The following is a 57397-nucleotide window of genomic DNA, read 5'->3' as shown; positions in this document are numbered from 1 at the left end:
ACTCATCGGGTTTCTCCTGATATGGAGCCTGACGGCTCTCTGATAAATCGACATTGCTGGATTTGCAGCGAAGGTAACGCTATGAAAGAGGGCGAGAATTGATGGCGATCAATCCGGACTGGCTTGCTAAAGCGGAGGGAAACTGCAATTACCACCAAGGTGGTATGAGATGCTATTTTTTAATTTTATGTTTTATAAGCTTTTTTTCCTAAAAAGCCGTCATCATGGAAGGATTTGTTAACAAAGGAGGTATTAAGGGGTAGAGCCGTTTCGCTGGCAAGCCATCCCTTCCCGGCTCTGTGGCCAATATGAATCAAATCATCCATTAGTATGTTGTAACTAACTAGTAACGTAAAAAAAGGCGCCACCCTGAGAGCGCGCCTTTTCAAACGTCATGATGAACGCGGCGGATTACTGACGCTTACGGCCGTATACCGCCCAGGTGATGATCACGCAGGCGATATAGAAGATCAGGAAGATTTTCATCGCGCCGGCCGGCGAACCGGTCAGATCCAGCGAGATACCGAACGCTTTCGGGATAAAGAAGCCGCCGATGGCGCCAATGGCGGAGATAAAGCCCAGCGCCGCCGCAGTATCGGTCGCCGCCTCGCGCATCGCCTGCGCTTCGCTGCCGCCCTGGGCCTTCACGCGGTCCATGGTCAGCTTACGGAAAATCACGGAGATCATCTGGAAGGTGGAGGCGCTCCCCAGCCCGGCGGTCAGGAACAGCACCATGAACACCGCGAAGAAGGCGATGAAGTTGCCGCCCTGGCCGTTGGTCGGCAGGGTCAGGAACAGCAGCGCGCAGAAGACAGCCATCACCACAAAGTTAACCAGCGTCACACGGGTCCCGCCGAGGCGGTCGGAAATCGCCCCGCCCATCGAACGCGCCAGCGCGCCAATAAAGGGGCCGAAGAAGGCGTAGTGCAGGATCTGCACGTCCGGGAACTGGGTTTTCGACAGCATGGCGAAGCCGGCGGAGAATCCGATGAAGGAGCCGAAGGTCGCCAGATAGAGCAGCGCCATGATCCACAGGTGCAGGCGTTTGAGCACCGGCAGCTGTTCGCTCAGCGAGGCTTTAGAAGCCGACAGGTCGTTCATAAAGAACCACGCCGCCAGAGTGAAAATAATCAGGAAAGGTACCCAGATCCACGCGGCGTTTTCCAGATACAGCATTGAGCCGTCCGGCTGCTCGCTGCCGGTCCCGCCAAAAAAGGCAAACACTGAGACCGACACCACCAGCGGCGCGACCAGCTGCATCACGCTGACGCCCATATTACCAAGGCCGCCATTGACGCCGAGCGCCCCGCCCTGCTTCGCTTTCGGGAAGAAGAAGCTGATGTTAGCCATACTGGAGGCAAAGTTGGCCCCGGCGAAGCCGCACAGCAGCGAGATAATCACGAAGACGCTAAACGGCGTGGAAGTATCCTGGACCGCAAAGCCCAGCCAGACGCACGGAATAATCATGATCCCGGTGCTGAACGCCGTCCAGCGACGGCCGCCGAACAGCGGCACCATGAAAGCGTAAGGCACGCGCAATAAGGCGCCAGACAGCGCCGGCAGCGCGGTCAGCATAAACAGCTGATCGGTCGTAAACTGAAAGCCCACTTTGTTGAGATTAACGGCGACGGCGCTGAACAACATCCATACGCAGAACGCCAGTAACAGACAGGGAACGGAGATCCATAGATTACGGCTCGCCACACGGTGACCGCGCTGTTGCCAGAATTCAGGATCTTCAGGGCGCCAGTCGGTAATGACCGAGCGGTTAGCCTTCTCCGGTAGGGAAGATTGACTCATAGATACCTCTGATTATTCATATTTCCTGCCGCTACCTTAGGGGTTGCCCGGGGCGGTAAGTTGATATAAATCAAAGGAAAAGCGCGCACTAATTTGTGCAAAAATAAACCATGCTCCGAAGTGAGTAGAGAAAGGTGAGGAAAAAAGTGTGGTTTTTCACGCGGCTGCCGGGTTGCGTATAACCCCACCCCCAATAGCGCCTACCACCGACAATTAAGGAGTAACTCTTTAGGGGTATGGGTATACTCCAGGGGATAGCCGAGAATAAGCGCCACTCCCGGAGAGATCACCGGTCAGGAGCCACGCATTCCATGTTAAAACGTCTTTTTACTCCGCTGACGCTGGTCAATCAACTGGCGTTAATCGTGCTGCTCGCCACCATTATTGGCGTCGCCGGCATGGCGATCTCCGCGCGTCTGGTGAACGGCGTCCAGGGCAGCGCCCACGCGATTAACAAGGCCGGTTCATTGCGTATGCAAAGCTACCGGCTGCTGGCGGCGATCCCGCTGAATGAAAACGATCAAAAGCTGGTGTCGGACATGACCGCCACCGTCTTCAGCCCCGAGCTGCAAAATTCCGCCCGCCGCGACGGCCAGGAACAACAGTTAAAAGCGCTGCAGCAATACTGGCAGCAGGCGCTGGCCCCCGGCATGCAGCGTGCGATTAACCAAGCGGAAGTGGCTCAGGATGTCGCCGACTTTGTCGATCGTATCGACCAGCTGGTCACCGCATTCGACCACACCACCGAGCAGCGTATCGAGCGGGTAGTCTGGATCCATCGCATTCTCGCCATTGGTATGGCGCTGCTGCTGATTTTTACCATCATCTGGTTACGCGCGCGCCTGCTGCGGCCGTGGAAACAGCTGCTGGGCATGGCGCGGGCGGTCAGCCAGCGCGATTTCACCCAGCGGGCGCACATCAGCGGGCGTAACGAAATGGCGACCCTCGGCATGGCGCTGAATAACATGTCGGAAGAGCTGGCGGAAAGCTACGCGGTGCTTGAGCGGCGGGTGCAGGAGAAGACCGCCGGGCTGGAACAGAAGAACGAGATCCTTGCTTTCTTATGGCAGGCCAATCGCCGGCTGCATGCCAGCGCCCCGCTCTGCGAGCGGATTTCACCGGTACTGAATGGCCTGCAGGGGCTGACGCTGCTGCGCGATATCGAGGTACGGGTTTACGACCTGGAAGACGAAGATAATCACCAGGAGTTTACCTGCCACTCGGATGATGAGTGTGATGATAAAGGCTGCTACCTCTGTCCACGCAATCTGCCGCCGCTGCCGGATGGCGGAACAACGCTGAAGTGGCGGCTGTCGGATGCGCATAATCAGTACGGCATTCTGCTGGCGACGCTGCCGGTTGGCCGCCATCTCAGCCACGACCAGCAGCAGCTGGTGGACACTCTGGTGGAACAACTGACCAGTACCCTGGCGCTGGACCGCCATCAGGAGAAACAGCAGCAGTTGATCGTCATGGAAGAGCGGGCCACTATCGCCCGCGAGCTGCACGACTCCATCGCCCAGTCGCTGTCCTGTATGAAGATGCAGGTCAGCTGTCTGCAGATGCAGGGCGACGCCTTACCGGCGGAGAGCCGCCAGCTGCTGGGGCAGATACGCAACGAGCTGAATACCTCCTGGGCCCAGCTGCGCGAGCTGTTAACCACCTTCCGCCTGCAGCTGACCGAGCCGGGACTGCGCCCGGCGCTGGAGGCCAGCTGTCAGGAGTACAGCGCCCACTTCGGCTTTACGGTACAGCTTGATTATCAGCTTCCGCCGCGCTTTGTACCGTCGCATCAGGCCATTCACCTGCTGCAGATCGCCCGCGAAGCGTTAAGCAACGCCCTGAAGCATGCCAGCGCGACGGAAGTGACCGTGACGGTGTCACAACGCGATAATCAGGTCCGTCTGGTGGTGGCGGATAACGGCCGCGGCGTGCCGGATCACGCCGAGCGGAGTAACCATTACGGTTTAATTATTATGCGGGATCGCGCCCAGAGCTTGCGCGGTGACTGTCAGGTACGACGCCGGGAAACCGGCGGAACCGAAGTGATCGTCACGTTTATCCCGGAAAAAACGTTTTCCATCCAATAAGGAGACCCCCATGAGTCAACAGGAACGGGCAACCATCCTTCTCATTGACGACCATCCGATGCTGCGCACCGGCGTGAAACAGTTGATCAGCATGGCGCCGGACATCCAGGTGATTGGCGAGGCCAGCAATGGCGCGCAAGGTATCGAGCTGGCGGAATCGCTGGATCCGGACCTGATCCTGCTCGACCTCAATATGCCGGGCATGAATGGCCTGGAAACGCTGGACAAACTGCGTGAGAAATCCCTTTCTGGCCGGGTGGTGGTCTTTAGCGTCTCCAACCATGAAGAGGACGTTGTCACCGCCCTGAAGCGCGGCGCCGATGGCTATCTGCTGAAAGATATGGAGCCGGAAGATCTGCTGAAAGCGCTGCAGCAGGCCGCCGCCGGAGAGATGGTATTAAGCGAAGCGTTAACCCCGGTGCTGGCCGCCAGCCTGCGCGCCAACCGCGCCACCTCCGATCGCGACATCAGCCAGTTGACCCCGCGCGAGCGCGACATCCTCAAGCTGATCGCCCAGGGACTACCGAACAAAATGATCGCCCGTCGCCTGGATATCACCGAAAGCACCGTCAAAGTACACGTGAAGCACATGCTGAAGAAAATGAAGCTCAAATCCCGGGTGGAAGCCGCGGTATGGGTCCACCAGGAGCGAATTTTCTAAGGCGAGTCCGTCCAGGAGACGCCAGGCGTGGTGAACTTGACCAGCGGCTCGGTCAGCGCCAGAGCGATCTCATTGGAGGAGACGCGCTGCCCCTGTTTATCCTCCACCACCACCGACAGGCGCCAGCGGTTCGCGGCGCCCGGTTCACTGTTCCACACCGGCATGATCACGCTCCAGCCATCCGCGCTGCTGGCATCCACCGGCGGCGTCAGGCTGAGGGCCTGGGTGTCACCCTGCCAGTGCAGCGCCTTGATGCCATGCAGACTATGGATCTGCAGCTTCAACTGCACCGTCTCCCCGGACTGCAGATCCCAGGGCGGCGTGGCCAGATAGACCGTCAGATTTTTGCGCTGACGATACTCCACCACCGGCAGATTATCCCGCTCCGGACTATCGAAGCGGCTCCCGCGCAGCGAATTGCTGATCGCTACCTCGTCTGCGGCCAGCTGCTGCTTAAGGGGGACGCCAAAGCGATAGTTTAGCTTCAGGCCCACATTGTTCTGGCTGACACCATTTTCCCCCTGCTTATGCTTAGCGGTAACGGTGACCAGCGGGACCGGGGTGTAATTGAGCCCAACGGAGACGGCTACCGGGTTATGGTAGCCGGTACCGGTGTGAAAAAGATCGACGCTATCGCCGAAGTACTGTTCGACGCTGACGCTGGTATTAATGTGCTGGTAGAACGGTAGCCGCGCCTGGGCGGTGACGTCATACCCCGCGGCCATCCGCTGCTCCTGAGTCTGATTATCGCGCAGTTGCCAGTCGCCCAGCGGATGGTAATAGTTTGCCGACAGGCGAAGATATTCTCCCCACGCCTCCGCGCCGACGCTGCCGCGCGCCAGGCTTTCGCTCAACACTTTGTCGTAAAACGAGTTATAGCCCAGCAGCCAGCCGCCGACCCGCCAGCGCTGACCAAGCCCGATGTTGCCCACCAGATCGTTCTCGCGCCGGGTCACCGAATACTGGTTCCACGTCAGGTAACGGTCGTTATCCTGCAACGGCACGAACCAGCTCCCTTTACTGCCGGTGAATTTGCCCTCTTTATCGACCAGCAGGTCGACATTGGCGTTGCCCCACGGCGAGAGCCAGCTCTCCAGCTGATGGCTCACTTCATTGCCGATTTTACTGATGGCGAACAGCTGCGCCTGCTCGCCCGCCGTCAGGCCGTTATCGCTCATGCTGGCCTCGCCAAACTTCTTCGCCACCTCAGCAAAGTGCCGGGCGTCGTCATCGACCTGGGGAGCAATCCCCATATCGGGCAGCGGATCTTGCGCTGGCGCGGGGCGAGTGGTGTCGCTGGCGGTCAGCGCCCAGACGGGAACGCCCGGCAGCAGCAGGAGAAAGGTCAACGTTGGCAACAAACGGAAGGACACAGGCATCAACAGATTTTGAGCAGGCTCACAAAAATGGGAAGAAATGTTAGTTTATCGTTTTTTCCCTGCTCCCGCAGCCCTGTGGGCAATTCCAGGAATATACTGAAACCGGTTGGGCAAGGTGTCGCCCAACCGGAGCCGTCGCTGCGCGCCACCGTTACGCCTGGGTTCGGGTTCGTTGAGCCGCCAGCAGCGCGTTAAGCTCCGGCACGCAGGAGCCGCAGTTGGTCCCGCATTTCAGCTTCGCTCCCAACGCCCCGACGCTGGCGCAGCCGCTGGCGATAGCCTCGCTAATTGACCGTTCCCCCACGCCAAAGCAGCTACAGACGATCCGCCCCCGCGGGGCGGCGGCGGCGCCCGGTCGGCCGCTAAGCAACGCATGTCGTTGGACGGCATCGGACGGCGGCGCGGCAAAGGCGGCGCTTATCCATGCGCTATCCACCGCCGGCTCGCGCGCATCGCTCCACCAGCCGAGCATCAGCCTCCCCTGATGCCAGGCCAGCAGGTTCCATACCGCGCCGCCGTCAGCCACCTGTAGCTGCCAGCCGCGCTGCGCGCACCACGCGCTGATCCACTGTCGGGCAGACGCCTCCCCGGCCAGCGAATAGTGCAGCACGCCAGGCGCTGCCCGCCGCCGCCAGTGCCAGGCCGCTGGAAACGGCAGCGGTTCGCGACAAAGCAGCTCGCTGTGCCAGGCCGGTTGCCAGGCGGCGATGGCCACCGCCGCCTGTTTACTTTCCGGCTGGCCGGAATACGGGTCCGTGACGGCGGCCAGCAGGTTATTCACCCGCCCCTGACGGGCAAACTGATTGTTCCAGTGCATCGGAACAAACAGCGAGCCGGGGCGCTGCCCTTCGCTGATCGTCACTTTCGCCACCATCACCCCATGCCGCGACCAGATCCGCGCCAGCCCGTCGGCGGGAAGCTGGTAGCGAACGGCATCCTGCGGCGTCACCTCCACCACCGGCTCCGCAATATGCTGCATCAGCCGCGGCACCGCGCCGGTACGGGTCATGGTGTGCCACTGATCGCGGATCCGCCCGCTGTTGAGGATCAGCGGATAAAAGACATCGGTGGTCGCCCGGGTCGGTTGAGGCGTCACCGGCACCATCCGCAGCCTGCCATCGCCATGCCAGCCGCGCGCGATATCCCAGGCGGCCTCGCTGCGGCTGACCGGCCAGCGCACCGGCGCCATGGCGTCCCACGCCTCACAGCTGAGATCCGCCAGCGCGCCGATATCAAAGGCCCGCTGACCGTCGTTTTCGAAACCGGACAGCGCCGCATGCTCGCGGAAGACGTCATGCGGATGCTGCCAGGCAAACGCCTCGCGATACCCCAGCGCCTGCCCCACTCTGGCGATGATCCACCAGTCCGCTTTCGCCTCCCCCGGCGGCGGCAGAAAGCTGCGCTGACGGGAGATCCGCCGCTCCGAGTTGGTGACCGTGCCATTCTTCTCGCCCCAGGCCAGCGCCGGAAAGCGGATGTGGGCGAAATGTCCGGTATCGGTCTGGGCGGCGACATCCGAGACGATCACCAGCGGACAGGCGGCCAGCGCCTGGCTCACCGCGTGGCTGTCAGGGAGCGACACCACCGGGTTGGTGCCCATGATCCACACCGCTTTCACCTCGCCGCGGCCAATGGCGGCAAACAGCTCCACGGCGGTCAGTCCCGGGGTCTGCGCCAGCCGTTCCGTCCCCCAGAAGCGGGCCAGCCGCTGCAGATCGTCTGGCACAAAATCCATGTGCGCGGCCAGCATCGTCGCCAGCCCGCCGACTTCGCGGCCGCCCATGGCGTTGGGTTGACCGGTCAGCGAAAAGGGGCCGCAGCCGGGGCGGCCATACTTCCCGCTGGCCAGATGGACGTTGATGATGGCGTTACATTTGTCGCTGCCGCTGGCGGATTGATTGATTCCCATGGTGTAGAGGGTGATCGCCCGCGGGGCGGCGATAAACTCGCGATAGAAGGCCGCCACCTCATCGACAGTCAGGCCGCAAAAATCCGCTACCTTCGCCACGTCCCAGCCTCTCGCCTCGGCCAGCGCCTGTGAGCCATCGCGAAAGCCGTCGATGCAGGCTCCGGCCTGCGCCACGGCGTTAAGCAGCCCCACGAACAGCCCACCGTCGCTCCCCGGGGCCAGCGCCAGATGGCGGTCGGCGATCTCGCAGGTGGCGGTGCGCCGGGGGTCGATCACCACGATCCGCAGTCGGGGATTATCCCGCTTCGCCTGCGCCAGCCGCTGGAACAGCACCGGGTGCGCCCAGGCGGCGTTCGAGCCGACCAGCACCACCAGATCGCTGTTTTCCACATCCTCATAGCTACAGGGCACCACATCGGCGCCAAAGGCCCGTTTGTAGCCGGTCACCGCCGACGACATGCACAGCCGCGAATTGGTGTCGATGTTCGCCGCGCCGATAAATCCCTTCATCAGCTTGTTGGCGGCATAGTAATCCTCGGTTAACAGCTGGCCAGAGGCGTAGAAGGCCACCGCCTGCGGGCCGTGCTGGTCGATAACCTGTTGCAGGCGCGCAGCGGTCTCCGCCAGCGCCTGAGGCCAGGCTACTTGCTGGCCGTCCACCTCCGGCGCCAGCAGCCGCCCCGCCAGGCCCGTGGTCTCCCCGAGGGCCGCCCCTTTGACGCACAGGCGGCCGAGGTTGGCCGGGTGCTGATCGTCGCCGCGCACGCTCACCTGCCCCGCGTCGTCCACGCTCGCCAGCACCCCGCAGCCTACGCCGCAGTAGGGGCAGGTCGTTCGGATGGTCTGCATCAGGAGGCCTCCGCTCGGGCCAGCAGCTGCTGGCTGCCCACCCACACTTTGCCGTTTTCCACTTTCACCGGCCAGGCGCGTACCGCCTGTTCACTGCCGTCGCACGGCCAGCCGTCACGCAGGCGGATCCGCTGTTTGTACAGCGGGGAGATCACCACCGGCTCGCCGCCGACGTCCCCTAACAGCCCGCGTGACAGCACGTTGGCCGCGCTGCCCGGCTCGCGGTTGTCCAGGGCGTAGACCCGATCGCCAAAGCGGAACAGGGCAATCTGCCGCTCCCCTAAGCGGGCGCCGATCCCCGCCTGCGCCGGGATGGCGTCAAGGTCGCATACCGCCTGCCACGGCCGGGATGGGAGTTCGCCCTCGGGCAACGTCTCAGTCAGCAACAGCTGCGGCTGACCACGCAGCACGTGGCGCTGCACCGCCTCGTCCGGCTGGTCGCTGTTCACGAAGGAGCGGAACAGCGCCAGACGCTGCGGATCGTTGAGGGTGGTCTGCCACTCGCACTGGTAGCTGTCGACGATCCGGGCCATCTCCTGCTCCAGCTCCTCGCCAATGCCGAGACTATCCTCCAGCACCACCTGCCGCAGATAGGCGACGCCGCCCTCCAGGTTATCCATCCAGGTGCTGGTCCGCTGCAGGCGATCGGCGGTACGGATATAGAACATCAGCAGACGATCGATGCTGCGGATCAGCGTCGCTTCGTCGAGATCGCTGGCAAACAGGTCGGCGTGACGCGGTTTCATCCCGCCGTTGCCGCAGACGTACAGATTCCAGCCTTTATCGGTGGCAATCACCCCGATATCTTTTCCCTGGGCTTCGGCACATTCGCGGGTGCAGCCGGAGACCGCCATCTTGATTTTGTGCGGGGCGCGCAGCCCTTTATAGCGATGCTCGAGCCGCACGGCGAGCCCGGTGGAGTCCTGCACGCCGTAGCGACACCAGGTTGAGCCGACGCAGGATTTCACCGTGCGCAGCGACTTGCCGTAGGCGTGGCCGGTTTCAAACCCGGCGTCGGCCAGCTCGCGCCAGATAGCCGGCAGCTGTTCCAGCCGCGCGCCAAACAGATCGATACGCTGGCCGCCGGTCACTTTGCTGTAGAGCTGGTAACGTTTGGCGATCTGCCCGATAGCGATCAGCCCGTCCGGCGTCACTTCCCCCGCCGCCATCCGCGGCACCACCGAATAGGTTCCGTCCTTCTGAATGTTGGCGAAATAGCGGTCGTTGGTATCCTGCAGCGGCAGGTGCGCCGGCTTCAGCAGGTACTCGTTCCAGCAGGAAGCCAGCACTGAGGCCACCAGCGGTTTGCAGACATCACAGCCGTGCCCCTGGCCGTAGCGGCTAATCAGCTGCTCGAAGGTATGGATATGATTGACCCGTACCAGGTGGTAAATCTCCTGGCGCGACCACGGGAAATGCTCGCAGACGTCTTTTTTCACTTCGACGCCCTGCTCCGCCAGCTGGTACTCCATCACCTGTTTCACCAGCGCGCTGCAGCCGCCGCAGCCGGTGGCCGCTCTGGTGCAGCTTTTTATCGCCGCCATATCCCCCGCCCCATTGTTCACCGCCTGGCAGATATCGCCTTTGCTGACATTATGGCAGGAGCAGATCGGCGCGCTGTCGGGCAGCGCCGCGACGCCGAGCGCCTTCGGCGCGGCGCCCTCCAGCGCGGGCAGGATCAGGCTCTCCGGACGCGGCGGCAGCGCCATGCCGTTCAGCATCATCTGCAGCAGCGTGGCATAGTCGCTGGCCTCCCCCACCAGCACGCCGCCAAGCAGGGTTTTGCCGTCCTGACTGACGACGATTTTTTTGTACACCTGCTGCGGACCATCGGTCCATTGATAGCTCTGGCAGCCCGGCGTATGCCCCTGCGCATCGCCAAATGAGGCGACGTCCACCCCCAGCAGCTTCAGTTTGGTACTCATGTCGGCGCCGCTAAAGCAGGCGTCTTCTCCCGCGAGGGTGGCCGCGGCGATACGCGCCATCTGATAGCCCGGCGCCACCAGACCGTAAATTTTATTGTCCCACAGGGCGCATTCGCCTATCGCCAGCACGTCCGGGTCAGAGGTGCGGCACTGGCCGTCGATGTGAATGCCCCCGCGTTCGCCCACCTGCAGCATGCAACCGCGGGCCAGCGCGTCCTGCGGACGGATCCCCGCCGAGAAGACCACCATGTCGGTCCGCAGCGCGCCGCCGTCGGCAAAGTTCAGCCGCAGGCCGTCGGCCTCGCGCACGATGGCGGTGGTCGCTTTGCTGGTATGCACCCCCACGCCGAGGGCGACGATCTTCTCCCGCAGCATCGCCGCCCCGCCGTTATCCAGCTGGACGGCCATCAGGTTCGGGGCAAACTCCACTACGTGCGTGTCCAGCCCCAGCTGTTTCAGGGCGTTAGCCGCCTCCAGCCCGAGCAGGCCGCCGCCGATAACCACTCCGGTCTTCGCCGCGGCGGCATGGGCGGCGATACGGTCGAGATCGTCAAGAGTGCGGTAGACAAAGCACCCGTCGAGATCGTTGCCAGGGATCGGCGGAACAAAGGGATAGGAGCCGGTCGCCAGCACCAGTTTATCCCAGTGGGTTTCATGTCCCTCGGCGTCTCGCACCAGCCGCGCGTCGCGGTCGATCGTCGCCACCGCCTCGCCGAGGCGGAGTTCGATGCCGTGCTGGTGAAAGAAATCATCGGCCACCAGCGACAGCGATTGAGCGCTGCGCCCGGCGAAATATTCGGAGAGATGGACCCGGTCGTAGGCGGCGTAACGCTCTTCGCCAAACACCACGATTCGATATTGCTGATGCAGGTTGCGGCTCACGCATTGTTCGAGAAAATGGTGGCCGACCATGCCATGTCCCACCAGCACTAATACAGGTTTCGTCATCGTCATTATTCCTGCAGCCTGCGGCTGCGTTGAAGAGGGGTCAAAAAGCCAGTCCGCGGTGGCGGGCTCGTCGCTTTCCAGGCGCGCGGTGAGCGCGGCGGCGGCGGTGCAGTCGCCCATCAGCAGCACGCCGCGCAGGCGGCCGTCGCGCAGCAGCAGGCGACGGTAGTGGCGATCGATGGGGTCCCAGCTGGTATAGATGTCATCCTGTTCGCCGGCCTGCTGCTCCCCGACGCTAAAGAGTTCAATGCCGGTAACCTTCAGGCGGGTCCCGGCGTCCTGCCAGACAAAGCCCTCGCCGGGGGCGCCGCACAGGCGATCCGCCAGTACCTCGGCCTGGCGCAGGCAGGGAGCTACCAGCCCCCAGGTCTGGCCGTCAATTTCGCAACATTCCCCGACGGCGCTGATCCCAGGCAGAGAGGCGGCCATCTGGCGGTCAACCACGATCCCCCGCTGACACAGCACGCCGCTCTGCGCCGCCAGACGGCTGTTAGGCTGCACGCCGGCGGCCAGCACCACTCTGGCAGCACGGAAAGCGCGCCCGTCCGCCAGCCGCACGCCATCCTCTTCGATGGCGGCGATCCGGCATTCCAGCACACAGCGGATGCCGCGCGCTTCAAGCTGCTGCCTGAGCTCATCGGCGGCAAAAGCGTCGGTCAGCGGCGCCATTAATCCGCTGCCACGATGCAGAAGAGTGACCTCCCCGCCGTGGCGACGCAGCGCCGCCGCCGCTTCCACACCCAGAACCCCACCGCCAATCACCACCGCCGGCCCGGGTATCGCCAAAATACGTTCCACGTCCGCCAGGGTGCGGAAGGGGATAACCTGCGGACGATCACTGCCCGGCAGCGGCGGGATAAAGGGCCGCGAACCGGTGGCGAACACCAGCTCGTCCCACGGTAGCCAGGTTTCCGCGATGCGCAGCCGCCGTTGCTCAACATCGACTTCATCGACCGCCTCGCCGGACCGCAGGCACACCCCGTGCCGGGTGTACCACTCCGCCGGCAGCAACGGGAGCTGCGCCGCCGTTTTTTCGCCAGCCAGCAGCGGCGAGAGCTGAATGCGGTTATAGGCCGGATGCGGCTCGTCACCGACGACAGTAATGGCAAACTGCGCGGGGTCGCGCTCAACCAGTCGCTGCACCAGTCGGGTGGCCGCCATGCCGTTACCGATCACCACCAGTCGCCGCGTCATGACCGCCTCCTCACGCCGCTTTCGGCTGTTTTTCATACAAAAAATGCAGGATCTGCTGGCGCAGATGGTGATACCGGCTGTCGTCCGCCAGCTGAACGCGGTGACGCGGACGCGGCAGATCGACCGCGAGGATCTCGCCCACCGTCGCCGCCGGACCGTTGGTCATCATCAGCACCCGATCCGAGAGCAGCACCGCTTCATCAACGTCGTGGGTGATCATGACGATGGTGGTATTAAGCTCCTGCTGGATATGCATCACCGTGTCCTGAAGGTGAGCGCGGGTCAGCGCGTCCAGGGCGCCGAAGGGCTCATCAAGCAACAGCACCTTCGGCTTCATCGCCAGCGCCCGGGCGATACCTACCCGCTGCTTCATGCCGCCGGAGATCTCCCCGGGCCGTTTGTGCAGCGCATGCCCCATCTGCACGCGCGCCAGGTTGTGTTCGATCCACTCCCGGCGCTCACTCTTGCTCATGGTGCGACGGAACACCTGATCCACCGCCAGCGCCACATTATCGAAACAGCTCAGCCACGGCAGTAGCGAGTGGTTCTGGAAAACCACCGCCCGCTCCGGCCCGGGCCCGGCGATTTCCCGGTTATCGCACAGCAGTCCGCCCTCGGTGGGCGTCGTGATCCCGGCGATCAGATTCAGCAGGGTCGATTTTCCGCAGCCCGAGTGGCCGATCAGACTGATGGTCTCCCCTTCGACGATATCGAAGGAAACATTCTGCAGCGCCAGGAACTCGCCGCTGGCGGTGTTAAAGCGCTGGCTGACGGCCTGCACCTGAATTAATGGTTTCATGTTGGCTCCTTATTTGTCCTGCCAGCTAAAGCGGCGGGCGAGCAGCATCAGACCCTGCTCCAGCAGCAGGCCGACGACGCCGATAATGACGATGGCGATGATGATGTTTTCCACATTGAGGTTGTTCCACTCGTTCCAGATCCAGAAGCCGATCCCCAGCCCGCCGGTGAGCATTTCCGCCGCCACGATCACCAGCCAGGCGATGCCGATGGAGAGACGCACGCCGGTGAGCACCGCCGGCAGCACTGCCGGAAAGAGAATTTTGCGCATCACCGTCCACTCCGAGAGCTGGAGGACGCGGGCGACATTGAGATAGTCCTGCGGGATCCGCCGCACGCCTTCCGCGGTGTTGATCACCATCGGCCAGATGGAGCAGATAAAAATGGTCCAGCTGGAGGCCGGCTCCGCCTTCTGGAACAGCAGCAGGCCAATCGGCAGCCAGGCCAGCGGGCTGACCGGGCGCAGCAGGGCAATCAGCGGATTAAACATGCGGGCGAAGAACAGCGAACGGCCGATCAAAAACCCCAGCGGAATGCCCGCCAGCGCCGCCAGGCCGAAGCCCACCGCCACGCGCTGCAGGGAGGCCAGCACGTTCCAGCCGATGCCCATGTCATTGGGCCCGTCCTGATAGAACGGATCGGCAAACAGCGTCAGCGCCGAGTCCAGCGTGCTCAGCGGCGTGGGAAAACCTTTGCTGTGCATCGCCGCCAGCTGCCAGGCCAGCAGCAGCACCCCCAACCCCAACAGCGGGGGCAGCAGGCGCTGAATGAGCTCACGCAGCCAGCGCGTGACGGTTGGCGTGGTGCGCCGGACCTGCACCGGCGGCAGGATAATCACTTCGCCAGGCGCGTTCTCCACGCTGACGACCGGTTGCTTACGTTGTGCCTGCTTCATCTCATGCCCCCTTACGTTGAATGGCAAAATGGCGGGCGTAGCCTTCCGGGTCAGACCCGTTCCAGACCGTACCGTCCATCAGTGTGCTGTTACGCATCGTGGCTGCCGGGGTGCTGATCCCGCCGACCGCCTGGGCGGCAGCCTGCCAGACGTCGATGCGGTTAATGCGCGACGCCACCGCGAGGTAATCCGGAGCCTGCTTCAGCAACCCCCAGCGGCGGAACTGGGTGAGGAACCACATTCCGTCCGACAGCCAGGGGAAACTCACCTCGCCCCCGGCCCAGAAGCGCATCGGATGGGCATCCTGCCAGCGGCGGCCGAGACCGTTGTCATACTCCCCCAGCATCCGGCCGGTGAGGTACTGTTCCTTGGTATTGAGCCAGCCGCGTCTGGCGAGCAGGCGGGCCGTCTCCTGAGTGTTCTCCGGCGAGGCGGCGATCCAGCGCTGCGCCTCCATCAGGGCCGCCACCAGTGCGCGGGCGGTGTTCGGGTTACGTTCCACCCAGTCGCGACGGGTGCCCAGCACCTTTTCCGGATGCTCGGGCCAGATATCCTGGGAAGTGGCCGCGGTGAAGCCAATGCGGTCGTTAATGGCGCGCGCGTTCCACGGCTCGCCGACGCAAAAGCCGCTCATATTGCCGATGCGCATGTTCATCACCATCTGCGGCGGCGGCACCACGACGGTGCGCACATCGTTAAAGGGATCGATGCCGGCGCTCGCCAGCCAGTAGTAGAGCCACATGGCATGGGTGCCGGTGGGAAAGGTATGGGCGAAGGTGTAGCTGCCCGGCGCGCTGCGGTCGATCAGCCGTTTCAGCCCGCCGAGGTCGGTTACCCCTTTCTCCTGCAGTTCGCTGGAGAGGGTGATGGCCTGACCATTGCGGTTGAGGGTCATCAGATTAGCCATCGCCTGCGGCTTGCTGGCGATCCCCAGTTCAAGACCGTACAGCAGGCCGTAGAGAATATGCGCCGCGTCCAGCTCGCCGGCCACCAGCTTGTCGCGCACCGCCGCCCAGCTGGCTTCCTTACTCGCCACCAGGGTGATGCCATACTTTTTGTCAAACCCCTTCGCCGCGGCGATAGCCAGCGGCGCGCAATCGGTCAGCGGAATAAATCCGACCCGCACGCGGGTTTGCTCCGGTTTGTCCGATCCGCCGGCCCATGCGGCCTGCATCACCCCCGGCAGCAGCATCGCGCCGCCCAGCGCGGCCCCTGCCTGCAGCAAGCGCCGCCGGGAAATTGAAAACTTGTCGCTCATATCCGCTCCACCACGCGCAAAAAAAAAGCGTCCGACAGTGCATACGCACTGCAGGACGCCTTTATCCACGGACACCCGAACCGCCATTGGTTCGTTGTCCGGACTTTTATTCACTCAATAAGTAATGCAAACGGGATGCCAGCTTTGGCAATCGCGCGCTGGCAGGCTTTTTCCCAACGTTGGCCGGTTTTTCACGTAAAAGTGCACCGCCGGCAGGCAAAGAATGCCCATCGATTGTGCATCTACTCCTTTGGTGTTAGCGGCCAAATCGCCTTCACCATCAGCAGCGCGCGGGCTATCTCAACCATGCGCTGGTTTTTGTCCATGGCCATCTTGCGCAGCGTCTGCCAGGCCTGCTCCTCCTGCATTCCCTGGTGCGTTATCAGCAGGCTTTTCGCTTTTTCTATCAGCTTGCGTTCTTCGAGCGCGTCTTTCAGCGAGGCCAGCTGGCTGGAGAGCTGCTGTAGCTCATAGGCCTGCTGGCGCACCAGCGGCAGCAGCTGTTTATCCAGATGCGGCGTCAGGGTATCGACCTCCTCGCCGGGCAGCCAGCCAGGCGCGTCGTCCACTAACAGCGTGTCGGTGGCGTTCAGTAGATCGTCGATCAATTGCTCTTCCACTTCGCGCAGGTGTTCAAGCCGCTGGGTTTGCAGGCCAAACCAGCGCAGCGCCGTTTCCCCGCCGTCGGCGGCCGGCTGGCGGGTGCAGGCGATCCGCCGCAGCTGCTCAATGTCCAGGCCGGCCTGGCATTGGGTGATAAACAGCTGGACGGTCGCCGGGCTGCCCAGCGCCTGAAAGCTGTCGAAGCAGGGCTGCTGACCGTCAATACGGTCCACCAGCTGCTGGCGCAGGCTGTCGCTGAACTCGCCGCGGGTAAAGCCCAGAGCGCCCAGCGCGCGCTCCTGACCCACCAGCTCTTTACCCTGCATAAAGCTGTACAGCGCGACCATGCGGCCGGCCACCGGCGGATCGTCAATGCTGTCATTGAGCTGCGGGACGATGTTCAGCAGATGGCGGATGACACGGCTGAACTGCTCCGTCGCGGCTTCCGCGGCAATCTGCCGGCGGGCGATCTGCTCGCGCAGCGCCGGAAGCTGCAGCAGATCGCCAACCGCCCTGGCAATGCGCCAGCACAGCGCGCTGCCGGCGACCGTACGTGCCCGTTCGAGACTGGCATAGAACAGCGCTAACCGCTCATCAACCAGCGCCCCGCCCGCCCGACACTCCGCCGCATACAGTTGGCCGCCCGAGCAAAGAAAAATATTCGACGCCCCGCGCTCGCACTGCAGCATATGCACCAGCGCGCTGAGCTGGCTGGCCAGTTCCCCCAGTTGGCTAAGCTGCTGAAGTTGTTGTTTTTGCAGGCGACGCGCCAGCTGCAGCCAGGCCGTCTCATCGTGCGCGTGACCAGTCGTATTATTCATACCCCTCCTCCGGGTTAACGCTTTATACTGCGGTAAAGCAATAACCGTGCCTTTAAGAAGGAGTTTGTATGCAACGTATTGTGATTATCGCCAACGGCGCCGCCTATGGCAGCGAATCCCTGTTCAACAGCCTGCGCCTGGCCATTGCCCTGCGCGAGCAACAGTCCGACCTCGATCTCAAGCTGTTTCTGATGTCCGACGCCGTCACCGCCGGGCTGCGCGGGCAGAAGCCGGCGGAAGGATACAATGTGCAGCAGATGCTGGAGATCCTCACCGCCCAGCAGGTGCCGGTGAAGTTGTGCAAAACCTGCGCGGACGGCCGCGGCGTCAGCGCGCTACCGCTGATTGACGGCGTGGAGGTCGGTACTCTGGTTGAGCTGGCCCAGTGGACGCTGGCGGCAGATAAAGTGCTGACCTTCTGAATGTAGGCCGTCGAACGGGATGAAATGTCACGTATTGGCGCTTGAAGAGACAAAAAAAACGTTAGCTGAATGCTTTCAGGAACAACGTCATTTTTGTTTAATCTTTATCCCTTTTTTTGATCAAAATCAGCATCCCGGCCCGCGCCGTTTGGTGTGATGCACAGAGCAAAGTGTGAACAATATCACGCGAGGACTGGGTGGGCAGGATGCTGTAGCGGGACAGAAACGGGGTACAAAAATGGCGATGGTTAAAGCAAGTTTGACGTTATTTGGTGGTGACACACTGGTGGTGCGGTGTTCAGAGCGCTGCCATATTCATCTAATGAGCGCGAAGGTCCCGGGCGATAGCCATGCGGATATTCTGAGCGTGCAGGATCGGGATAGCGCCTATCTGACGGTGCCCTACAGCGGCACCTGGAACGTGCTTATCGACAGTCACAGCCAGTCACTGGAGCACTCCATCAGCTACGTGCCAGCCTGACAGTTACTATCAGAACATACGCCCGGCCGTGCCGGGCGTGAGATTCATGACAAACCTCATGCAATCATTGTGCTTGCAGATTGCACCAGAAAAATAACAAGGAAAATCAATTTATTGATTTTCGGCTGATGACCACCAGTAAGGAAAAACCACGCTTTTTCCTTACTGGTCAGCAATCGGACGCCCGGCCATGCCGGGCGTTTTTCTTTTCCGCGCGCTCAGGCCAGGCCCGGCGTCGGACTCTCGCCCAACAGAGCGCGTACGCTGGCCACCAGGTCATCGAGACTGGCGTCGTGCATCCCCAACTTGCTTAGCGCCTGCTCGAGCGAAAACAGATACTGGGCGTTGGTGCCGAGCGGCCCGCTGGCCCGGGCGATCAGCGGGGCGATAACCTGGGCGCTGGTATCCGGTTCAAACAGTGGATGGCGCGGATCCATAATAAACACCAGGGCATTCACCGTCCGTCCGTCGTCCAGCTCCAGCTTGCACCAGGTGGGCAGATAGCAGCCGGTGATCATCTCCCGCTTCCACAGCAGGGTCAGCTCTTCTTCCAGCGTGTCGTCAGGCAAACGATAGGCGACGCCGGTGGTTCGGCCGCCCTCTTTGAGAGCGAGCATACGTCCCGGCTGGCAGGCGCTACCGCGCCCGGCGGTCAACCGCAGGCAAAACGCACGGTGCCAGCCCGGCAGCGTACCGGTGCAGGACTCGCGATAATTGAGCGCCGGGTTCCAGATAAGCGAACCGTAGCCAAAGATCCATACTGAGCCATCATCCGGGCGGCAGGCCAGCGTCGCCGCCAGCGAGGCTGCACGTTGTTCTGCCGACCAGAGTAGCGATTCCTCAATAGCGCCAAACGCTGTCTTACAATCCGCATTCATTAAGAAATCACGAGTTAACACTGTTTACTACCTCCGCCACTGCCCGCTTCCCGGCGTTCGTCTCATGCATCCGTCAATATTGCTGAAATATTATCCAGCTTTATCCTTCAATAAGCAATCAGCGGGGCGCTGGCAAGCATAAAAGCGGCGTCAGCAATTATTTTTTCTTATGCCACTTATCATCATCGCCTTTCTCGTAGCTGTTCTTCACCGCCGCCCAGGCGACTTTGTGCGCCGTCTCTTCGCGGCTGGCGTCATCGCGCCGCTCATCTTTATCTTTATATTGATCCCAGGCGCTGTTAAACGCTTCTTTATAAATTTCCTGCGCATGAGCAGGCAGAACATGCTGAACGCTGTCGGGGAGTTCTTGTTTATTGCGATAGGGCATACTGACCTCCTGTTTGAGCATTAAATTTAAGTCTGGTACGCAAGCGGCTGGCTATCAAGGTCAAAATGAGTAGAAAAATTATTTTAGTAATTATCTGAATAGTAAGAACTAAATAGTGGTAAACATAAATTATAATAAACTAATCAAGATATCACTCGATACCCGTAAATTTAAGTAAAAAACCAGCGGTAATTTATCAAAATCTGTTACTTTACCGCCCTACGTTTTTATAATTATAACACCTGCATAAATGGAGATGGTTCATGACCCATGCACATGAGGCGGTAAAAACCCGCCATAAGGAGTCTTCCCTCGTCTTTCCGGTGCTGGCGCTGGCGGTGCTGTTTTTCTGGGGCAGCAGCCAGTCACTGCCAGTGGTTATCGCAATTAATATCCTCGCGCTGGTCGGTATTTTAAGCAGCGCCTTCAGCGTGGTCCGCCACGCCGACGTCCTCGCCCACCGCCTGGGCGAACCCTATGGCTCCCTGATTTTAAGCCTGTCGGTGGTTATCCTTGAGGTCAGTCTGATCTCCGCCTTAATGGCCACCGGCGACGCCGCGCCGACCCTGATGCGTGATACGCTCTACTCCATTATTATGATCGTCACCGGCGGTCTGGTCGGTTTCTCTCTGCTGCTGGGCGGGCGTAAATTTGCCACCCAATATATGAATCTGTTCGGCATTAAGCAGTATCTTATCGCCCTGTTTCCGCTGGCGATTATCGTGCTGGTGTTTCCGATGGCGCTGCCGGGCGCAAACTTCAGCACCGGGCAATCGCTGCTGGTGGCGGTGATCTCGGCGGCCATGTACGGCGTTTTCCTGCTGATTCAAACCAAAACCCATCAGAGTCTGTTTGTTTATGAGCATGAAGACGACAGCGACGATGACGACCCGCACCACGGTAAACCGTCTGCCCACAGCAGCGGGTGGCATACCGCCTGGCTGCTGGTGCACCTGGTGGCAGTGATCGCGGTCACCAAAATGAACGCCAATCCGCTGGAAACGCTGTTGACCAGCATGAACGCCCCGGTGGCCTTTACCGGCTTCCTGGTGGCCCTGCTGATCCTGTCGCCGGAAGGCCTTGGCGCCCTCAAAGCGGTGCTCAACAATCAGGTACAGCGGGCGATGAACCTGTTTTTCGGCTCCGTACTGGCCACCATCTCGCTGACGGTCCCGGTGGTCACCCTCATCGCCTTCCTGACCGGCAATGAGCTGCGCTTTGGCCTTGGCGCCCCGGAGATGGTGGTGATGGTCGCCTCGCTGGTGCTGTGCCATATCTCCTTCTCCACCGGGCGCACCAATGTGCTGAACGGCGCGGCCCACCTGGCGCTGTTCGCCGCCTATCTGATGACCATTTTCGCCTGACCCCGCTTATCCGCCCGGCGGAGTCCGGGCGAAAAAAAAGCCTGCCGGTGTTAACACCGGCAGGCTTTTTCAGTGATGCGGTCAGGCTTACTTGCTGGTATCCAGCTCGTCGAAGCTTTTCACCAGATCGTCAATCGCTTTCATCTGCTTGAGGAACGGCTCCAGTTTATCCAGCGGCAGCGCGGACGGGCCGTCGCATTTCGCGTGGTCCGGATCCGGATGCGCTTCGATAAACAGACCGGCGATACCTACCGCCATACCGGCGCGGGCCAGTTCGCTCACCTGCGCGCGGCGACCGCCGGAGGCAGCGCCAAACGGGTCACGGCACTGCAGCGCGTGGGTGACGTCGAAGATAACCGGCGAGTTGTTGGAGGCTTTCTTCATCACGCCGAAGCCGAGCATATCCACGACCAGGTTGTCGTAACCGAAGTTAGCGCCGCGGTCGCAGAGGATCACTTTGTCGTTACCGCCTTCGATAAACTTATCGACGATATTGCCCATCTGACCCGGGCTGACGAACTGCGGCTTCTTGACGTTGATCACCGCCCCGGTTTTGGCCATCGCTTCCACCAGGTCAGTCTGGCGCGCGAGGAAGGCCGGAAGCTGGATCACGTCCACCACGTCAGCCACCGGCTGCGCCTGGCTGGCTTCATGAACGTCGGTGATGATTTTCACGCCAAAGGTCTGCTTCAGCTCCTGGAAAATCTTCATCCCTTCTTCCAGACCCGGACCACGATAGGAGTGGATGGAGGAACGGTTGGCTTTATCAAAGGAGGCTTTGAAGACGTAGGGGATGCCAAGCTTCTGCGTAACGGTGACGTAATGTTCGCAGATGCGCATCGCCAGGTCGCGCGACTCCAGCACGTTCATCCCGCCGAACAGCACGAACGGCAGGTCGTTCGCTACGTTGATATCACCAATGCTAACCACTTTTTGTTTCATAAGTTCGCCTTATCAGGGTGTAACCGGAATGGTTCCAGACTAATGCAATGTAATTTGTTTGTGCGAAATCGTGTTGATCTGCGCGCGGATCATCTCACTGATCGGATCCTCCGGGCACTGCTCAACGAAATAGCTCAGATCCAACAGCGCCACGTGATCGCAGTCCAGCTGGGCGTATATCAGCCCGCGGTCGCGGATCTCATACGGATCTTCCGGGTTAAACTGCAGCAGCGCTTCGCTGGCGCGCAGAGCCAGCTCCATCTGCCGCTCTTCCATCAGCGCCGACTTCAGGGTGTCCAGCAGCTTGCGGATCACCTCGGCGTTATCCGCTTCGTCGAGATCTTCATTAAACAGTTCCGCCACCGGCCCGATGTTGCCCTTCAGCCATACCTCCAGGGTATGTTCGTCGAGGGTCTCGCCGTTAAACGGATTAATCAGCCACATCTCTTCGCTGGTTTCCGGATCCGCGCGCAACAGCATTTGGGTCGGGAAGATCACCGGCACCACCGGCAGCGCCAGGCGCTGGGCGATCCACAGCAGGATCGCGCCTAACGACACCGCGCTCCCCTGACGGTTGACCAGCACTTTATCCAGCCATAGCGCGTCGGAAAGACGATAAATGCCCTGCGAAGCGCCAAAGCCCCACTCGTCGTAAAACAGCGCCAGCAGGCGTTCTATCTGGCGCTCCTGGTCCCACGACGGCGCAATCTCCTCCTGCGCGAGGCGCAGCAGCCGCTGCAGCTCTTCCTCGACAAAACGCGACGGAAAATCGTCGCGGACCTGTTCAGAAATGAGGACCATGCCATCACACAATGGCGCTTTGTTAAATTCGAAATCCGCTAATGACCCCATGCCCTACCCCAGTATCGGTATTCTTGTGATGGCGAGTTGAATGATAATAAACAACACCACCAGCGCCAGCAGGAACGCGATAAAACGGCTCTGCTGGCTGCGCGGACGACGGCGGCCCAGCGCGATAAAACCTAATGCGATGTAAATGATAACGCCAAACAGCTTTTCAGTCAGCCATGCGCCGTCTTCGGTAAACGGCAGGTAGTGCGTTATCGCCATTAAACCCGCACCGCTGAGAAACAGCAGCGTATCGCTGCAGTGCGGCGCAATTCGCACCCACCGCTGGTTCAGCAGCGGGCTCTGATGATACATCCACCAGTAACGTAAAACGAACAATCCTACCGACACCACCACGCTGGCGATGTGCAGGTAGAGGACAGCCGTGAATAAGTTCATCAGCCAACGTTCTCCATGTCGGGTAAACGTCCGAGAGTCAGACGTTCATTGTCGCCATAGTCGCGACAGGTCGCGACGTCGAGATAGCCCGCTTCGCGGAACAGGGCGCGAACCGCCTCGCCCTGGGTCCAGCCATGCTCCAGCAGCATCCAGCCGCCGGGCAGCAGATACTGCCGTCCCTCGCGGATAATCTGCGCCAGATCCGCCAGCCCCTGATCGGCAGCAACCAGCGCCGTCAACGGCTCAAAGCGCACATCGCCCTCGGCGAGATGCGGGTCGGTGGCGTCGATATAGGGTGGATTACTGACGATCATGACAAAACGCTGCCCGGCCAGCGCGCTAAACCAGTCGCTTTGCCGTATCGTCACGTTAGCGATGTCCAGATGAGCGGCATTGCGCAGTGCCAGCGCCACGGCGTCCGGCATCACATCCACCGCGGTGACCTCGCAATCCGGACGCTCGCTGGCCAGCGCCAGAGCAATGGCGCCGGTTCCGGTGCCGAGGTCGAGAATACGGCACGGCGCGGCAGGCAGTCGCGCCAGCGCCTGCTCCACCAGACACTCGGTATCCGGTCGGGGGATCAGCGTCGCCGGGGAGACGAACAGCGGCAGCGACCAGAACTCACGCTGCCCAACCAGGTGGGCAATGGGTTCTCCGCGCTGACGTCGCTGCAGGAGCGCCTCCAGCGTCGTCGCCTCGTCAGCGGACAGCGTCGTTTCGCCGAAGGCCAAAATCCAGGTGCGCGCCCGGCCGGTAACATGTCCCAGCAGGATCTCGGCATCGCGTCGCGGGCTGTCGCTTTCACGCAGCCGGGCGATCGCCTGCTGCAGCCAGGCCTGAAAGGTCATCATTCCTGCTCGGACAGCGCCGCCAGCTGATCGGCCTGATATTCCTGAACAATTGGCTCAATCAGCATATCGAGTTTGCCTTCCATGGTTTCATCCAGACGATAAAGCGTCAGGTTGATGCGGTGGTCGGTCACGCGCCCCTGTGGGAAATTGTAAGTGCGGTTACGGTCGCTACGATCGCCGCTGCCCAGCAGGTTACGGCGCGTGGAGGCTTCCGCCTGCTGACGCTTGGCCACTTCGGCGGCGCGGATACGCGCCCCCAGCACTGACAACGCCTTGGCTTTGTTTTTATGCTGGGAACGTTCGTCCTGACACTCCACCACGATGCCGGTCGGCAGGTGAGTAATACGGATAGCTGAGTCGGTGGTGTTGACGTGCTGACCGCCCGCGCCGGAGGAGCGGAAAGTATCGATGCGCAGATCCGCCGGGTTAATGTCCGGCATTTCGGCTTCCGGCAGCTCCGGCATCACCGCCACGGTGCAGGCGGAGGTATGAATACGCCCCTGCGATTCGGTGGCCGGCACACGCTGCACGCGATGGCCGCCGGATTCAAATTTCAGCCGACCGTAAACGCCGTCGCCGCTGAATTTGGCGATCACCTCTTTGAATCCGCCGTGTTCACCTTCGTTGGCGCTGAGGATCTCCACCTGCCAGCGGCGCGATTCCGCGTAGCGGCTGTACATGCGGAACAGATCGCCGGCAAACAGCGCCGCTTCGTCGCCGCCGGTTCCGGCGCGCACTTCCACGAAAGCGTTACGCTCGTCATCGGGATCTTTCGGCAGCAGCAGTACCTGCAGCTGTTGCTCCAGCTGGTCGCCTTTTTCTTTGGCGTCACGCAGCTCTTCCTGCGCCATTTCGCGCATCTCCGGATCGTCGAGCATCATCTGCGCAGTTTCGATATCCTCCTGCACCTGACGCCAGTCGGTATAGCAGCGCGCCACATCGCTCAGTTGAGCGTATTCCCGCGACAACGCGCGGAATTTATCCTGATCGGCAATCGTCGCGGCATCGCCGAGCAGCGCCTGCACTTCTTCATGGCGCTCGTACAACGCTTCCAGTTTGGCAACAATAGAAGACTTCATAGGCGTGAATTCACCCTGTCCTGAAAATAAGAGAAAGGTGCGCTATTCCAGCCCGAGGCTGTTGCGCAGAATATGCAGGCGTTCGTCGTCCCCGTCACGGGCGGCCTGCTGAAGAGATTTGGTTGGCGCGTGGATCAGGCGGTTGGTCAGCTTGCGGGCCAGATCCTGCATAATTTCCTGGGCATCACCGCCCTGCTCCAGCGCGGCCAGCGCCTTCGCGGTCAGCTCCTCACGGACCTGCTCAGACTGAGAACGGTATTCGCGAATCGTCTCGCTGGCGCTCTGCGCGCGCAGCCAGGCCATAAATTCGCTGGTCTCCTGCTCGACGATCGATTCCGCCTGCACCGCCGCGGCTTTACGCTGCGCCAGGTTATGCTGAATGATGTTTTGCAGATCGTCGACGCTGTAAAGGTAGGCGTTGGCCAGTTTGCCGACCTCCGGTTCGACATCGCGCGGAACGGCGATATCCACCAGCAGCATCGGCTGGTTACGCCGCGCCTTAAGCGCGCGCTCCACCATGCCTTTGCCGATGATCGGCAGCGGGCTGGCGGTGGAGCTGATAATAATGTCGGCCTCTTTCAGCCGTTCGTCGATATCGCTGAGGGCAATCACCTCGGCGCCCACTTCGTCCGCCAGCGCCTGGGCGCGTTCGCGGGTGCGGTTGGCAATCACCATTTTGCGCACGTGATGTTCGCGAAGATGGCGCGCCACCAGTTCGATGGTTTCACCGGCGCCGACCAGTAACACGGTGACGCTGGAGAGCGATTCAAAGATTTGCCGCGCCAGGGTACAGGCGGCGAACGCGACGGAAACGGCGCTGGCGCCGATATCGGTTTCGGTACGCACACGCTTTGCCACCGAGAACGACTTCTGGAACATCCGCTCCAGTTCGCTGACGTTCAGATGACCGCGGCTGGAATCAGCAAACGCTTTTTTCACCTGGCCGAGGATCTGCGGCTCGCCCAGCACCAGCGAATCGAGGCCGCTGGCGACGCGCATCAGATGGCTGACGGCGTCATTATCCTGGTGCCAGTAGAGGCTCTTACGCAGGTCTTCTTCGTTGAGGCCGTGATAGTTGCACAGCCAGCGGATCAGCGCTTCCTGCAGATTGTCCTGCTCTTCGACGCTGAGATAGAGTTCCGTGCGGTTGCAGGTCGACAGCACTACCCCCCCCTGCACCATCGGCTGAGCCAGCAAGCTCTCCAGCGCCTGATCGAGCGTTTCCGGCGAAAACGTCACGCGTTCTCGCAGGTCGACCGGCGCTGTTTTGTGATTGATGCCAAGAGCTAAAAGGGTCATTGTGAGGGAGTAGTACCAGCGTTGCTAAGGTTAGTCTGAGTGCATCATACAGGATGCGCGTAATCAATAAAAGAGAGGCTCCCCTTTTGGAGTAATAGCCAAAGCAAGACCGCCATTAACGTTAATTTTTTGATTTCAGACAACTTGAACGTAGACGCTATCGCCCGGCGACGCTAGCATTAAGGGTTATAAATGTAACCTGCTACACAAATCGGCCCGCTATTCCCCTGCCGCCGTTTTTCCCTGTAGACATCAAGGATTTGTCATCATTATGAATCGACTGTTCCGCTTGCTGCCGCTGGCCAGCCTCGTCCTCACCGCCTGTTCTCTTCATACGCCGCAAGGGCCTGGCAAAAGCCCGGATTCGCCGCAGTGGCGTCAGCACCAGCAGGCTGTTCGCAGCCTCAACCAGTTCCAGACTCGCGGGGCGTTTGCCTATCTTTCCGATGAGCAAAAAGTCTATGCTCGCTTCTTCTGGCAACAGACCGGCCAGGACCGCTATCGCCTGCTGCTGACCAACCCGCTGGGCAGCACCGAGCTGTCGCTGACCGCGCAGCCAGGCAGCGTGCAGCTGATCGATAACAAAGGCCAGACCTACACCGCCACCGATGCCGAAGAGATGATCGGCCGCCTGACCGGGATGCCGATCCCGCTGAACAGCCTGCGCCAGTGGATCATCGGCCTGCCGGGCGACGCCACCGACTATTCGCTGGACGATCAGTACCGTCTGCGTGAACTTAACTACACGCAAAATGGCAAAACCTGGCACGTCACCTACGGCGGCTACACCAGCGATACCCAGCCAGCCCTGCCGTCTAATGTCGAGCTGAACAATGGCGCTCAGCGCATCAAGCTGAAGATGGATAACTGGATCGTGAAATGATGAGCCGCTGGCCCTCTCCTGCAAAACTGAATCTGTTTTTATATATCACCGGCCAGCGGGCCGATGGCTACCATACCCTGCAGACGCTGTTTCAGTTTCTCGACTATGGCGACACCTTGACCATCGAACCGCGAACTGACGGTCAACTGCGCCTGCTGACGCCGGTGGCCGGCGTGCCGGACGAGGAGAACCTGATCGTTCGCGCTGCGCGTCTGCTGATGCGTGCCGCCAGCGAAAGCGACCGCCTGCCGGCGGGTAGCGGCGCCGATATCAGTGTCGACAAGCGCCTGCCTATGGGCGGCGGCCTGGGCGGCGGCTCATCCAATGCCGCCACCGTGCTGGTGGCGCTCAACCATCTCTGGGGCTGCGGTCTCTCGGAAGAGGAGCTGGCGACCCTGGGCCTTCAGCTGGGGGCCGATGTGCCGGTCTTCGTGCGCGGCCATGCCGCCTTTGCCGAGGGAGTCGGCGAAATTCTGACACCGGTGGAGCCCGAGGAAAAATGGTACCTGGTGGCGCACCCGGGGGTCAGTATTCCGACGCCAGTCATTTTTCGCGATCCGGAGCTACCACGAAATACCCCGCGCCGGTCAATTAATACGTTATTAAATTGTGAATTCAGCAACGATTGCGAGCTTATCGCAAGAAAACGTTTTCGCGAGGTTGATGCAGCGCTTTCCTGGCTGTTAGAATATGCGCCGTCACGCCTGACCGGCACAGGGGCCTGTGTGTTTGCTGAATTTAACACCGAATCCGCTGCCCGTCAGGTGCTGGACACTGCCCCGGCATGGCTAAATGGCTTTGTAGCGCGCGGAGTTAACCTCTCGCCGCTCAAGCAGGCCCTGCTCTGAATCCTGCGCCGTGATGGCGCAACGATAACGAGTCAACCGGGGAAATTGAGTTACGGTGACAACGTCACCCTGTTCCAGACGTTGCATCGTGCTCTTTAAATACACCGACTGGATCGAATGGCGCCAGCCCGCACATTATTGGCCCACTCATCCACCACTGGACGCATGCCTGAGGTTCTTCTCGTGCCTGATATGAAGCTTTTTGCTGGTAACGCCACCCCGGAACTAGCACAACGTATTGCCAACCGCCTGTACACTTCTCTTGGCGACGCCGCTGTAGGTCGTTTTAGCGACGGCGAAGTCAGCGTACAAATCAATGAAAACGTACGCGGTGGTGATATTTTCATCATCCAGTCCACTTGTGCTCCCACCAATGACAACCTGATGGAACTGGTTGTTATGGTTGATGCTCTGCGTCGTGCTTCGGCAGGTCGTATCACCGCCGTTATCCCTTACTTCGGTTATGCTCGCCAGGACCGTCGTGTTCGTTCTGCTCGTGTGCCAATCACCGCGAAAGTGGTGGCAGATTTCCTGTCCAGCGTCGGCGTTGACCGCGTGCTGACCGTTGACCTGCACGCAGAACAGATCCAGGGCTTCTTCGATGTGCCAGTTGATAACGTGTTCGGCAGCCCAATCCTGCTGGAAGATATGCTGCAGCTGAACCTGGACAACCCGATTGTGGTTTCTCCGGACATCGGCGGCGTCGTGCGTGCCCGCGCTATCGCTAAACTGCTGAATGATACCGATATGGCTATCATCGACAAGCGCCGTCCGCGCGCCAACGTCTCCCAGGTGATGCATATCATCGGCGACGTGGCTGGTCGTGACTGCGTGATGGTCGACGATATGATCGACACCGGCGGCACCCTGTGTAAAGCGGCAGAAGCGCTGAAAGAGCGTGGCGCGAAACGCGTATTCGCTTATGCAACGCACCCGATCTTCTCCGGTAACGCTATCCAGAACATCAAAAACTCTGTGATTGATGAATTTGTCGTTTGCGATACCATTCCGCTGGCACCCGAAATTAAAGCGCTGGATAAAGTGCGTACTCTGACGCTCTCCGGTATGCTGGCTGAAGCTATTCGCCGTATCAGCAATGAAGAATCTATCTCTGCTATGTTCGAACATTAATCGAGCCGAGCATAAAAACCCGCTGCGGCGGGTTTTTTTGTCTCTGAATTTTTAATTCTTCCACAAAATCATTCGGCATGCGTCAAGGCGGCAAGTGAATGAATCCCCGGGAGCGTACAGGCAGTACGTGACCGGGGTAAATGAACGCAGCCAACACAGAGGCATCCCGAAGGATGACGTGGAAATGACCAATGCCTCCTTCACCTGCCATTTAGTTGACAGATGATGCGCTCATGGATGAAACATTATTGTGAACAGATTATTTTCCTCACATGTGATGCCTTTCCGCGCCCTCATCGACGCTTGTTGGAAAGAAAAGTACACCACCGCCCGCTTTACCCGCGATCTGATCGCCGGGATCACCGTCGGGATCATTGCGATTCCGCTGGCGATGGCGCTGGCGATTGGCAGCGGTGTGCCGCCGCAGTACGGCCTCTATACCTCAGCGGTGGCAGGGATTGTGATCGCCATAACCGGCGGGTCGCGCTTTAGCGTTTCCGGCCCGACCGCCGCCTTTGTGGTGATCCTCTATCCGGTTTCCCAGCAGTTTGGTCTGGCGGGGCTACTGGTGGCGACGCTGATGTCGGGGATCTTTTTAATTCTCTTTGGTCTGGCGCGCTTTGGCCGTCTGATCGAATATATCCCGCTGTCGGTGACTCTCGGTTTCACCTCCGGGATCGGTATCACCATCGGTACCATGCAGATTAAAGACTTCCTCGGCCTGCAGATGCCCCATGTGCCGGAGCATTACCTGCAGAAAGTGGCAGCGCTGGCGATGGCCCTGCCAACGATTAACCCCGGCGATGCCGCCATCGGCGTCGTCACTCTCGGCACTCTGATCCTCTGGCCGCGGCTGGGTATCCGTCTGCCGGGCCACCTTCCGGCGCTGCTGGCCGGCTGCGCGGTGATGCTGGTGGTTAATTTGCTCGGCGGCGATGTCGCCACAATTGGCTCGCAGTTCCACTATCAGCTGGCAGACGGCACTCAGGGCAACGGCATTCCACAGCTGCTGCCGCAGCTGGTACTCCCCTGGGATATGCCGGGTTCAAACTTTACCCTGAGCTGGGCCTCGCTGCAGGCTCTGCTGCCTGCCGCCTTCTCCATGGCGATGCTCGGCGCCATTGAGTCTCTGCTGTGCGCGGTGGTGCTTGATGGCATGACCGGTACCAAGCATAAAGCCAATAGCGAGCTGATTGGCCAGGGGCTGGGCAACATCGTTGCGCCGTTCTTCGGCGGGATCACTGCCACCGCGGCGATTGCCCGCTCGGCGGCGAACGTCCGCGCCGGCGCCACATCGCCGGTTGCCGCCGTGATCCACGCCCTGCTGGTGATCCTGGCGCTGCTGATCCTCGCCCCGCTGCTCTCCTGGCTGCCGCTGTCGGCGATGGCCGCCCTGCTGCTGATGGTGGCATGGAACATGAGCGAGGCGCATAAAGTGATCAACCTGCTGCGCCACGCACCGAAAGACGACATCGTGGTGATGCTGATGTGCATGTCGCTGACGGTGCTGTTTGATATGGTGATTGCCATCAGCGTCGGGATCGTGCTGGCCTCGCTGTTGTTTATGCGCCGTATCGCGCGCATGACCCATCTGGCGCCGGTCAACGTCGAGGTGCCAGACGATGTGCTGGTGCTGCGGGTGATTGGGCCGCTGTTCTTTGCCGCCGCCGAAGGCTTGTTCAACGACCTGGAGACCCGGATCGCCGGCAAGCGCATCGTGGTGCTGAAATGGGACGCGGTGCCGGTTCTCGACGCCGGTGGTCTGGATGCCTTCCAGCGCTTTGTGAACAAGCTGCCGGAAGGCTGTGAATTGCGCGTATCTAACCTCGAGTTTCAGCCGCTGCGCACGTTAGCGCGCGCCGGCGTCAAGCCGCTGCCCGGACGCCTGAGCTTCTACCCCGATCGTCAGGCCGCGCTGGCTGACCTGTGATCACCCGGCGGCAGGCCCCTGCGCCTGCCGCATCAAGGCTCCGGTCGCCTGCTGCAGCCAGCTCAGCACCGCCGGCGTCATCCAGGTGCCCTTCATCAAATGCGGCTCCTGCTCCATTGCCCGACGAAACTTCTGCAACGTCTGCGGCCGGGTACCGGCGTAGGACTGAAACAGTTCAAGCCACGCCCGGGCCAGCGCCTGACCCGACGCCGAGTCCGGCGCTACGCCCTCCCGGCACGCCTGATGCAGCTTCGCCACCAGCGCAGGCCACTCCTGTAGCCGGTCGAAATAGTGCCGGCGGGTGAACGCCATCTCCTCGTCGTCGAGGTAACGCGCCCAGATGGCCAGTTTGCTTTCGGCAAAGGCCTCGGTGACAAAGGCGATGATGGCCGGGGTGACGCCGGTCTGTTCAACCATTTGCGGCTCGGCGGCATGCATCTCGTTCAGGCGGGTCAGAAACTCCGGGCGCCCTGCCGTATCCTGCTCCAGGCGCTCCATCCAGCGCGTCGCCAGACTCATCGCCTGCGGACTGTCCGTCGGGCAGCCGCTCGCCATCAGCGTCTGCACCTCCTCTGTTAGCTCGCGCCACGCCTGCGCGCGCTGTTCATCCTGTGCCGCAAACGGCAGCGCGGCTAACTCCTGTTGACTAAACCAACGATCGTACATTTTCATTAACTCCAACGTCTGTAGCCAGGACTCCAGATCGGGTTCATTGCCGCCCGCCAGCGCCTCGCGCAGCACCAACAGCCGGTCGCGCAGCCTGCCGACATCGCGCAATTGGGCGTTGAGCGTCTCTATCTGCTGCGTCAGCAGCTCGGGTAGCGACAGCGTTTGCCGATCGAGATAGTCCTTGATGGTGGCGAGCGTCAGCCCGGCCTGCGCCAGCGCCTTTATCATATGCAGGCGCTGAACCGCGGACAGGTTATAGAGCCGATAGCCCGCCTCGCTTCTGGCCGAAGGCGTTAACAGCCCCGTCTGTTCATAATGATGCAGCGTACGCACCGTCATTCCGGCGCGCTTCGCCAGCTCTCCCACCTGAATTAACATGACTGCTCCTCTCTGTGGCCAGGTCCGCTACTCTGCTGCCTGACGTAACGTCAGGGTCAAGCGAAAACCTCATTAGCTATTCATTTTGGCAGCAACCTTAGCAGCACGGAGGTCAGGACGGAATGGGGTCGTATGGTGATGGAGAAAAGAGGAGGAAATAACGAGAGTCACAGGAAAACGCATCGGCCTTCAGGGGCCGATGCGGGAAATCATGCTACGGTTAGCTGTGGCGATGCTGATTACGACGGCAGCGTTTATCATAGTGGCGCACCCACCAGTAGCGGTCGCTGACCTGCTCGTGGCCGCCAATACGGGCACCGGCCAGCCAGAGCACGGCGCCAACGAAGATGCTTAAGATTGCGCCATGTGCAAAGAATTGCGGCAGGTTAAGCTGCGGAAGCTGGTTCAGAATGGAGTAGCCTACCCCCACAACCATCACCACCAACCCTAACCCCATGAGTACGTTACCGAGTAACGAAGCGTTTTTGCGTTTCATGTGTCACCTCCGGACTTTGGGTTGCCAGGGAATATCCCCAAATCTTATAGGTGTAGTATAGACAGGGTCCCTGCCCTGGAGTGCGCCCACGATCACATTAGTGAACACCGATTAGACAAATATTTACAAATAAGCCTCTGAACAATATCAAATTCTAATGATTCAGGTGGGTAATCATCAATGCTGGTATTGTCTCGTGGGCAGAACTTTGTCAAGCGCGCCCGCAGACAGTACACTACGCGGCAGAGAATGCCCCATGCAGGAAAGAAAACGTGACCATTAAACTGATTGTCGGCCTGGCCAACCCCGGTGCGGAATATGCCGCCACCCGGCACAACGCCGGCGCCTGGTATGTAGATTTACTGGCGGATCGCCATCGTGCGCCGCTGCGCGAAGAGAGCAAGTTCTTCGGCTACACCTCGCGCATCAATCTGGCGGGCGAAGACGTTCGCCTGCTGGTTCCTACGACGTTTATGAACCTCAGCGGTAAAGCGGTGGCTGCAATGGCGACCTTTTATCGCATTAACCCGGATGAAATTCTGGTCGCCCATGATGAGCTGGATTTGCCGCCCGGGGTGGCGAAATTCAAGCTTGGCGGTGGCCATGGCGGCCACAACGGCCTGAAGGACATCATCAGTAAGCTCGGCAATAACCCGAACTTTCACCGCTTACGCGTCGGGATCGGCCATCCGGGTGACAAAAACAAGGTTGTCGGCTTTGTACTCGGCAAACCGCCGGCCAGCGAGCAGAAACTGATTGATGATGCTGTCGACGAAGCGGCGCGCTGCACCGAAATCTGGTTAAAGGACGGGCTGACCAAAGCCACCAACCGCTTACATGCCTTTAAGGCGCAATAAGCCGTTGTCGTGCGGCATTTTTGCCGCGCACCGTGTATAATAGGCAAAGCTATTCAATTTTCTGCAATCTGTTGCTTATAACAGATTGATTATCCAAAGATTAAGGTGATTTAAATCATGGGATTCAAATGCGGTATCGTCGGTTTGCCCAACGTCGGCAAATCCACCCTGTTCAATGCGCTCACCAAAGCGGGTATTGAAGCGGCCAACTTCCCCTTCTGTACCATTGAGCCGAACACCGGTGTCGTACCGATGCCCGATCCGCGTCTGGACAAGCTGGCTGAAATCGTCAAACCGCAGCGCATCCTGCCGACGACGATGGAATTCGTTGATATCGCGGGCCTGGTGAAAGGCGCGTCCAAAGGTGAAGGTCTCGGCAACCAGTTTCTGACCAACATCCGTGAAACCGAAGCTATCGGCCACGTGGTTCGCTGCTTTGAAAATGACAACATTATCCACGTTAACAACAAAGTGGATCCGGCTGACGACATCGACGTTATCAACACCGAGCTGGCACTCTCCGATCTGGACACCTGCGAGCGCGCTATCCACCGTGTGCAGAAGAAAGCTAAAGGCGGCGATAAAGACGCTAAAGCTGAGCTGGCGGCGCTGGAAAAATGCCTGCCGCAGCTGGAAAATGCCGGCATGCTGCGTTCACTGAAAAACCTGACCGACGAAGACAAAGCAGCGATTAAATACCTCAGCTTCCTGACGCTGAAGCCGACCATGTATATCGCCAACGTCAATGAAGACGGCTTTGAGAATAACCCTTATCTCGATAAAGTCCGTGAAATTGCCGCCGCCGAAGGTTCTGTGGTCGTCGCCGTTTGCGCCGCCGTTGAGTCCGATATTGCCGAGCTGGACGACGCTGACCGCGACGAGTTTATGGCCGAGCTGGGTCTCGAAGAGCCAGGCCTCAACCGCGTGATCCGCGCCGGTTACGAGCTGCTGAATCTGCAGACCTACTTCACCGCTGGGGTGAAGGAAGTTCGCGCATGGACCATCCCGGTCGGGGCAACCGCGCCGCAGGCAGCCGGTAAGATCCACACTGACTTCGAAAAAGGTTTTATCCGCGCGCAGACCATCGCCTATGAAGACTTTATTACCTACAAAGGCGAACAGGGTGCAAAAGAAGCCGGTAAAATGCGTGCAGAAGGCAAAGACTACATCGTGAAAGATGGCGATGTGATGAACTTCCTGTTCAACGTCTGATCCCGCTGGCTGGCATTTTCGCCACCATCGCGCCATAAAAAATCCACGCAGCGGCGTGGATTTTTTTTACCCGGACGACACGCTACTCCACAATATGGGTCTCTTCAGCCGCCTCATAGCCATCAACGATCTGCACAATTTTCTTTAACTCGCCCTCGATGAAAGCCGGGGTGGCGCTTTCCCCTGAGGCCGGGTGATGAAGCTCGACCGAGATGCCGCTGGCGGCATTGGTCAGTGACAGACTGATCTCCTGCTGTCCCGCTGCGGACGATGGTCGCCCGATTTGCTGCACGATGGCCGCCGCCGCCGCGCGCGTATCAACGTCTGCGAGATGCCCCCACCTCATTTCAACATGTCCCTGCTGCCCTGCCTTTATCACCTGCAGCGTATAGCCGCTTCTTTCCGTTGCCATGTCTTTTCCTCCGGTTTCGTTGCCCGGGCGTCACATTATCAGCCCGGTTCTATCAGCAAAGTTCGTTCACTTGCGCCTTGCCGTTAATGACTCTTTTCCACATAGGTCTGCATGTTTTCTTTGGTCACTAACTCAAACGGGATCCAGACATGAGACTCGACCTTTTCTCCTTTAATCAGCTTCAGCGCTACCGCTAAGGCCGTTTTGCCCTGACCGACGGCGTCCTGGAAGACCGTCACCTGGATCTTATCGCTGGCCAGGGCTTTCAGCCCGTCCGGCGTGGCGTCGATCCCACCGATCAACAGCTTCTTCTGGCTCTTCTCCAGCGCCATCGCTGCGCCAATCGCCATCTCATCGTTGTTCGCCGCCACAATATCAATCGCTTCCCCGTTGCCTGTCCAGTTCTGCATCAGATCCATTCCCTCGCTGCGGGAATAGTTGGCCGGCTGTTTCTGCACCACTTTCATTGCCGGATATTTGGCCACCACCTGCTCGACGTCTTTGGTGCGCTGCAGCGCGCCGGCGTCAGTGAGATTGCCGATCATGATGGCGACATTGCCTTTGTAGCTCGCCAGCTTCGCCAGCGCCTCCATCTGCAATGTGCCGGACTCCCGCTCGTCCGAACCAACAAACACCACGCCAGGCGGTAACGTTTTATCCCCCGGCGTCCGGTTCACATACACCAGCGGCATTTTGGCCTGCTGCGCCATCTTCGTCAGCTGCGGGGTGCTGGCGGAGTCCACCGGGTCGACGATGATCGCGTCCACGCCGGAGGCGATAAAGCTCTGCACCTGGTCGGCCTGGCGTCCGGTGTCGCCGCGGGCGTCTTCAAACTGCACGTCGACATGACGGGCGCGGGCCTCTTTCTCAATGGACTGGCGGATAATGGTGAGAAAGTTTTGATCGAAGTAGGCCATTGAGACGCCGATCTTCTCCGCCAAAGCCGAGGCGGAACTGGCCAGTAACCCCACTAACAGGATGATTTTACAGTGCTTCATAGCATGCCCTCAGAGGTCGAAATGAAATTTTCAATATAAACACAAATGGTATATTTAAATCATTTTCAGACTACGAAGGGCGTTCGGTTCTTGCAATCATGATGTAAAGAAAATGTTGCCATGCGCACATTTTATTTCACCGCCTCACTCACTGAGGGCTCACCGGTAGGGGGGATCGCCGCGGGCGGCGCCTGCTTTCGCTTCAGCAGGGCATACTCCACGATCAGTTGTTGCAGATGCAGCTCCGCGAGGCTTCCCCGGGCGGCAGGCCAGGGTTGATCAACGGGAAGCGCGGCCAGCTGGCGTAGCTCCTCCTCCAGCGGAACGGCGCGGTTAAACGACTGCATGATGGCAAACACTGCGGTTTTCAGTTCGCTCACCGTGAGGTATCTCCCCTTCTGCTCGTCGAGGGTATTGAGCTGGCCGGCGAGCCGCTGCAGCTGCTGCATTCCCTCGGACCAGCCGGTGAGGTTTTCCGCGGGCAGTGCGGCAGCGCTCAACTGCTGCCGCCACTGCTGCGCCAGCGGTTGTGCTTGATCCGGCCAGCGACTCAGGGCCTGCCGGACCAGCTGGTCGCCGTAGCTTACCGCCCAGTCCGGCGCCAGGCGGGCGAGCTCGCCAAGCTGGCGCTGCGTCTGAGGCAGATCCACCGGCATCAGGGGAGATGCCCCCGGCAGGCCCGGTATCACATTTTGGGTCACCGAAATGGGCGGTAAATCGGACTGACGCAACGCCAGCCATCCACCGACGGCGATGCCCGTCACCGCCAGCATGGTGACCATCCCGGCGACAAACGGCTTCCAGCGCGGCGCGGGTGCCGGAGAAGACGCCACCACTGGCGCGGGCCGCTTTGCAGGTAAAGGCGGCGCAAGCGGCTCAGCCTTTGGTCTACGTTTTAGTTCTGGCACTGGTTCAACCTTTGCCGCATCCTCTTCGCTGACCAGAGCGCCGGGAAGTTCCGCGTCAGACACCGCCACCGGCGGCGCGGTGGGGAGCGCTGGCGCAGGGTCGAGATTCTCGAAGCGGCTTACCGTGCTGTGCAACAGCGCCCGCAGGTCGCTCAGCGGGTTTTCAGGCGCGATCTCAAGGCGCTGGAGCACTGCGTCGAAGCTTTGCAGCGAACGTTCAGCCTGACCAAGCGACTCGAGATCCGCCGGGGCGAGACTGAGAGTGCGGATCACCTGCCGCAGCCGCTTGCTCAGGGTGCGGAAGATCTCTGTCCGGGCCGGGAGCGCCTGCGGCCACAGGTTTTTCCCCTGGTGGGCCAGCAGCGACTCCATTAGCGACAGCCCCTCGTGGATCCCTGCCAGCCCGCCCAGCCTGGCGCGGGCCAGCGTATACCAGGCGACAGTCTGCAGATCCGCGCCGTGATGCTCCAGCAGCGAGCGGGCAAGCTGCTCGGCATACGGCCAGTTAATATCCGGCCGCGCCGGGTGGCTGAGCTTGTTCATTTCCGCACGCAGGGCAATAAAATCAGCCAGCGTGCGCGGGTCGCCACCGGTTTTATAGTGGCGTTCGTCGTGTGTTGTCATCATGATGTCTTTCAGCGAGAGATTAGAGGGCGGAGCGGGCGTCAAGATACTGCTGGCGTTTGAGGTGGCGGATCAACACCCTGCCCTCGGGCATAAACTCTGTGCCGTAACGCACCAGGCCAATATCCTTCAGCTCCGCATCAATGGCATAGCGCAGTTCGCCGGGCGCATGCTGATCGAGCATCACCACCGCAATCCGCTGCAGGCGCGGTTCGTATTTCAGCAACACCGCCGATAACGTGCTCATCAGCTGATGCGCCGACGCCGGCATGCCCTGGAGGATAGCGGTCATATCCGGCAGGCCGTAGTCCGGCAGATGCGCCAGCGTTCCAGCCCGACAGTTGAGGATGCGCTGCATGTTATCGAGCACCGACAGGATGACCTGATCCGTTTCGCTGACAGTATTCAGGTCAAGCCCGCCGGCGAAGTTGCCGTACAGGATGTCATACAGGGAGGGACGAGGCATTTTCACTTCTCCTTAAGCGGGTGCAGCGTCAGTTGATTTTGGCTGGCTTCGATAATGCGCGGCCTCGCCGGGTCAAGATCGTCCCGGGTGAGTACCAGCCGCCAGCTGTTTTGCGTCAGATGGAAACATCATGTTATTTTTCACTGGCTACTTATCATAAAGGGAAAAATTAGGAGCTGGTAATATCCAGGGGTAAATAATATCTGAATTCAAATCTTACCGTCGTTCATTACCCACGAGAAGGCTGCTAAAAAGAAAATTCATCATATCCTCTCTTTTAATTCCCCATTGAATTTAATTAGCGAATTAGTCTCTCCGTCAGGCTTATTTATATTGATCTTAAATATAAATAATAAAAATATCATCGCAATCGATATAGCTTCATTAGCGCCGAGGCCAAAGCCTCCCCCGGCATCAGAGAGATGCCCGGAGGGTTGCCCCGCCCCACCCGGCCATTGCCAGGCGCTGAATTACCCCGTATTTTGGTTTTCCGCTCCGCTGTGGGCGGGTATCAGGGCGAACGAGAGAGAGAAAATGAAACCGCTATTTGTCTATGGGACGCTCTGTCCCGGTCGCAGCAATGCGCACATTCTGGAGGCGATCGGGGGCGAGTGGCGTCCCGGCTACGTCACCGGCACCTTTTACGCGCGCGGCTGGGGCGCAGCCGCCGATTTTCCGGGTATCGTCCTCGACGCTCACGGCCCGCGGGTCAACGGCTATCTGTTCCTGTCCGATCGGCTGGCGGCGCACTGGCCCATGCTGGACGACTTTGAGGAGGGGTACGATCGGGTGCCGGTGGAAGTGACCACCGGCGATGGACAGCAGGTCAGCGCCTGGATTTATCAGCTTCAGCCCCGGGAGTAATCCCCGCCGCGAACGCGCTGTACAATACAGCAGCCCAGCGCGTTCCGGCTTTGCGGTCAGTCCGCCAGGCTTTCCGCCACTGGAGTCACCAGCGCCTTCTTCTCAGCCCAGCAGGCGACGTTATCGAGCACCAGTTGCGCCATCGCCGCGCGGGTGCTCCAGGTGGCGCTGGCCATATGCGGTGTGACGACCACATTACTGCGCTGCAGCAGCCCGGCCGGTACCGCCGGTTCATGGCTGAAGACATCCAGCCCCGCCCCGGCGATAATCCCGCTCTCCAGCGCGGCAACCAGCGCGGGCTCATCAATCACGCTGCCGCGCGAGATATTGATGAGGATCCCTTTCTCCCCCAGCGCCGCCAGCACCGGCTGGTTAATGAGCCCCTGGTTTGCCGCCGTTCCCGGCGTGCAGATAACCAGAAAATCACTCTCCGCGGCCAGGGTCAGCAGATCTTCCCGCCAGGCATAATTTAGCGCCGGGAGACGCTTGCGGTCATGATAAGCAATCTGCATGGCGAACCCCTCGCAGCGCCGGGCGATGGCCTGGCCGATGCGCCCCATGCCCACGATGCCGACCCGCGAACCGGAGACTTTTTGCGTCCACGGAAAACCGCCCGCCGCCCACTCGCCCGCTTCGATAAACTTGTGGGCGGCGACGATCTGCCGCGAGGTCGCCAGCATCAGGCCCAGCGCCAGATCCGCCACATCGTCGGTTAACACCCCCGGCGTATGGCTGACCCGCACCTGGTGCTCTGCAGCCGCCTGCACATCCACGCCATCGTAGCCGACGCCAAAGACGGCGATCAGCTCCAGCGCAGGCAGGCTGGCGATCAGCTCTCGCGTCACGGAGGCTTCGCCGTTGGTGATGAGCACGGTAAAGGTGCCGGCCAGCGCGCGAAAGTCGGCGTCAGTGAGTGCGGTCAGCTCCACGAGGTGATAGCGTCGCGCCAGTTCCGCAGTCAGGGCATCCGGGAGCGAAGCCTGTTTTAACACGTTCAGTTTCATAGCTTATCTTCTTTCAGAGTGTGGAAGGCGGAGGGTTTCTGGCCGCTCCGGGAGACGATGATGCCGATAATCCCGCCAAGGGCCAGCGCCACGGCGACGATCAGCAGTCCGGAGTGATAGCTGTTGGTCAGGTCCTTAATCTTCCCGAGCAGCGGCGGCAAGCCTAAGCCGACAAAATTGGCGATGGTGTTGATAAATGCAATGGAGGCCGCGGCCGCCACGCCCGCCAGCTTCTCGGTGGTCACCGCCCAGAACACCGGCGTTAGCGCGAAATTAAAGCCCACGGTGAGCACCAGCAGCAGATAGGCAACCAGCAGGTTGCCGGCATAGATGGCGACAGCCAGCGAGAGACCGGCCAGAATCAGCGGCAGCCCCATATGCCACGCCCGCTCGCCGGTCAGATCCGAATGACGGCCATTGAGGTACATAAACAGGCAGGCGAAAATAAACGGCACCGCGGACAGCAGACTAATAACCACATCGCTCTGCTCGCTGGCCATACTTTTGAGGATCAGCGGTAAGAAAAGCGTGATGCCGATGGAGCCGAACGCCTGCAGAAACCAGACCAGACTCAGCAGGAGTACCACTTTATTTTTCAGCGCACTGAACCAGGAGGCGTGTTGATTAACTACCGCGCCGCGGTTATCAGCGGCAATCTGCGCCGTCAGCCAGCCTTTCTCCGCCTCAGAGAGCCAGGCCGCCTTTTGCGGGCTGGAAGGTAGCAGCCAGAGCACCAGCGCCCCCAGCACGATGGCGGGAACCCCTTCAATGGCGAACAGCCAGCGCCAGCCGGCAACATCGGCAATGCCATGCATATTTAAAATCAGCCCCGAGACGGGCAGCCCGATGATCGACGCCAGCACCGATCCCATATAAAAGAACGACATCGCCCGTGCCCGGTTGCGCTTCGGAAACCAGCAGGAGATATAGTAAATAATCCCTGGGGTGAATCCCGCCTCCGCCATGCCGAGTAAAAAACGCATAATATAGAGCTGGGTCGGCGTCTGGACGAACGCCATGCCGGCGCTCACCATTCCCCAGGTGATCATTATTCTGGCGATCCAGATCCGCGCCCCCACCCGGGTCATGATCAGGTTGCTGGGAATTTCGAAAATAATATAGGAAATATAAAACATGCCGACCCCAAGGCCGTACATGCTGGCCGTTAATCCCAGATCGGCGTTCATTTGCAGCGCGGCAATGGAAATATTGGTTTTATCAAGATTGGCGACAAAATAGCAGATAATAATAAAGGGGATGATTTTGCTGTTTAGCTTTTTTAATGTAGAAGTACAGAGTTCAATGCTCATAATAATAACCCCATGACTTTGCCTCGGGCAGGGGAAGACCGCCCGCGCCAGGCAAAGATTGATATTAAGAATCGCAGCAGGTATTAACCGGGGACTACCACTCGGCGACCACGCCATCGGCAAGGCGCCAGACGGGGTTCCGCCAGTCAGGAGCGCGTCGGCTCATCTCAATCACTTTATCTTCGTCGATATCGACCCCCAGCCCCGGCTTCATTAACGGCTTAAAGTACCCCCCCTCCATATTGAAATCGGCTTTGTTTTTCACGAAGTCGAGTAACTCGGCGCCCTGGTTATAGTGGATCCCCATGCTCTGCTCCTGGAAGACAGCGTTGTAGGAAACAAAGTCCACGTGCAGACAGGCGGCCAGCGCGATGGGGCCTAACGGGCAGTGCGGGGCCAGCGACACGTCCGCCGCTTCCGCCATACCGGCGATTTTGAAGCATTCGGTGATGCCGCCGGCGTGAGAGAGATCGGGCTGCAGAATAGCCAGGCCGCCGGCCTCCAGCACCCGCTTGAACTCAAAGCGCGAGAACATGCGCTCGCCAGCGGCCAGCGGGATCGCGGTTTGCGCCGCCAGCCGCGGGTAGTACTCCGCCTGCTCGGCCAGCACCGGCTCTTCGATAAACAGCGGCCGATAGGGTTCCAGCTCTTTAATCAGCAATTTCGCCATCGGCGCGCTGACGCGGCCATGAAAATCGAGGCCAAATTCAATGTCGTTGCCAAATGCTTCGCGGATCTGCGCCACCGTGTTCACCGCCGCATCCACCGTGCGCGAACTGTCAATCATCCCCATTTCCTGACAGCCGTTGAGTTTGAAGGTATCAAACCCCATCCCGCGCAGCGTCTTAATCCCGGCAATGACCTCGGCAGGCCTGTCTCCTCCTACCCAGCTGTAGGCTTTGATTTTATCGCGCACCAGGCCGCCCAGCAGCTGCCAGACCGGCGCATTTAACGCCTTCCCTTTGATGTCCCACAGCGCCTGGTCAATACCGGCGATCGCGCTCATCAGGATCGGTCCGCCGCGATAAAAGCCGGCGCGGTACATGACCTGCCACAGATCGTTGATCCGCGCCGGATCCTGGCCAATCAGATAGTCCCCCAGCTCATGTACCGCCGCCTCCACGGTGCGCGCCCGGCCTTCGACGATCGGCTCGCCCCAGCCGACTATCCCCTCGTCGGTTTCAATCTTGAGGAACATCCAGCGCGGGGGTAAACGCCAGGTGGTCAGTTTGGTTATTTTCATTTCACAGCCTCTTGATACGCCCTAACAAATGCGGCGGCCTGCTCTGCGGTCCGCGTTACCGGCTGACCGGCGCGATAGAGATCGCTGCCCAGCCCCGCGCCCGCACAACCGGCCTCGATCCATTGCGCCAGGTTTTCCGGCGTGACGCCGCCGACGGCAAATACCGGCACCGACGCGGGCAAAACCGCTTTCAGCGCCCTGATGTAGTCGGGGCCAAACGCCGAAGAGGGAAAAATCTTCAGCGCCTGCGCCCCGGCCTCCAGCGCGGTAAACGCCTCGCTTGCCGTCGCGCAGCCGGCGCAGACGGTCATCCCGTGCCCGACGGCCCGGCGGATCACCGCCGGCTGCACATTGGGGGTCACCACCAGCCGCGCCCCAAGCTGCGCCAGCCGATCGACCTGCGCTTCCTGCAGCACCGTTCCGGCGCCAATCAGCGCCTGCGCGCCGTAGGCCTCGACCACGGCCGGGATGCTCTGCTGCCATTGCGGTGAATTGAGCGGGATCTCCACGGTGTCGAACCCGGCGGCGATCGCCGCGCCGACGTGCGCCAGCGCCTCGTCAGGGGTGATGCCGCGCAGAATAGCGATCAGCGGAAGTGAGGTTTGCCACTGCATGTACGATGCTCCTTATACCAGCCAGAAAGGCATCGTCGCCCGACACTGTCGTCACCTGGCGGCCCAGCAGCTGAAATGCCTGCTGATAGCGCGCGGAGAGGGACGAGCCGGCAACGATCGCGATAGCCTGTTCGTCGGCAATGAAGGCGCGCATGCTGGCCACCTCCGCGCCAATTAACAGGCCGGATAGATACTCGCTCACCTGCTCCCGGGCCAGCGCCCCCAACAGGTGCGCGGCGCGGGTCTCAAAAAGCTGTGGCAACACCGCGGGCGCGGCCAGGCCGCGCGCCAGCCCGGCGTGAAACGCCGCCGGCGCAGCCTGCTGCTCGGGTAATCCCGCACCGATCAGGGAGTGCGTCAGCAGCAGATGGTGCAGTTCGCCGGTCATCACCGTGCGAAAGTCCTCAATCCGCCGGCCGTCGGTTTTGACCCATTTGCAATGGGTGCCGGGCATGACGTACACCGCCGCAGGGGCCAGCAGGCGTGCGCCGAGGAGCTGTGTCTCTTCGCCGCGCATGACGTTGTGGTGGTCTTCGCGGGAAGTGCAAAGCCCGGGGACAATCCAGATCCCTTCATCTACGGCGGTCAACTGGTTGCCAATGGCCGTGAAATCGGCGGGAAGCGGTAAATAGGGCGCGTTCTTCCAGCCCACGTTGCTGCCTACCATTCCCGCCATGACCACCGGGGTACGCCCCTCGCGCCAGCCATGGATTTGTGTCGCTAACACCGCTGCCGGCGATTGACCGTTCAGGCGGGCGATCCCCGCCGCCGACTGTCGGCTGTCGAGGCAGCGTTCGCCCTCAAACAGCCAGGCGCGAAAATTGGTCGATCCCCAGTCAACAGCGATGTAGCGAGATGTCATGTGATTTCCTTCAGTCTTCGTGTCGAGCTGGCGATCATGGTGAGCGCCGCCTGCTCTGCCGCGTTGCTGTCCTGATGGCGAATCGCATCGAACAGCGCTTTATGTTCCTGGAGCGTTTGCGGCATGTTGGCCTCATCCCCCATCCAGGTCCGTTCAAATATCGCGCGCTGCAGCGAGCTAATCGCCACGCTGAGCTGCTGCAGCACCGGGTTATGCACTGACGCCAGCACCGCTTCGTGATAGCGAATGTCGGCTTCATTAAAGGCATCGCGCTGCTGGTTGTTGGCGATCATGTCATTCAGCGCCGCCTCAATCTGCGCCAGATCGCTGGAGGTGGCCCGCTCTGCCGCCCAGCGGGCTATCGCCGGCTCCACCAGATTACGCACTTCGCTCATCGCCGCGATGAGCCCCGGGTCTTCATCCTGTTCCAGCGCCCATTGCAATACGTCGCTGTCGAGGAAATTCCACTGGCTGCGCGGCGCGACGAAGGCGCCGCGATAGCGTTTCATCTCAATCAAGCGCTTCGCCTCCAGCGAGCGAAAGACTTCGCGGATGATGTTGCGGGAGGTGGCAAACTCCTCGCACAGGTCAGCCTCCGCCGGCAGCGCCGCGCCGGGAAGATATTTGCCGCTCACAATCTGGCGGCCCAGGGTCACCATCAGCCGATCGGTTTTAGTCAGGTTCATAGCGTGTCCTTAACGGGGTTATGCCCGGTTACTTTACTCCGTTCAGCGCGTTTCCACCCAGTCTGGTAGTACAAACGTGAACCTGTTCATCCTTGCCTGTGACACATAGTAGTACTATTAATAAAAATTGTACTACAATCTAGATCACAAAAAAGACAATCCATCACAAAAAAGGATCGTCGACATGCCAAAAATGGTGGCGACGATCCTTCGCCGGGGACGGGAAAGATGGGCCTGCGAGGCTGGGTTAACGCGGCTTCGGCGGGGGGCTGTCAGGCTAATCGGGGTAACGAACAGTGGGTAGTCTGGCGTCGTTTCGGCCAATGCAGGTATACTTGGCAGATGTTTCCTCAGTTTCAGACACGCAGATGACAAAACTCACCTTACAAGAGCAGATGCTCAAAGCCGGCCTGGTCAGCAGCAAAAAAATGGCTAAAGTCCAGAGGACGGCAAAAAAATCCCGCGTTCAGGCCCGTGAGGCCCGGGAAGCGGTGGAAGAAAATAAAAAAGCTCAGCTGGAGCGCGATAAGCAGCTCAGCGAGCAGCAAAAGCAGGCGGTGCTGGCGAAAGAGTATAAAGCCCAGGTGAAGCAGCTGATCGAGATGAACCGCATTACGGTCGCCCGGGGCGATATCGGCTTTAACTTCACCGATAATAATCTGATCAAAAAAATCATGGTCGACAAGACCACCCAGACCCAGCTGATTAACGGCCGTCTGGCGATTGCCCGCCTGGCGGTGGATAACAAGCCCGAAGGTGAATATGCGATTATTCCGGCGGTGGTGGCCGAGAAAATCGCCCAGCGCGACGCCAGCAGCATCGTGTTGCACAGCGCCCTGAGTCAGGATGAGCAGGATGAAGACGATCCGTACGCCGACTTTAAGGTGCCCGACGATCTGATGTGGTAACCCCGGTTCTCTCGCCGCGGGCAATCAAAACGGGCTCGCCTGCTGGATATGCATCGGCTCATGGCTGACGGGGTGGACAAAGCGCAGTTCGCTGGCGTGCAGCATCAGCCGCGGAGCCTGTTCCGTGCCGGGCAGCTCCCGGCCACCGTACAAATCGCAGCCAAGGATCGGATAGCCCAGCAGCTGGCAGTGGATGCGCAGCTGATGGGTGCGCCCGGTCTCCGGGGTGAGCGCCACTCGAGTCAACGCCAGCGCCCTCTCTCCTTCCCGTGACTGATACAGGCGGTCAATGACCCGATAGCGCGAACGCGCCGGTTTGCCGTGCCGGGCGCAGAGCGACATGCGCGGGAAACGGGCCGGATCTTTGGCGATTGCCGCCTCCACGATCCCCTCATCTTCCGCCAGGTGGCCGCACAGCAGCGCCGTATAGACCTTTGCCACCGTGCGCTGGCTGAACTGCTGACACAGCAAGGCGTTAACGTCTTTGTTGCGGGCTACCACCATCAGACCGGAGGTACCGAAGTCCAGGCGGTGCACCAGGGTGCAGCCCGGAAAGCGCTGAACCAGCCGGTGATGCACGGAGTCAAGGTTGCGCGGATCTTTGCCCGACAGGCTCAGCAGCCCGGCGGGTTTATTGATCAACAGCAGGTGTTCGTCCTGATACAAGAGGGTGATCTGTTCGCGGCACGGCGGCGCGACAAAGGTATCGATAATGGTGGACATCAGGCGGCCCGAAGAAGGAGTGGCTGGCGATAGTACCCCATTTTGCCCGCCGGCACGATGCTGGCGCACAATCCGCCCTCGCGGCGGCGTCATTTATCACCCACACTTATCGCAAAGGCATGGCCTGCACAGGCAATGTGCTTTACACTGCGCGCTGCAAAATTTGTGTTAACCAACGAGTAATACGGTAATGGCGATGAACGGAACAATCACAACGTGGTTTAAAGATAAAGGTTTTGGATTTATCAAAGATGAAAACGGCGAAAATCGTTATTTTCACGTGATTAAGGTCGCCAATCCTGATCTTATCAAGAAAGACGCGGCGGTGACTTTCGAACCTACCACCAACAATAAAGGGCTGTCGGCCTACGCGGTGAAGGTCATTCCGGAGAGCAAATATATCTATATCGCCGGCGAGCGGCTGAAGCTGACCTCCATCAAATCCTATGTGGTGTACCATGAGGAGGAGCCGGTCGAGACCCGCGTCGATAAAGAAAACGCGGTGCTGTCGGTCGGGCTGCTGATGAACAGCATCCGGCCAAAATCCACAGTGCAGCCGGGAGAGATGCGTTCGGTGAAAAAGCTGGCGATCACCACCTTTCAGGGGACAACCCTGATCTTCTCGGAAGACGAAATCGATATCGATGCCACGGTAAAACTGCTTAAGGTGTAAGCCCCGGCGCGCGGTTTCCCGCGCGCCCGAAGACCTGCCCGATAGACTACCCGCCATCGCCCCTCGCCGGACGGGGCGATGGCGCCAGACAGCCGATAAGGATGCCGCCGCCATGCCCGTAAATTTTGACTTCAACGATCTCTACGCCTTTCGCGCCCTGATGGAATATGGCAGTTTTCGGCTGGCCGCTGAATCCATCTGCCTGTCGCAGTCGGCCCTTAGCCGACGCATCGAAAAGCTGGAGACGGCGCTGGGCAACCGGCTGTTCGAGCGTACCACCCGGCGGGTGACCCTCACGCTGTATGGGCAAAATTTTGCCGAACGTTCGGAGCAACTGCTGGCCCATGTCGAGACGGTGCTGGCGGATATCAGCCAGGTCAGCAATGCGCGCACCGGGCTGGTGACGGTGGCGACGGTGCCCTCCGCCGCCTACTACTTTATGCCGGAAATCATCCGCAGCTTTCAGGCGCGTTATCCCCAGGTGCGCATCCGGTTGATTGACAGCAGCGTCGGGAATGTGATCGAGGCGGTCAGCAGCGGACAGGCTGACTTTGGCCTCTGTTTTGCCAAAAACCTGCCAGCCAGTCTCGAATTCACGCCTCTTGCCGACGACCGCTATGTGGCCGCCTGTCGGTACGATCATCCGCTGGCGCGCAAGACGCACCTCAGCTGGCAGGCGTATTTTGAACAGGATTATATTGGCCTGGATCGGGTCTCGGGCAACCGGACGCTGCTCGACCGGGAGCTGGCGCATCTGACGCCGGCGCGGCCAAGTATCTGCGAAACCCGCCACGTCACCACGATGCTGGGGATGGTGGAAGCGGGCATCGGCATTGCCGCCGTGCCCGCGATGTCGATGCCCGCCGGGGAGCATTCCGTTCTCCGCGCTGTGCCGCTCACCGACCCGGTGGTCACGCGCACGGTAGGCCTGATCCGCCTCAGCGGCCGTATTCAGTCCTACGTGGCGGCAGAGCTGGAGAAGCTGATTATTGAACAGTATCCTTCTGGCTGACCGGCGTGGTGGCGGCCACGCTTCGCATGCCGGTGGCGTGGATGGTCTCCTGCGCCGCCGGTGAGGCCAGATACGCCAGCAGCGCCTTGCCTTCCTGCGGGTGGTCGGCGCTGATAGTCACCGCCCCGGCAAAGCGGGTGATGTACTGCAGGTTATCCGGCAGTTCGCCAACGAAGGTCACGCCGGGTACCGGCAGCAGTTCGCTCACCTGCTGAAAACCGATCGCATACCGTCCCTTCGCCACTTCCGAGGCTACCGGAATGCGCTCCACCATCTGCGCTTTGCTCTGCATCGCGTCATCAATGCCCAGGGTGTGGAACAGCGTCGAGCTAACATAGCGTCCGCTGGCGCTGTCGGAGTACGCGACCGACGGCGCCGCCATCAGCGTCGCCCGCAGCTGGTCTGCGCTATGGATAGCCGGCAGCGGCGCCCCCGCCTTCACCACCACGCCGATCGGCGAGTCGGCCAGCTCCCGACGCGAACCCGGTTGCGTACGGCCCGCTTTTTCGAGGCTGGTTAGCGCATCCCCGACCATAATCACCACGTCCGCGTGTTCGCCCCGCGCCAGGCGGTTAGGGATCGCCTGCGGCGTTTTCCCCATCGACGGGCCGGGGATCACCACGAGGTGGTTGCCGGTTTGTTTTTCCCACGCCGGGGCCAGCTTTTCCAGCGCCGCTTTGAAGCCGCCGGAGATCATCACGGTGACCTCTGCGGCCAGCGCGCTGCCGCCGGTGGCGGCCAGCAGCAGCGTGGCCAGCAGTGTTCCTGTCGTTTTACGCATCATCTTCTCCCTGATTAACGTGCCGTCTGCAGCGCAACGGCGCTACGGCGATAGAGGTAGCAAGTGGCCAGCAGGCCGCAGATGGCGGCAAAGCTCATCCAGTAGCCGGGAGACGCTTTATCACCGGTATACTCGATCAGCGCCGTGGAAATCACCGGCGTGAAGCCGCCAAATACCGCCGTCGCCAGGCTGTAGGCCAGCGAGAAACCTGCCACGCGCACTTCGGCAGGCATAATTTCGGTCAGCGCCGGGATCATCGCCCCGTTGTACATGCCGTAGATAAACGACAGCCACAGCAGCACGCTCAGCATCATCAAAAAGCTCGGCGCGTTCGCCAGCAGGGTCAGTGCAGGCCAGGCGGTAGCCAGCGCCAGCAGGGTCATGGCAATCAGCACCGGCCGGCGGCCAAAGCGGTCAGACAGCGCCCCGCCCACCGGCAGCCAGAAGAAGTTGGAAATCGCCACCAGCAGCGTAACCAGCAGGCTGTCAGAGGCGCTGAGCATCAGCACCTTTTTACCAAAGGTCGGCGCATAGACGGTGATCAGATAGAACGCGGTGGTGGTCATCGCCACCATCATCATCCCGGCGATAACCACCTGCCAGTTCGCCAGCAGCGTGGCGAACACCTGGCGCATCGCCAGATGATGGCGGCGGGCGGTAAACTCCTGGGTCTCCTCCAGCTTACGGCGCAGGATGAAAATGAACGGAACGATCAGGCAGCCGAAGACGAACGGAATGCGCCAGCCCCAGTCGCTGATGGCGCTCTGCTCCAGCACCGCGTTGAGGGCAAAGCCCATCGCGGCCGCCACCATAATGGCAACCTGCTGACTACCCGACTGCCAGCTGGTGTAAAAGCCTTTGCGGCCCGGCGTGGCGATCTCGGCCAGATAGACCGACACCCCGCCCAGCTCGGCGCCAGCGGAAAAGCCCTGCAGCAGACGGCCGATCAGCACCAGCAGCGGTGCCCACAGGCCAATGGTCTGGTAAGAGGGGATCAGCACGATCAGAAAGGTGCCGGTGGCCATGATCGACAGGGTGACGATCAGCCCCTTGCGCCGCCCCACCTTGTCGATGTAGGCGCCAAGCACGATAGCGCCGATGGGGCGCATCAAAAAGCCGGCGCCAAAGACCGCGAAGGTCATCATCAGCGCGGCGAATTCACTGCTCGCCGGAAAAAAGGTATGTGCGATGTAGGTGGCATAAAACCCGAACAGGAAAAAGTCGAACTGTTCGAGAAAGTTACCGGACGTGACGCGCAGGATGGCGCCGATCCGGTCACGGGTACTCATCAGTGAGGTTGTCGAATGCATGCAGGTCTCCAGTTTGTTATCCACGCGTTGTCGCGCGCCTGTTGCTGAAGACTGAAACAGAACCGGGAACGAAATAAGCGTAATAAACGCATCCATTAATGCATTTTACGCATGAATAACATTTAACTAATTAACATTACTTTTACATACAATCATTTAACACATCCCGTGCTAACCACGCCGCGGGTGACGGCGAAAAAGTCAGTTTTCCGTTTTGTGACCGAGGCCAGGGTACGTCGCCGCGGGTTGACGGCATAAAAACCCTGGCCTTAGGTGAGGATACACGCTGCCGGCCGCAAAGCGCGTCAGGAAGCGGAAGCGGCAGACTCCCCCACCAGCGTCTGCAACAGAGCGATCAGCCAGCGGGTAGCTTCGCGTTTCCCGCTGCGTTGGTGGGCGTAAATCTTGACGTCAAACGGCGGAACCGGAAACGGCAGCGGGAAAATGGTCAGCCGGGCGGCGCGGGCCATCGTCTCCGCCGCTCGCCGGGGCAGCGCCATCAACAGGTCGCTCTGCTCAATAATGAAGGGCGCGCTCAGCATCGAGGGGGTTTTCATCGCCACCTGCCGCGAATAGCCCTGCCGCTCCAGCTCACGGTCCAGCACCCCCTGCTGCTCATTCCACGGGGTCACCACCAGATGACGGGCAGCAAGGTAGGCGTCCAGGGTCAGCGCCGTCCGGTCGGCCTGGCTGATGACCACATATTCGTCCCGCAGCCAGTTAATCTCCTCAAGATCGGGATGGGCTGGCTCGTCAGGGGTATTGAACCCGAGGGCCAGGTCGACCTCGCCCGCCAGCAGCTCGGTCAGCGCCGGGCTGTGGGGCAGATAACGGAGTTCAAACCGCAGCCCGGGCGCCTCACGCTGCAGGTGGTGCATCAGCGTCGGAAAGACGCAGAACGCGGTGAAATCGGTGATCGCAATCTGCATGCAGTCGGTGCTGGCGGCCGGCACAAACGCCGCCGGCGGCGTCAGCTCCTGGTTGAGAAACTTCAGCGCCGAAGCAATAGAGGGCGCCAGCTGGCTGGCATAGACGCTGGGGCACATCCGGTGCCCTTCGCGATAGAACAACGGATCGTTGAGGGCGCTGCGCAGCCGGGAAAGCGCATGGCTCAGCGCCGAGGTGCTCATTGCCAACTCTTCCGCCGCCAGGCGCACCGAGCGGGAGCGATAGACCGCGTCAAAGACCGGCAGCAGGTTGAGGTCAATCCGGCGCAGGACAGGATGCATAATATTCATCGTTTGCTGATTTCATTGCACTTAATTCTTTTCACAATACCGCTTATCCTCAGGGTCAGCAATTTTGCTCTCTTTTGACTATTGATACAGGACGCCCCATGAGCATCACGATCCGCCAGGCCACCCCGGACGACGCCACCGCTATTTACGACATGATTTATGAACTCGCGGTCTACGAGAAAGCCCCTGAAGAGGTGGTGACGACGGCAGAGGAGATCAGAGAGACGCTGTTTGCCAGCGGCAGCAAAACCGAAGCGCTGATCTGCGAGGTGGCGGGCAAAGCGGTGGGCTACGCGGTGTTCTTCACCAGCTATTCCACCTGGCTTGGACGCAATGGTATCTATATGGAGGATCTGTACGTCACCCCCGACTATCGCGGGATCGGCGCCGGAAAAGCGCTGCTGAAAACCATCGCGCAATATGCTGTACAGCGTCAGTGCGGGCGTCTGGAGTGGAGCGTGCTCGACTGGAACCAGCCGGCGATTGATTTCTATCTGAGCATTGGCGCGCAGCCGCAGGATGAATGGGTGCGTTATCGCCTCACGGGCGATGCGCTGCGGGCCTTTGCGGAGTAAAGCGGCTCGCCAGCAGGTCGGCGCCAGGCGTCGACCTGCTGGCCGCGGATCAGGCTTCGACCGCGCTATTCTGCAGCTGCGGACCGGCCAGCGCCAGACGCGCGCCCGCTTCGGTATCACTGTACTGCTTAAAGTTATCCATAAACAGCTGAGCCAGGCTCTCGGCCTTCTCCTGCCACTTATCCGCTGAGCTCCAGCCATTACGCGGATCCAGCACCGCGCTGTCTACCCCTGGAATGCTCTGCGGGATCGCAAGACCGAACACCGGGATGGTCTCATCGCGCAGCGGGCCGGTAGTGCCGTTGAGGATCGCGCTAATGATGCTGCGGGTATCGCGCAGCGACAGGCGTTTGCCCTCGCCGTTCCAGCCGGTGTTGACCAGCCAGGCTTCCGCACCGGATTCCGCCATCTTCGCCGCCAGGACGCTGGCGTACTGGGTTGGGTGAAGCAGCAGGAACGCCGCGCCATAGCAGGCGGAGAAGGTCGGCGTCGGCTGGGTAATGCCGCGCTCGGTACCCGCCAGCTTCGAGGTGAAACCCGACAGGAAATGGTACTGCATCTGCTCGGTGGTCAGACGGGAGACCGGCGGCAGGACGCCAAACGCGTCGGCGGCAAGGAAAATCACCTTCGACGGATGGCCCGCGCGGGACACCGGCTTGACGATATTGTCGATATGCGACAGCGGATAGGAGACGCGGGTGTTTTCGGTTTTGCTGCCGTCGGCATAATCCACGCTGCCGTCAGCGCGCACCACCACGTTTTCCAGCAGCGCATTGCGGCGGATGGCGCCATAAATCTCCGGCTCCGCCTGCGGGTCGAGATTGATGGTCTTGGCGTAGCAGCCGCCTTCAAAGTTAAACACGCCGTCATCGTCCCAGCCGTGCTCGTCATCGCCAATCAGCTGACGATGCGGATCGGTCGACAGGGTGGTTTTGCCGGTCCCGGAGAGGCCGAAGAACAGCGCCACGTCCCCTGCTTCGCCACGGTTGGCCGAGCAGTGCATCGACGCGATGCCTTTCTGCGGCAGCAGGTAGTTCATGACCGAGAACAGCCCTTTCTTCATTTCGCCGCCGTACCAGGTGCCGCCGATGAGCTGAATACGCTCGCTGAGATTAAAGGCGACGAAGTTCTCGGAGTTCATCCCCTGCGCCTGCCAGTTGGCATTGGTGCAGCCCGCGCCGTTGAGCACCACGAAGTCTGGCGTAAAGCTGGCCAGCTCGTCGGCGCTCGGCACGATAAACATGTTTTTGACAAAGTGAGCCTGCCACGCCACCTCGGTAACGAAGCGTACGCCAAGGCGGGTATCCGGGCTGGCGCCGCACCAGGCGTCGATGACATACAGTTTTTTACCGCTCAGCTGGCCCGCGACCAGGCTTTTCAGGCTGCGCCACACGTCTGGCGATAACGGTTTGTTGTCATTGCGGCCGAGGCCGGAGTCTGCCCACCAGACGGTGTCGCGAGTCTGTTCGTCGCGGACGATGTATTTATCGCGCGGTGAACGGCCGGTGAAGATCCCGGTATCAACAGCCACAGCCCCAGAGTCGGTCATCACGCCGCGGGCCGCGCCGGTCAGCTCAGGAGCGGTTTCATGTGCAATAAGCAAATCGTAATCAGGGTTGTAAAAGAATTCGCCGCTTGCATTAATCCCCAGCTCCTGCAGAGCCATTTTAACTGATTCAATTTGTTGTGACATGGAACTCCTGACAAACTATTTAAGGTAAGAGGCCTGGGTTATTCATTGCTTTCGTCATCGTCGCCGGCGATTTAATAAGATAAGTCCTGGACAATAAAATAAAGCAATAAATAACCGTGAGTCGCGATTTCATATCGTGCTCATGTAGGGTCGCCGATATGCATTCATAAATCTCAACTTTCCAAAAAATGTTAACACCTGTCGATAATTATGTTAATTGCATAGTTTCTATGCGCTATGCTAAAATTGCATAGCCTTTATTGCGTTTTTGAGGACTGGATCGGTGTTGGCAAATCTGGAAGTTAAATGGCTGTATGATGTGATTGCCCTTGAGGAGTCACGCAGCTTTACCCTGGCGGCCAAAGCCCGCAACATCTCTCAGTCCTCGTTCAGTCGACGCATCCAGTCGCTGGAGGCCTCCCTCGGATTCAGCATCTTCGATCGTAGCGCCAACCCCCTGCAATTGACCAACCGCGGGAAAATTTTTGTCGGCTATGCGCGAAATATGCTCGATGACATGGATTTTCAGATCAGTCGTATTAAGGGTTTAAATAACACGACCCAGAAAATAAGAATCGACGCGGCCCCTTCGCTGTCGGTGTTATTACTGCCGGAAATCATCGCCGGTTACACCGACCGTAAAAATAAGACTTTTCATGTTGAATCGATTAACGTCAACGACGCCGTATTTAACCTGAAAGAGGGAAAAAGCGATTTTATCCTCTCCTTCTATAATGAAGAATTAATGAACTATCCGTTTATTAATCATAAAATTTTTGATTCTTACCTGCACCTGGTCTCCCCCTGCGACGAACATGGCCGCCCGCTGTTTCATTTACATCGCGGCGTGCTGCCGCTGATGAAATACGCCAACGACAGCTATATGGGGCGCCAGGTGAACCAGGTGATCGACCGTACGCCGGAGATCACCTTCTCCCTTACGTTTGTCTCTTCCATGAGCGAGTTGCTCAAGCGCATGATCCTCAATGGCGACGGCGTGGGCTGGCTGCCGCAATACTCTATTCAGCGCGAGCTGGACGAAGGCCGACTGACGATCCTCGATGACCGCCTGTCGCTGCCGATCGGCGCCTGGCTCTACCGCTCCGGCTCGCGGCTTAACCAGGCCGCCGAACGTTTCTGGCAGCACATTAAAACCCGTAACGAACCGCGGGAATAACCCCCTCAGCCGCTGATCCCCAGATATGCCTTACGCACCTCCGGGTCGTTGAGCAGCGCCTGGCCGCTGCCGCTCAGGCGGATCTGGCCGTTCACCATCACATAGGCGCGGTCCGACAGGTTAAGGGCATGGCGGGCATTCTGCTCCACCAGAAACAGCGTCATCCCCTGGGCCGTCAGCTCGCGCAGGATCTGAAAAATCTGCTTCACCACCAGCGGCGCCAGCCCCAGGCTTGGCTCATCCAGCAGCAGCAGGCGCGGTCGGCTCATCAGCGCCCGGGCGATGGCCAGCATCTGCTGCTCGCCGCCGGAGAGGGTCATCGCCCGCTGTCCCCGCCGTTCTTCCAGCCGGGGGAACAGCTGATACATCCGCGCCTTGTCTTCGGCCTGATAGCGGTTGCCAATGGCAATGGTCCCCATCTGCAGGTTCTCCTCGACGGTCATATCGGGAAAGATGCGCCGCCCTTCCGGGGCCTGGGCGATGCCGTTACTGGCGATAAAGTGGGTCGATTTCCGGCTGATCGCCTCCCCGCGATAGAAAATCTCCCCGCCGGCAATGCGCGGCTGGCCGAAGACCGACATCAGCAGCGTTGATTTACCGGCGCCGTTGGCGCCGATCAGCGCCACCGTCTCTCCCTCGTTGACGGTGAGGGAGACCTGCTTCAGGGCCTGGATCGGCCCGTAGAAGACATCCACCTCATTAAAGGCAAGCAATGGCTGGCTCATCGGCGCGTCTCCTCTTCCTCAGCGCCAAGATAGGCGGCAATCACGCTGGCGTTAGCCTGGATCGCCTGCGGCACGCCGCGGGCGATGACGTCCCCGTGATCGAGGACGATGATATGATCCGAAATCTCCATCACCATCCCCATATCATGCTCGATCAGTAGCACCGTGATGCCGTGCTGCTGGCGCAGAAAGCGAATAATCCGGCTCAGCGCCTGGGTTTCCACCGGGTTGAGGCCGGCGGCCGGCTCGTCCAGACAGATCATCTCCGGGCGGGTACACATGGCGCGGGCGATCTCCAGCCGCCGCTGCTGTCCATAGGAGAGGGTCCCCGCCAGACGGTTGGCGCAGTCCACCATCTCCACCACCTCCAGCCAGTAAAAAGCGCGATCCAGCGCCTGACTCTCCGCCTGCCGATACCCACGAGTATTGAGGATCCCGGCCAGCAGATGGCGGTTAACCTGGGTATGCTGGGCCACCAGCAGGTTCTCAATCACCGACATCTCGCGGAATAAACGTATATTCTGGAAGGTGCGCGCCAGGCCAGCGCGGTTCACCAGATGGGTGCCACCGAACATCTTGTAATAGATCCGCCGCCCCAGCTGCGCCGGGTGGAGAAAATCGTCCGGGTGAAGCTTCTGCCCCAGCACCTGAATGACATCGGTAACCTTTTCCCGCGCCCGCAGCACGATGCTCCCCCCCGTCGCCCGGTAAAAACCGGTCAGGCAGTTAAACACCGTGGTCTTGCCCGCGCCGTTGGGGCCGATCAGGGCGGTGATCGACCCCCGCTCCACCTCCAGATTGACATCATTCAGCGCTTTGATGCCGCCGAAATGCATCATCAGATGCTCAACGCGTAAGATGCTGTCGGTCATGGCGCGACTCCTTTTCGCAACGCAACCCCGCTGCGGCTGGTGCGCACCAGGCCGCGCGGCCGCCAGATCATCATCACCACCATCAGCACGCCGAACAGCAGCACCCGATATTCGTCAAAACCGCGCAGCAGCTCCGGGGTGACCGTCAGGACAAACGCCGCCAGCACCACTCCCAGGGTGGAGCCCATTCCCCCGAGCACCACAATCGCCAGGATCAGCGCCGACTCAAAAAAGGTGAACGACGTCGGGTTAACAAACCCCTGATAGCTGGCGAAGAACACCCCGGCGATGCCGGCGGTCGACGCGCCGAGCATAAACGCCGAGAGCTTCACCAGCACGTGGTTGAGCCCCATCGCCCGACAGGCGATCTCATCCTCGCGCAGCGCCTCCCAGGCGCGGCCGATGGGCATCCGCGTCAGACGATGTTTCACCAGCAGCACCAGCATCACCACCAGGCACAGCACGGCGTAGAGAAAGATGAATTTCAGGTTGGGGTTGTAGCTGACGTGGAAAAACTCATGGATGGGGATGCCGCCATCCCTGGCCCGGCGGGTAAACTCGAGGCCAAACAGCGTGGGCGACGGCACCGGTACGCCGTTGGGCCCCCCGGTGAAGCTCACCCAGTTGTTAAGCACCAGGCGAATGATTTCGCCAAAGCCGAGGGTGACGATAGCCAGGTAGTCGCCATGCATGCGCAGCACCGGAAAGCCCAGCAACGCCCCGGCGAGGGCCGCCATCACCGCCCCCAGCGGCAGCATCGCCCAGAAGCCGAGGCCCAGGTACTGGTAGCCCAGCGCCAGGCCGTAGGCGCCGATGGCGTAGAACGCCACATACCCCAGATCGAGCAGGCCCGCGAGGCCCACCACAATATTCAACCCCAGGCCAAGCAGAACGTAGATCAGGCCGAGGATCGCCACGGTCAGCAGGTATTTGCTGGCGAGAAATGGAAAGGCGATGGCCAGGACCACCAGCAGCGGCATTATCCAGCGCAGTCGCGAGCGGTAGCCCGGCGGCCGGACGTACACCCCGTCATCCGCCCCCTCAAAGCGGGCAATAAAGGCTTTTCCCCGACGGCTCTGCAGCAGCAGGCTGAGGGCCAGCCTGCCGGCCATCACCACCGCCACGAGGATCGCCACCCGCGCGGGCGCGAGGGTAAAACCATACCCTTTGAGCACCACGCCGACGATCGGGCCAAAGACAATTAACGCGCAAAGACCGGCCAGCACGCTGTCG

General features: G+C 60.3%; 54 protein-coding genes and 1 pseudogene (1 of these 55 cut by a window edge). 17 read left to right on the top strand and 38 right to left on the bottom strand.

What is annotated here, in order from left to right:
- Together CW267_RS11635 and CW267_RS11630 are read right to left on the bottom strand one after the other, a co-directional pair.
- A protein-coding gene (locus tag CW267_RS11635; protein WP_012541352.1) for a nitrate reductase subunit alpha crosses the window boundary here: on the bottom strand, positions 1–6 show its 5' portion. Its footprint begins 3738 nt before the window's first position; only the first 6 of its 3744 coding nucleotides appear in the window; its start codon is at positions 4–6; its stop codon lies beyond the left edge, outside the window.
- Positions 7–411: 405 nt separating this feature from the next.
- Complete coding sequence (locus tag CW267_RS11630) at positions 412–1800, bottom strand: NarK family nitrate/nitrite MFS transporter (RefSeq protein WP_032733224.1); 1389 nt, start codon at positions 1798–1800, stop codon at positions 412–414.
- A gap of 311 nt (positions 1801–2111) precedes the next feature.
- Here CW267_RS11630 and narX point away from each other — a divergent pair, with 311 nt between their 5' ends.
- Positions 2112–3890 (top strand): nitrate/nitrite two-component system sensor histidine kinase NarX, encoded by a 1779-nt coding sequence (gene narX / locus CW267_RS11625; RefSeq protein WP_012541350.1) that lies wholly within the window; start codon positions 2112–2114, stop codon positions 3888–3890.
- 10 nt (positions 3891–3900) lie between these two features.
- The gene (narL, locus tag CW267_RS11620) at positions 3901–4551 is read left to right on the top strand and encodes a two-component system response regulator NarL (protein WP_002910198.1); all 651 of its coding nucleotides are present in this window, start codon (positions 3901–3903) and stop codon (positions 4549–4551) included.
- On the opposite strand, the gene CW267_RS11615 is transcribed toward narL, so the two are convergent.
- From CW267_RS11615 to nasR, 7 genes are all read right to left on the bottom strand, one after another.
- Positions 4548–5930 carry a YchO/YchP family invasin gene (locus tag CW267_RS11615; RefSeq protein WP_008804400.1) on the bottom strand — a complete coding sequence of 461 codons (1383 nt, stop codon included), beginning with the start codon at positions 5928–5930 and terminating at the stop codon, positions 4548–4550. The two genes, narL and CW267_RS11615, sit on opposite strands and share 4 nt — an antisense overlap.
- Positions 5931–6081: 151 nt before the next feature.
- Entirely contained in the window at positions 6082–8688 is a 2607-nt protein-coding gene (locus CW267_RS11610; protein ID WP_100780951.1) for a nitrate reductase, read from the bottom strand.
- Positions 8688–12755, bottom strand: coding sequence for a nitrite reductase large subunit NirB (gene nirB / locus CW267_RS11605; protein WP_100780952.1), 4068 nt, complete (start codon positions 12753–12755; stop codon positions 8688–8690). Before nirB ends, CW267_RS11610 begins: the two co-directional genes overlap by 1 nt.
- A 10-nt stretch (positions 12756–12765) precedes the next feature.
- Entirely contained in the window at positions 12766–13554 is a 789-nt protein-coding gene (locus CW267_RS11600) for an ABC transporter ATP-binding protein (RefSeq protein ID WP_004145418.1), read from the bottom strand.
- Positions 13555–13563: 9 nt separating this feature from the next.
- On the bottom strand, positions 13564–14448 hold the full coding sequence (ntrB, locus tag CW267_RS11595; RefSeq protein ID WP_008804396.1) for a nitrate ABC transporter permease: 885 nt from the start codon (positions 14446–14448) through the stop codon (positions 13564–13566).
- Position 14449: 1 nt separating this feature from the next.
- A complete protein-coding gene (locus tag CW267_RS11590; protein ID WP_039104312.1) occupies positions 14450–15706 on the bottom strand; it encodes a CmpA/NrtA family ABC transporter substrate-binding protein in 1257 nt (418 codons plus the stop codon).
- A gap of 242 nt (positions 15707–15948) precedes the next feature.
- Complete coding sequence (nasR, locus tag CW267_RS11585) at positions 15949–17130, bottom strand: nitrate regulatory protein NasR (protein ID WP_100780953.1); 1182 nt, start codon at positions 17128–17130, stop codon at positions 15949–15951.
- 68 nt (positions 17131–17198) lie between these two features.
- Here nasR and CW267_RS11580 point away from each other — a divergent pair, with 68 nt between their 5' ends.
- Together CW267_RS11580 and CW267_RS11575 are read left to right on the top strand one after the other, a co-directional pair.
- Entirely contained in the window at positions 17199–17552 is a 354-nt protein-coding gene (locus CW267_RS11580; RefSeq protein ID WP_012541343.1) for a DsrE/DsrF/TusD sulfur relay family protein, read from the top strand.
- 238 nt (positions 17553–17790) lie between these two features.
- Positions 17791–18033 (top strand): DUF1883 domain-containing protein, encoded by a 243-nt coding sequence (locus tag CW267_RS11575; protein ID WP_002910387.1) that lies wholly within the window; start codon positions 17791–17793, stop codon positions 18031–18033.
- A gap of 218 nt (positions 18034–18251) precedes the next feature.
- On the opposite strand, the gene CW267_RS11570 is transcribed toward CW267_RS11575, so the two are convergent.
- Together CW267_RS11570 and chaB are read right to left on the bottom strand one after the other, a co-directional pair.
- Entirely contained in the window at positions 18252–18932 is a 681-nt protein-coding gene (locus CW267_RS11570) for a gamma-glutamylcyclotransferase (RefSeq protein WP_004203203.1), read from the bottom strand.
- A gap of 136 nt (positions 18933–19068) precedes the next feature.
- A complete protein-coding gene (gene chaB / locus CW267_RS11565) occupies positions 19069–19299 on the bottom strand; it encodes a putative cation transport regulator ChaB (protein ID WP_008804392.1) in 231 nt (76 codons plus the stop codon).
- Positions 19300–19562: 263 nt separating this feature from the next.
- On the opposite strand from chaB, the gene chaA reads away from it, so the two are divergent.
- Complete coding sequence (gene chaA, locus CW267_RS11560; protein WP_008804391.1) at positions 19563–20663, top strand: sodium-potassium/proton antiporter ChaA; 1101 nt, start codon at positions 19563–19565, stop codon at positions 20661–20663.
- Between the two features lie 87 nt (positions 20664–20750).
- Here the strand turns inward: chaA and kdsA are convergent, their stop codons facing one another.
- From kdsA to hemA, 6 genes are read right to left on the bottom strand one after another with little or no spacing between them, the layout of a single operon-like run.
- Positions 20751–21605, bottom strand: a complete 855-nt coding sequence (gene kdsA / locus CW267_RS11555) for a 3-deoxy-8-phosphooctulonate synthase (RefSeq protein ID WP_002910393.1) — start codon at positions 21603–21605, stop codon at positions 20751–20753.
- A gap of 39 nt (positions 21606–21644) precedes the next feature.
- Positions 21645–22457 (bottom strand): invasion regulator SirB1, encoded by an 813-nt coding sequence (gene sirB1 / locus CW267_RS11550; protein WP_008804390.1) that lies wholly within the window; start codon positions 22455–22457, stop codon positions 21645–21647.
- Between the two features lie 3 nt (positions 22458–22460).
- Complete coding sequence (gene sirB2, locus CW267_RS11545) at positions 22461–22853, bottom strand: invasion regulator SirB2 (protein ID WP_008804389.1); 393 nt, start codon at positions 22851–22853, stop codon at positions 22461–22463.
- Entirely contained in the window at positions 22853–23701 is an 849-nt protein-coding gene (gene prmC / locus CW267_RS11540) for a peptide chain release factor N(5)-glutamine methyltransferase (RefSeq protein WP_100780954.1), read from the bottom strand. The genes sirB2 and prmC overlap by 1 nt, the downstream gene beginning before the upstream one ends.
- Positions 23701–24783, bottom strand: a complete 1083-nt coding sequence (prfA, locus tag CW267_RS11535; protein ID WP_008804387.1) for a peptide chain release factor 1 — start codon at positions 24781–24783, stop codon at positions 23701–23703. The genes prmC and prfA overlap by 1 nt, the downstream gene beginning before the upstream one ends.
- A 42-nt stretch (positions 24784–24825) precedes the next feature.
- Positions 24826–26082: a glutamyl-tRNA reductase gene (gene hemA / locus CW267_RS11530; protein WP_012541339.1), complete on the bottom strand. Its 1257-nt coding sequence runs from the start codon at positions 26080–26082 to the stop codon at positions 24826–24828.
- A gap of 271 nt (positions 26083–26353) precedes the next feature.
- On the opposite strand from hemA, the gene lolB reads away from it, so the two are divergent.
- The 4 genes from lolB to dauA all read left to right on the top strand — a co-directional run bounded on the left by lolB (position 26354) and on the right by dauA (position 30874).
- Positions 26354–26965: a lipoprotein insertase outer membrane protein LolB gene (gene lolB, locus CW267_RS11525; protein ID WP_008804385.1), complete on the top strand. Its 612-nt coding sequence runs from the start codon at positions 26354–26356 to the stop codon at positions 26963–26965.
- Entirely contained in the window at positions 26965–27813 is an 849-nt protein-coding gene (gene ispE, locus CW267_RS11520; RefSeq protein ID WP_012541338.1) for a 4-(cytidine 5'-diphospho)-2-C-methyl-D-erythritol kinase, read from the top strand. Before lolB ends, ispE begins: the two co-directional genes overlap by 1 nt.
- A 183-nt stretch (positions 27814–27996) precedes the next feature.
- Complete coding sequence (gene prs / locus CW267_RS11510) at positions 27997–28944, top strand: ribose-phosphate diphosphokinase (protein WP_002910407.1); 948 nt, start codon at positions 27997–27999, stop codon at positions 28942–28944.
- A gap of 250 nt (positions 28945–29194) precedes the next feature.
- Positions 29195–30874, top strand: coding sequence for a C4-dicarboxylic acid transporter DauA (gene dauA / locus CW267_RS11505; RefSeq protein ID WP_071582957.1), 1680 nt, complete (start codon positions 29195–29197; stop codon positions 30872–30874).
- Here the strand turns inward: dauA and CW267_RS11500 are convergent, their stop codons facing one another.
- Positions 30875–31921, bottom strand: a complete 1047-nt coding sequence (locus tag CW267_RS11500) for a MerR family transcriptional regulator (RefSeq protein ID WP_016161326.1) — start codon at positions 31919–31921, stop codon at positions 30875–30877.
- A gap of 220 nt (positions 31922–32141) precedes the next feature.
- Positions 32142–32417 (bottom strand): stress-induced protein YchH, encoded by a 276-nt coding sequence (gene ychH / locus CW267_RS11495; RefSeq protein ID WP_002910437.1) that lies wholly within the window; start codon positions 32415–32417, stop codon positions 32142–32144.
- Positions 32418–32689: 272 nt separating this feature from the next.
- On the opposite strand from ychH, the gene pth reads away from it, so the two are divergent.
- Together pth and ychF are read left to right on the top strand one after the other, a co-directional pair.
- The gene (gene pth / locus CW267_RS11490) at positions 32690–33274 is read left to right on the top strand and encodes an aminoacyl-tRNA hydrolase (protein WP_004180389.1); all 585 of its coding nucleotides are present in this window, start codon (positions 32690–32692) and stop codon (positions 33272–33274) included.
- Between the two features lie 117 nt (positions 33275–33391).
- Positions 33392–34486, top strand: coding sequence for a redox-regulated ATPase YchF (gene ychF, locus CW267_RS11485; RefSeq protein WP_008804380.1), 1095 nt, complete (start codon positions 33392–33394; stop codon positions 34484–34486).
- 82 nt (positions 34487–34568) lie between these two features.
- Here ychF and CW267_RS11480 read toward each other — a convergent pair whose 3' ends face one another.
- The 5 genes and pseudogenes from CW267_RS11480 to CW267_RS11460 all read right to left on the bottom strand — a co-directional run.
- Positions 34569–34898, bottom strand: coding sequence for a DUF1869 domain-containing protein (locus tag CW267_RS11480; RefSeq protein WP_016161327.1), 330 nt, complete (start codon positions 34896–34898; stop codon positions 34569–34571).
- 83 nt (positions 34899–34981) lie between these two features.
- A complete protein-coding gene (locus CW267_RS11475; protein WP_022066215.1) occupies positions 34982–35896 on the bottom strand; it encodes a sugar ABC transporter substrate-binding protein in 915 nt (304 codons plus the stop codon).
- A 131-nt stretch (positions 35897–36027) separates the two neighbouring features.
- Entirely contained in the window at positions 36028–37431 is a 1404-nt protein-coding gene (locus tag CW267_RS11470) for a VasL domain-containing protein (protein WP_100780955.1), read from the bottom strand.
- A gap of 19 nt (positions 37432–37450) precedes the next feature.
- Positions 37451–37894 carry a type VI secretion system baseplate subunit TssE gene (tssE, locus tag CW267_RS11465; RefSeq protein WP_004152261.1) on the bottom strand — a complete coding sequence of 148 codons (444 nt, stop codon included), beginning with the start codon at positions 37892–37894 and terminating at the stop codon, positions 37451–37453.
- 2 nt (positions 37895–37896) lie between these two features.
- A pseudogene (locus tag CW267_RS11460) lies at positions 37897–38013 on the bottom strand (type VI secretion system lipoprotein TssJ); the annotation flags it as partial.
- A 415-nt stretch (positions 38014–38428) separates the two neighbouring features.
- Here CW267_RS11460 and CW267_RS11450 point away from each other — a divergent pair.
- Complete coding sequence (locus CW267_RS11450; protein WP_023297847.1) at positions 38429–38758, top strand: gamma-glutamylcyclotransferase family protein; 330 nt, start codon at positions 38429–38431, stop codon at positions 38756–38758.
- A 56-nt stretch (positions 38759–38814) separates the two neighbouring features.
- Here CW267_RS11450 and CW267_RS11445 read toward each other — a convergent pair whose 3' ends face one another.
- From CW267_RS11445 to dgoR, 6 genes are all read right to left on the bottom strand, one after another.
- The gene (locus tag CW267_RS11445) at positions 38815–39762 is read right to left on the bottom strand and encodes a 2-hydroxyacid dehydrogenase (protein WP_023297848.1); all 948 of its coding nucleotides are present in this window, start codon (positions 39760–39762) and stop codon (positions 38815–38817) included.
- Positions 39759–41072 (bottom strand): MFS transporter, encoded by a 1314-nt coding sequence (locus tag CW267_RS11440; protein ID WP_043875087.1) that lies wholly within the window; start codon positions 41070–41072, stop codon positions 39759–39761. The genes CW267_RS11445 and CW267_RS11440 overlap by 4 nt, the downstream gene beginning before the upstream one ends.
- Before the next feature lie 94 nt (positions 41073–41166).
- Complete coding sequence (dgoD, locus tag CW267_RS11435) at positions 41167–42315, bottom strand: galactonate dehydratase (protein ID WP_100780956.1); 1149 nt, start codon at positions 42313–42315, stop codon at positions 41167–41169.
- Positions 42312–42929 (bottom strand): 2-dehydro-3-deoxy-6-phosphogalactonate aldolase, encoded by a 618-nt coding sequence (locus CW267_RS11430; RefSeq protein WP_023340379.1) that lies wholly within the window; start codon positions 42927–42929, stop codon positions 42312–42314. The genes dgoD and CW267_RS11430 overlap by 4 nt, the downstream gene beginning before the upstream one ends.
- Positions 42874–43791, bottom strand: coding sequence for a 2-dehydro-3-deoxygalactonokinase (locus CW267_RS11425; RefSeq protein ID WP_100780957.1), 918 nt, complete (start codon positions 43789–43791; stop codon positions 42874–42876). Before CW267_RS11425 ends, CW267_RS11430 begins: the two co-directional genes overlap by 56 nt.
- On the bottom strand, positions 43788–44477 hold the full coding sequence (gene dgoR, locus CW267_RS11420) for a D-galactonate utilization transcriptional regulator DgoR (protein WP_022066201.1): 690 nt from the start codon (positions 44475–44477) through the stop codon (positions 43788–43790). Before dgoR ends, CW267_RS11425 begins: the two co-directional genes overlap by 4 nt.
- A gap of 368 nt (positions 44478–44845) precedes the next feature.
- Here dgoR and CW267_RS11415 point away from each other — a divergent pair, with 368 nt between their 5' ends.
- Complete coding sequence (locus CW267_RS11415) at positions 44846–45385, top strand: DUF2058 domain-containing protein (protein ID WP_012967804.1); 540 nt, start codon at positions 44846–44848, stop codon at positions 45383–45385.
- A 24-nt stretch (positions 45386–45409) separates the two neighbouring features.
- Here the strand turns inward: CW267_RS11415 and CW267_RS11410 are convergent, their stop codons facing one another.
- Positions 45410–46108, bottom strand: coding sequence for an RluA family pseudouridine synthase (locus CW267_RS11410; RefSeq protein ID WP_100780958.1), 699 nt, complete (start codon positions 46106–46108; stop codon positions 45410–45412).
- A 190-nt stretch (positions 46109–46298) separates the two neighbouring features.
- Here CW267_RS11410 and CW267_RS11405 point away from each other — a divergent pair, with 190 nt between their 5' ends.
- Together CW267_RS11405 and CW267_RS11400 are read left to right on the top strand one after the other, a co-directional pair.
- The gene (locus CW267_RS11405) at positions 46299–46781 is read left to right on the top strand and encodes a cold-shock protein (RefSeq protein ID WP_012541308.1); all 483 of its coding nucleotides are present in this window, start codon (positions 46299–46301) and stop codon (positions 46779–46781) included.
- Between the two features lie 112 nt (positions 46782–46893).
- Positions 46894–47793: a LysR family transcriptional regulator gene (locus CW267_RS11400; RefSeq protein WP_100780959.1), complete on the top strand. Its 900-nt coding sequence runs from the start codon at positions 46894–46896 to the stop codon at positions 47791–47793.
- Here the strand turns inward: CW267_RS11400 and CW267_RS11395 are convergent.
- The 3 genes from CW267_RS11395 to CW267_RS11385 form a co-directional block, all read right to left on the bottom strand.
- Positions 47768–48577, bottom strand: a complete 810-nt coding sequence (locus CW267_RS11395) for a substrate-binding domain-containing protein (RefSeq protein ID WP_165787435.1) — start codon at positions 48575–48577, stop codon at positions 47768–47770. The genes CW267_RS11400 and CW267_RS11395 overlap by 26 nt on opposite strands.
- 11 nt (positions 48578–48588) lie before the next feature.
- Positions 48589–49884 carry an MFS transporter gene (locus CW267_RS11390; RefSeq protein ID WP_080783063.1) on the bottom strand — a complete coding sequence of 432 codons (1296 nt, stop codon included), beginning with the start codon at positions 49882–49884 and terminating at the stop codon, positions 48589–48591.
- Positions 49885–50189: 305 nt separating this feature from the next.
- Positions 50190–51122 (bottom strand): LysR family transcriptional regulator, encoded by a 933-nt coding sequence (locus CW267_RS11385; RefSeq protein WP_022066199.1) that lies wholly within the window; start codon positions 51120–51122, stop codon positions 50190–50192.
- A 98-nt stretch (positions 51123–51220) separates the two neighbouring features.
- Between CW267_RS11385 and CW267_RS11380 the strand changes: the two genes are divergently transcribed.
- Positions 51221–51697, top strand: a complete 477-nt coding sequence (locus CW267_RS11380) for a GNAT family N-acetyltransferase (RefSeq protein ID WP_008804344.1) — start codon at positions 51221–51223, stop codon at positions 51695–51697.
- A gap of 49 nt (positions 51698–51746) precedes the next feature.
- Here CW267_RS11380 and pckA read toward each other — a convergent pair whose 3' ends face one another.
- Positions 51747–53390: a phosphoenolpyruvate carboxykinase (ATP) gene (gene pckA / locus CW267_RS11375; RefSeq protein ID WP_012967799.1), complete on the bottom strand. Its 1644-nt coding sequence runs from the start codon at positions 53388–53390 to the stop codon at positions 51747–51749.
- 283 nt (positions 53391–53673) lie between these two features.
- Between pckA and CW267_RS11370 the strand changes: the two genes are divergently transcribed.
- A complete protein-coding gene (locus tag CW267_RS11370) occupies positions 53674–54567 on the top strand; it encodes a LysR substrate-binding domain-containing protein (RefSeq protein ID WP_008804342.1) in 894 nt (297 codons plus the stop codon).
- Positions 54568–54572: 5 nt separating this feature from the next.
- Here CW267_RS11370 and CW267_RS11365 read toward each other — a convergent pair whose 3' ends face one another.
- The 3 genes from CW267_RS11365 to livM all read right to left on the bottom strand — a co-directional run.
- Entirely contained in the window at positions 54573–55292 is a 720-nt protein-coding gene (locus tag CW267_RS11365; protein WP_100780961.1) for an ABC transporter ATP-binding protein, read from the bottom strand.
- Entirely contained in the window at positions 55289–56164 is an 876-nt protein-coding gene (locus tag CW267_RS11360; protein ID WP_008804340.1) for an ABC transporter ATP-binding protein, read from the bottom strand. The genes CW267_RS11365 and CW267_RS11360 overlap by 4 nt, the downstream gene beginning before the upstream one ends.
- Positions 56161–57397: high-affinity branched-chain amino acid ABC transporter permease LivM (gene livM, locus CW267_RS11355; protein ID WP_101148627.1), on the bottom strand; the 1237-nt coding region annotated here is incomplete at its 5' end. The genes CW267_RS11360 and livM, both read right to left, overlap by 4 nt.

Origin of the sequence: Klebsiella sp. X1-16S-Nf21, assembly GCF_002837615.1 — a bacterium.
In the GTDB taxonomy this organism is placed as follows: Bacteria; Pseudomonadota; Gammaproteobacteria; order Enterobacterales; family Enterobacteriaceae; genus Klebsiella; species Klebsiella variicola.
This window is presented reverse-complemented; position numbering and strand designations above follow the sequence as displayed.

Bases quoted from the DNA above. Each gene is read 5' to 3' on its own strand.
- CW267_RS11500 (WP_016161326.1), bottom strand. From the start codon at position 31,921: ATGTTAATTCAGGTGGGAGAGCTGGCGAAGCGCGCCGGAATGACGGTG.
- CW267_RS11600 (WP_004145418.1), bottom strand. From the start codon at position 13,554: ATGAAACCATTAATTCAGGTGCAGGCCGTCAGCCAGCGCTTTAACACC.
- dgoD (WP_100780956.1), bottom strand. From the start codon at position 42,315: ATGAAAATAACCAAACTGACCACCTGGCGTTTACCCCCGCGCTGGATG.
- ychF (WP_008804380.1), top strand. From the start codon at position 33,392: ATGGGATTCAAATGCGGTATCGTCGGTTTGCCCAACGTCGGCAAATCC.
- CW267_RS11365 (WP_100780961.1), bottom strand. From the start codon at position 55,292: ATGAGCCAGCCATTGCTTGCCTTTAATGAGGTGGATGTCTTCTACGGG.
- CW267_RS11450 (WP_023297847.1), top strand. From the start codon at position 38,429: ATGAAACCGCTATTTGTCTATGGGACGCTCTGTCCCGGTCGCAGCAAT.
- CW267_RS11590 (WP_039104312.1), bottom strand. From the start codon at position 15,706: ATGAGCGACAAGTTTTCAATTTCCCGGCGGCGCTTGCTGCAGGCAGGG.
- ntrB (WP_008804396.1), bottom strand. From the start codon at position 14,448: ATGAAGCAGGCACAACGTAAGCAACCGGTCGTCAGCGTGGAGAACGCG.
- kdsA (WP_002910393.1), bottom strand. From the start codon at position 21,605: ATGAAACAAAAAGTGGTTAGCATTGGTGATATCAACGTAGCGAACGAC.
- lolB (WP_008804385.1), top strand. From the start codon at position 26,354: ATGAATCGACTGTTCCGCTTGCTGCCGCTGGCCAGCCTCGTCCTCACC.
- sirB2 (WP_008804389.1), bottom strand. From the start codon at position 22,853: ATGAACTTATTCACGGCTGTCCTCTACCTGCACATCGCCAGCGTGGTG.
- prfA (WP_008804387.1), bottom strand. From the start codon at position 24,783: ATGAAGTCTTCTATTGTTGCCAAACTGGAAGCGTTGTACGAGCGCCAT.
- CW267_RS11480 (WP_016161327.1), bottom strand. From the start codon at position 34,898: ATGGCAACGGAAAGAAGCGGCTATACGCTGCAGGTGATAAAGGCAGGG.
- tssE (WP_004152261.1), bottom strand. From the start codon at position 37,894: ATGCCTCGTCCCTCCCTGTATGACATCCTGTACGGCAACTTCGCCGGC.
- CW267_RS11630 (WP_032733224.1), bottom strand. From the start codon at position 1,800: ATGAGTCAATCTTCCCTACCGGAGAAGGCTAACCGCTCGGTCATTACC.
- chaA (WP_008804391.1), top strand. From the start codon at position 19,563: ATGACCCATGCACATGAGGCGGTAAAAACCCGCCATAAGGAGTCTTCC.
- ychH (WP_002910437.1), bottom strand. From the start codon at position 32,417: ATGAAACGCAAAAACGCTTCGTTACTCGGTAACGTACTCATGGGGTTA.
- CW267_RS11470 (WP_100780955.1), bottom strand. From the start codon at position 37,431: ATGATGACAACACACGACGAACGCCACTATAAAACCGGTGGCGACCCG.
- CW267_RS11475 (WP_022066215.1), bottom strand. From the start codon at position 35,896: ATGAAGCACTGTAAAATCATCCTGTTAGTGGGGTTACTGGCCAGTTCC.
- chaB (WP_008804392.1), bottom strand. From the start codon at position 19,299: ATGCCCTATCGCAATAAACAAGAACTCCCCGACAGCGTTCAGCATGTT.
- CW267_RS11580 (WP_012541343.1), top strand. From the start codon at position 17,199: ATGCAACGTATTGTGATTATCGCCAACGGCGCCGCCTATGGCAGCGAA.
- CW267_RS11575 (WP_002910387.1), top strand. From the start codon at position 17,791: ATGGCGATGGTTAAAGCAAGTTTGACGTTATTTGGTGGTGACACACTG.
- narL (WP_002910198.1), top strand. From the start codon at position 3,901: ATGAGTCAACAGGAACGGGCAACCATCCTTCTCATTGACGACCATCCG.
- nasR (WP_100780953.1), bottom strand. From the start codon at position 17,130: ATGAATAATACGACTGGTCACGCGCACGATGAGACGGCCTGGCTGCAG.
- sirB1 (WP_008804390.1), bottom strand. From the start codon at position 22,457: ATGGGGTCATTAGCGGATTTCGAATTTAACAAAGCGCCATTGTGTGAT.
- prmC (WP_100780954.1), bottom strand. From the start codon at position 23,701: ATGACCTTTCAGGCCTGGCTGCAGCAGGCGATCGCCCGGCTGCGTGAA.
- CW267_RS11405 (WP_012541308.1), top strand. From the start codon at position 46,299: ATGGCGATGAACGGAACAATCACAACGTGGTTTAAAGATAAAGGTTTT.
- CW267_RS11445 (WP_023297848.1), bottom strand. From the start codon at position 39,762: ATGAAACTGAACGTGTTAAAACAGGCTTCGCTCCCGGATGCCCTGACT.
- CW267_RS11380 (WP_008804344.1), top strand. From the start codon at position 51,221: ATGAGCATCACGATCCGCCAGGCCACCCCGGACGACGCCACCGCTATT.
- hemA (WP_012541339.1), bottom strand. From the start codon at position 26,082: ATGACCCTTTTAGCTCTTGGCATCAATCACAAAACAGCGCCGGTCGAC.
- ispE (WP_012541338.1), top strand. From the start codon at position 26,965: ATGAGCCGCTGGCCCTCTCCTGCAAAACTGAATCTGTTTTTATATATC.
- CW267_RS11390 (WP_080783063.1), bottom strand. From the start codon at position 49,884: ATGCATTCGACAACCTCACTGATGAGTACCCGTGACCGGATCGGCGCC.
- CW267_RS11430 (WP_023340379.1), bottom strand. From the start codon at position 42,929: ATGCAGTGGCAAACCTCACTTCCGCTGATCGCTATTCTGCGCGGCATC.
- CW267_RS11415 (WP_012967804.1), top strand. From the start codon at position 44,846: ATGACAAAACTCACCTTACAAGAGCAGATGCTCAAAGCCGGCCTGGTC.
- CW267_RS11395 (WP_165787435.1), bottom strand. From the start codon at position 48,577: ATGATGCGTAAAACGACAGGAACACTGCTGGCCACGCTGCTGCTGGCC.
- CW267_RS11425 (WP_100780957.1), bottom strand. From the start codon at position 43,791: ATGACATCTCGCTACATCGCTGTTGACTGGGGATCGACCAATTTTCGC.
- CW267_RS11440 (WP_043875087.1), bottom strand. From the start codon at position 41,072: ATGAGCATTGAACTCTGTACTTCTACATTAAAAAAGCTAAACAGCAAA.
- CW267_RS11615 (WP_008804400.1), bottom strand. From the start codon at position 5,930: ATGCCTGTGTCCTTCCGTTTGTTGCCAACGTTGACCTTTCTCCTGCTG.
- CW267_RS11385 (WP_022066199.1), bottom strand. From the start codon at position 51,122: ATGAATATTATGCATCCTGTCCTGCGCCGGATTGACCTCAACCTGCTG.
- narX (WP_012541350.1), top strand. From the start codon at position 2,112: ATGTTAAAACGTCTTTTTACTCCGCTGACGCTGGTCAATCAACTGGCG.
- CW267_RS11410 (WP_100780958.1), bottom strand. From the start codon at position 46,108: ATGTCCACCATTATCGATACCTTTGTCGCGCCGCCGTGCCGCGAACAG.
- CW267_RS11400 (WP_100780959.1), top strand. From the start codon at position 46,894: ATGCCCGTAAATTTTGACTTCAACGATCTCTACGCCTTTCGCGCCCTG.
- nirB (WP_100780952.1), bottom strand. From the start codon at position 12,755: ATGACGCGGCGACTGGTGGTGATCGGTAACGGCATGGCGGCCACCCGA.
- dgoR (WP_022066201.1), bottom strand. From the start codon at position 44,477: ATGAACCTGACTAAAACCGATCGGCTGATGGTGACCCTGGGCCGCCAG.
- CW267_RS11610 (WP_100780951.1), bottom strand. From the start codon at position 8,688: ATGCAGACCATCCGAACGACCTGCCCCTACTGCGGCGTAGGCTGCGGG.
- pckA (WP_012967799.1), bottom strand. From the start codon at position 53,390: ATGTCACAACAAATTGAATCAGTTAAAATGGCTCTGCAGGAGCTGGGG.
- CW267_RS11360 (WP_008804340.1), bottom strand. From the start codon at position 56,164: ATGACCGACAGCATCTTACGCGTTGAGCATCTGATGATGCATTTCGGC.